This window comes from Litchfieldia salsa (assembly GCF_900104555.1).
Classification (GTDB): Bacteria; Bacillota; Bacilli; order Bacillales; family Bacillaceae_L; genus Litchfieldia; species Litchfieldia salsa.
This window is the reverse complement of record NZ_FNJU01000007.1, coordinates 176318-233988: the sequence shown is the minus strand read 5'-3', so window position 1 is coordinate 233988 and position 57671 is coordinate 176318. Positions and strand designations below refer to the sequence as shown.

At 36.5% G+C, this 57671-nt stretch carries 44 protein-coding genes, 1 tRNA gene and 1 riboswitch (1 of these 46 cut by a window edge); of the genes, 32 read left to right on the top strand and 13 right to left on the bottom strand.

Annotated elements, in window-relative coordinates; translation table 11 throughout:
* From BLQ56_RS15030 to BLQ56_RS14990, 9 genes are all read left to right on the top strand, one after another.
* On the top strand, nt 1-476 hold the 3' portion of the coding sequence (locus BLQ56_RS15030) for an ABC transporter ATP-binding protein (protein ID WP_090856020.1). It extends 430 nt beyond the left edge of the window; the window shows 476 of its 906 coding nt (coding positions 431-906); the start codon falls outside the window, past its left edge; the stop codon is at nt 474-476.
* A gap of 2 nt (nt 477-478) precedes the next feature.
* On the top strand, nt 479-2080 hold the full coding sequence (locus BLQ56_RS15025; RefSeq protein ID WP_090856017.1) for an ABC transporter permease: 1602 nt from the start codon (nt 479-481) through the stop codon (nt 2078-2080).
* A gap of 283 nt (nt 2081-2363) precedes the next feature.
* Entirely contained in the window at nt 2364-3047 is a 684-nt protein-coding gene (locus BLQ56_RS15020) for a response regulator transcription factor (protein ID WP_090856014.1), read from the top strand.
* A gap of 1 nt (nt 3048) precedes the next feature.
* Nucleotides 3049-4050 (top strand): HAMP domain-containing sensor histidine kinase, encoded by a 1002-nt coding sequence (locus BLQ56_RS15015; protein WP_090856012.1) that lies wholly within the window; start codon nt 3049-3051, stop codon nt 4048-4050.
* Between the two features lie 97 nt (nt 4051-4147).
* Entirely contained in the window at nt 4148-4831 is a 684-nt protein-coding gene (locus tag BLQ56_RS15010) for an ABC transporter ATP-binding protein (protein WP_090856009.1), read from the top strand.
* Entirely contained in the window at nt 4828-7407 is a 2580-nt protein-coding gene (locus BLQ56_RS15005; RefSeq protein WP_090856006.1) for an ABC transporter permease, read from the top strand. Before BLQ56_RS15010 ends, BLQ56_RS15005 begins: the two co-directional genes overlap by 4 nt.
* Before the next feature lie 210 nt (nt 7408-7617).
* Nucleotides 7618-8247, top strand: coding sequence for a DUF1232 domain-containing protein (locus BLQ56_RS15000; protein WP_090856003.1), 630 nt, complete (start codon nt 7618-7620; stop codon nt 8245-8247).
* A 41-nt stretch (nt 8248-8288) separates the two neighbouring features.
* Nucleotides 8289-9254 carry an LCP family protein gene (locus BLQ56_RS14995; protein ID WP_090856000.1) on the top strand — a complete coding sequence of 322 codons (966 nt, stop codon included), beginning with the start codon at nt 8289-8291 and terminating at the stop codon, nt 9252-9254.
* Between the two features lie 383 nt (nt 9255-9637).
* Nucleotides 9638-11032, top strand: coding sequence for an L-cystine transporter (locus tag BLQ56_RS14990; RefSeq protein ID WP_090855997.1), 1395 nt, complete (start codon nt 9638-9640; stop codon nt 11030-11032).
* A 167-nt stretch (nt 11033-11199) separates the two neighbouring features.
* On the opposite strand, the gene BLQ56_RS14985 is transcribed toward BLQ56_RS14990, so the two are convergent.
* Nucleotides 11200-12864, bottom strand: coding sequence for a pectate lyase family protein (locus tag BLQ56_RS14985; RefSeq protein WP_090855993.1), 1665 nt, complete (start codon nt 12862-12864; stop codon nt 11200-11202).
* Between the two features lie 691 nt (nt 12865-13555).
* Here BLQ56_RS14985 and BLQ56_RS14980 point away from each other — a divergent pair.
* Nucleotides 13556-14416, top strand: coding sequence for an AraC family transcriptional regulator (locus BLQ56_RS14980; RefSeq protein ID WP_090855990.1), 861 nt, complete (start codon nt 13556-13558; stop codon nt 14414-14416).
* A gap of 108 nt (nt 14417-14524) precedes the next feature.
* On the top strand, nt 14525-14647 hold the full coding sequence (locus BLQ56_RS24100; RefSeq protein WP_274380239.1) for a hypothetical protein: 123 nt from the start codon (nt 14525-14527) through the stop codon (nt 14645-14647).
* Between the two features lie 85 nt (nt 14648-14732).
* Here the strand turns inward: BLQ56_RS24100 and BLQ56_RS14975 are convergent, their stop codons facing one another.
* The 3 genes from BLQ56_RS14975 to BLQ56_RS14965 all read right to left on the bottom strand — a co-directional run bounded on the left by BLQ56_RS14975 (nt 14733) and on the right by BLQ56_RS14965 (nt 17224).
* Nucleotides 14733-16190, bottom strand: coding sequence for a DUF4153 domain-containing protein (locus BLQ56_RS14975; RefSeq protein WP_090855987.1), 1458 nt, complete (start codon nt 16188-16190; stop codon nt 14733-14735).
* A 67-nt stretch (nt 16191-16257) separates the two neighbouring features.
* Complete coding sequence (locus BLQ56_RS14970; protein WP_090855983.1) at nt 16258-16896, bottom strand: HAAS signaling domain-containing protein; 639 nt, start codon at nt 16894-16896, stop codon at nt 16258-16260.
* A complete protein-coding gene (locus tag BLQ56_RS14965; protein WP_090855980.1) occupies nt 16877-17224 on the bottom strand; it encodes a PadR family transcriptional regulator in 348 nt (115 codons plus the stop codon). Before BLQ56_RS14965 ends, BLQ56_RS14970 begins: the two co-directional genes overlap by 20 nt.
* A gap of 178 nt (nt 17225-17402) precedes the next feature.
* Between BLQ56_RS14965 and BLQ56_RS14960 the strand changes: the two genes are divergently transcribed.
* Entirely contained in the window at nt 17403-18023 is a 621-nt protein-coding gene (locus tag BLQ56_RS14960) for a LysE/ArgO family amino acid transporter (RefSeq protein WP_090855977.1), read from the top strand.
* A gap of 245 nt (nt 18024-18268) precedes the next feature.
* Nucleotides 18269-19921 carry a hydroxylamine reductase gene (gene hcp, locus BLQ56_RS14955; protein ID WP_386756505.1) on the top strand — a complete coding sequence of 551 codons (1653 nt, stop codon included), beginning with the start codon at nt 18269-18271 and terminating at the stop codon, nt 19919-19921.
* Nucleotides 19922-20135: 214 nt separating this feature from the next.
* On the opposite strand, the gene BLQ56_RS14950 is transcribed toward hcp, so the two are convergent.
* Both BLQ56_RS14950 and BLQ56_RS14945 read right to left on the bottom strand, forming a co-directional pair.
* Nucleotides 20136-21884, bottom strand: a complete 1749-nt coding sequence (locus BLQ56_RS14950) for a methyl-accepting chemotaxis protein (RefSeq protein ID WP_090855971.1) — start codon at nt 21882-21884, stop codon at nt 20136-20138.
* A gap of 801 nt (nt 21885-22685) precedes the next feature.
* Entirely contained in the window at nt 22686-25244 is a 2559-nt protein-coding gene (locus BLQ56_RS14945) for a rhamnogalacturonan lyase (protein ID WP_090855968.1), read from the bottom strand.
* A gap of 462 nt (nt 25245-25706) precedes the next feature.
* Here BLQ56_RS14945 and BLQ56_RS14940 point away from each other — a divergent pair, with 462 nt between their 5' ends.
* The 7 genes from BLQ56_RS14940 to BLQ56_RS14910 all read left to right on the top strand — a co-directional run bounded on the left by BLQ56_RS14940 (nt 25707) and on the right by BLQ56_RS14910 (nt 32240).
* Nucleotides 25707-26069: a Na-translocating system protein MpsC family protein gene (locus tag BLQ56_RS14940; RefSeq protein ID WP_090855965.1), complete on the top strand. Its 363-nt coding sequence runs from the start codon at nt 25707-25709 to the stop codon at nt 26067-26069.
* Nucleotides 26070-26308: 239 nt separating this feature from the next.
* The gene (locus BLQ56_RS14935) at nt 26309-27514 is read left to right on the top strand and encodes an L-lactate MFS transporter (protein ID WP_090855962.1); all 1206 of its coding nucleotides are present in this window, start codon (nt 26309-26311) and stop codon (nt 27512-27514) included.
* Between the two features lie 251 nt (nt 27515-27765).
* A riboswitch (cyclic di-GMP riboswitch) is annotated at nt 27766-27845 on the top strand.
* Nucleotides 27846-27926: 81 nt separating this feature from the next.
* On the top strand, nt 27927-29447 hold the full coding sequence (locus BLQ56_RS14930; RefSeq protein WP_175490319.1) for a sensor domain-containing diguanylate cyclase: 1521 nt from the start codon (nt 27927-27929) through the stop codon (nt 29445-29447).
* 236 nt (nt 29448-29683) lie between these two features.
* Nucleotides 29684-30130 carry a hypothetical protein gene (locus tag BLQ56_RS14925; RefSeq protein ID WP_090855954.1) on the top strand — a complete coding sequence of 149 codons (447 nt, stop codon included), beginning with the start codon at nt 29684-29686 and terminating at the stop codon, nt 30128-30130.
* Between the two features lies 1 nt (nt 30131).
* Entirely contained in the window at nt 30132-30356 is a 225-nt protein-coding gene (locus BLQ56_RS14920; RefSeq protein ID WP_090855952.1) for a helix-turn-helix transcriptional regulator, read from the top strand.
* 86 nt (nt 30357-30442) lie between these two features.
* A complete protein-coding gene (locus BLQ56_RS14915; protein WP_204381082.1) occupies nt 30443-31147 on the top strand; it encodes a DUF2306 domain-containing protein in 705 nt (234 codons plus the stop codon).
* Nucleotides 31148-31367: 220 nt separating this feature from the next.
* Entirely contained in the window at nt 31368-32240 is an 873-nt protein-coding gene (locus tag BLQ56_RS14910) for a hypothetical protein (protein WP_090855949.1), read from the top strand.
* A 59-nt stretch (nt 32241-32299) separates the two neighbouring features.
* On the opposite strand, the gene BLQ56_RS14905 is transcribed toward BLQ56_RS14910, so the two are convergent.
* The 5 genes from BLQ56_RS14905 to BLQ56_RS14885 form a co-directional block, all read right to left on the bottom strand.
* Nucleotides 32300-32683 (bottom strand): hypothetical protein, encoded by a 384-nt coding sequence (locus BLQ56_RS14905; protein WP_090855947.1) that lies wholly within the window; start codon nt 32681-32683, stop codon nt 32300-32302.
* Between the two features lie 237 nt (nt 32684-32920).
* Nucleotides 32921-35137 carry a catalase/peroxidase HPI gene (gene katG / locus BLQ56_RS14900; protein ID WP_090855944.1) on the bottom strand — a complete coding sequence of 739 codons (2217 nt, stop codon included), beginning with the start codon at nt 35135-35137 and terminating at the stop codon, nt 32921-32923.
* A 741-nt stretch (nt 35138-35878) separates the two neighbouring features.
* A complete protein-coding gene (locus BLQ56_RS14895) occupies nt 35879-38068 on the bottom strand; it encodes a bifunctional diguanylate cyclase/phosphodiesterase (RefSeq protein WP_175490318.1) in 2190 nt (729 codons plus the stop codon).
* Between the two features lie 296 nt (nt 38069-38364).
* On the bottom strand, nt 38365-39684 hold the full coding sequence (locus tag BLQ56_RS14890; protein WP_090855938.1) for a sensor domain-containing protein: 1320 nt from the start codon (nt 39682-39684) through the stop codon (nt 38365-38367).
* 190 nt (nt 39685-39874) lie between these two features.
* Nucleotides 39875-40726, bottom strand: a complete 852-nt coding sequence (locus tag BLQ56_RS14885; RefSeq protein WP_090855935.1) for a DegV family protein — start codon at nt 40724-40726, stop codon at nt 39875-39877.
* 236 nt (nt 40727-40962) lie between these two features.
* On the opposite strand from BLQ56_RS14885, the gene BLQ56_RS14880 reads away from it, so the two are divergent.
* Together BLQ56_RS14880 and BLQ56_RS14875 are read left to right on the top strand one after the other, a co-directional pair.
* A complete protein-coding gene (locus BLQ56_RS14880; protein ID WP_090855931.1) occupies nt 40963-41913 on the top strand; it encodes a ribose-phosphate diphosphokinase in 951 nt (316 codons plus the stop codon).
* 276 nt (nt 41914-42189) lie between these two features.
* The gene (locus BLQ56_RS14875; RefSeq protein WP_090855929.1) at nt 42190-43788 is read left to right on the top strand and encodes a xylulokinase; all 1599 of its coding nucleotides are present in this window, start codon (nt 42190-42192) and stop codon (nt 43786-43788) included.
* Nucleotides 43789-43855: 67 nt separating this feature from the next.
* Here the strand turns inward: BLQ56_RS14875 and BLQ56_RS14870 are convergent, their stop codons facing one another.
* Complete coding sequence (locus tag BLQ56_RS14870) at nt 43856-44701, bottom strand: helix-turn-helix domain-containing protein (protein WP_238457276.1); 846 nt, start codon at nt 44699-44701, stop codon at nt 43856-43858.
* A gap of 196 nt (nt 44702-44897) precedes the next feature.
* Here BLQ56_RS14870 and BLQ56_RS14865 point away from each other — a divergent pair, with 196 nt between their 5' ends.
* The 9 genes from BLQ56_RS14865 to BLQ56_RS14825 all read left to right on the top strand — a co-directional run bounded on the left by BLQ56_RS14865 (nt 44898) and on the right by BLQ56_RS14825 (nt 55320).
* Nucleotides 44898-46862: a primary-amine oxidase gene (locus tag BLQ56_RS14865; protein ID WP_090855924.1), complete on the top strand. Its 1965-nt coding sequence runs from the start codon at nt 44898-44900 to the stop codon at nt 46860-46862.
* Between the two features lie 84 nt (nt 46863-46946).
* Nucleotides 46947-47531: a hypothetical protein gene (locus BLQ56_RS14860; protein ID WP_090855921.1), complete on the top strand. Its 585-nt coding sequence runs from the start codon at nt 46947-46949 to the stop codon at nt 47529-47531.
* A 117-nt stretch (nt 47532-47648) separates the two neighbouring features.
* A complete protein-coding gene (locus BLQ56_RS14855; RefSeq protein WP_204381083.1) occupies nt 47649-48905 on the top strand; it encodes an ammonium transporter in 1257 nt (418 codons plus the stop codon).
* A gap of 207 nt (nt 48906-49112) precedes the next feature.
* Complete coding sequence (locus tag BLQ56_RS14850; protein WP_090855915.1) at nt 49113-50054, top strand: carbohydrate ABC transporter permease; 942 nt, start codon at nt 49113-49115, stop codon at nt 50052-50054.
* Nucleotides 50054-50881, top strand: a complete 828-nt coding sequence (locus BLQ56_RS14845) for a carbohydrate ABC transporter permease (protein WP_090855912.1) — start codon at nt 50054-50056, stop codon at nt 50879-50881. The genes BLQ56_RS14850 and BLQ56_RS14845 overlap by 1 nt, the downstream gene beginning before the upstream one ends.
* Nucleotides 50882-50960: 79 nt before the next feature.
* Nucleotides 50961-52262, top strand: a complete 1302-nt coding sequence (locus BLQ56_RS14840) for an ABC transporter substrate-binding protein (protein WP_090855909.1) — start codon at nt 50961-50963, stop codon at nt 52260-52262.
* 164 nt (nt 52263-52426) lie between these two features.
* Nucleotides 52427-54253, top strand: coding sequence for a cache domain-containing sensor histidine kinase (locus tag BLQ56_RS14835; protein ID WP_090855906.1), 1827 nt, complete (start codon nt 52427-52429; stop codon nt 54251-54253).
* On the top strand, nt 54234-54998 hold the full coding sequence (locus tag BLQ56_RS14830; protein WP_090855904.1) for a response regulator transcription factor: 765 nt from the start codon (nt 54234-54236) through the stop codon (nt 54996-54998). Before BLQ56_RS14835 ends, BLQ56_RS14830 begins: the two co-directional genes overlap by 20 nt.
* Before the next feature lie 248 nt (nt 54999-55246).
* A tRNA-Gly gene (locus BLQ56_RS14825) sits at nt 55247-55320 on the top strand.
* A 97-nt stretch (nt 55321-55417) separates the two neighbouring features.
* Here BLQ56_RS14825 and BLQ56_RS14820 read toward each other — a convergent pair.
* A complete protein-coding gene (locus tag BLQ56_RS14820; protein WP_090855901.1) occupies nt 55418-56086 on the bottom strand; it encodes a B3/B4 domain-containing protein in 669 nt (222 codons plus the stop codon).
* A 104-nt stretch (nt 56087-56190) separates the two neighbouring features.
* Here BLQ56_RS14820 and queG point away from each other — a divergent pair, with 104 nt between their 5' ends.
* Nucleotides 56191-57333, top strand: coding sequence for a tRNA epoxyqueuosine(34) reductase QueG (gene queG / locus BLQ56_RS14815; RefSeq protein ID WP_090855898.1), 1143 nt, complete (start codon nt 56191-56193; stop codon nt 57331-57333).
* Nucleotides 57334-57671 lie beyond the last annotated feature (338 nt).

Sequence of the window (57671 nt, the reverse complement as noted above, 5' to 3'; positions counted from 1 at the left end):
TTGCAACTGAAGCGGATTTATTTATTTTAGATGAGCCTACTTCTGGCCTTGATCCTTTGATGGAAAAGGTGTTCCAGGAATGTGTGTTGGATGTAAAGAAGCAAGGAAAGAGTGTCTTGCTATCAAGTCATATCTTATCAGAAGTAGAAAAGCTGTGTGACCGTGTTACTATTATTCGTCAAGGTAAGATTATTGAGTCAGGAACTCTAAATGAATTACGTCATTTAACACGTACACAAATGACTGTTGAAGCCACACAGCCAATTACAGGTTTAGGTGAGGTGGAGGGTGTTCATGAGTTAGAAGAAAGTAAACACAGTTATAGATTTCAGGTCGATGGTGATAGTATGGATGCTGTAATCAAGCATATTAGTCAATATGGAATCATTAGACTAGAGAGTACTCCACCAACGTTAGAGGATTTATTTATGCGTCATTATGAAGGAGTAGTCGATAAGGGAGTAGGAGGGGAATAGTGATGAATAGCAATCTAGTTGCTCAAATGGGAACCCTTTCTCGCTTTATCTTTCGTCTCAATCGATTACGTATTCTTATATGGATTGTCTCCCTTACATTTTTCACATTAGTAGTGCCAACATCATTTGTGGTTTTATATAGTTCACAACAGGAGAGAGAAGCTATGGCTCAGACGATGGCGAATCCAGCGATGACAGCCATGATTGGTCCAGCTAATTTAAGTAATTATACGATTGGTGTTATGACAGCTCATCAAATGCTTCTGATGACTGCAACGGTGGTGGGATTAATGAGTATCCTACTTGTCACACGTCAAACTCGAACTGATGAAGAGGATGGTCGATTAGAAATGATTCGTTCACTGCCAACTGGACGACTTTCATATTTGAATGGATCGTTACTAATTATAACGGTTACGAGTATTGGTTTGGCATTAATTAATGGTTTTGGTCTTTATGCACTTAGAATAGAGAGTATGGATTTGGAAGGTTCATTATTGTATGGAACAGCCTTAGGTGCAACTGGATTGTTCTTTGCAGGTGTTACTGCTGTATTTGCACAATTAAGTGAAAGTTCACGTGGAACCTTTGGTTATTCCATCGCGGTACTGTTAATTGCTTATTTGTTTCGGGCAATTACAGATGTTAGTAATGAAACGATATCTTGGATTTCCCCCCTGGCATGGGTGACGAAAGCAGAAGTGTATGATACGAATAATTGGTGGCCTATTTTGCTATTACTAGTGACATCTTTAGTTCTTTACATCGTAGCAAATTATTTGAATTCAATACGTGATATGGGTCGAGGATTCTTACCTTCCAAGCCCGGGAAAAAATATGCTTCTTCTTTTTTGAAGAGTCCAACCGGTCTCGCACTAAGGTTACAACGAACTGGGATTATATCATGGGCAATCGGTATGTTTGTATTAGGTGCATCCTATGGATCGGTATTGGGTGACCTAGAAACCTTTTTTTCTGATAATGAAGCAATGAAGCAGTTACTTCCCCCAGTTGAAGGAGTAACCTTGTTAGAACAGTTTATTCCAATGTTAATGATTGTAATTTCCTTACTAGCGACCATTCCTCCAGTTATGGCTATGAATAAACTGAGAAGTGAGGAGAAACAAGATCGTATTGTTCACCTATTGAGTAAATCTATATCACGAACTAAACTATTAGGTAGTTATTTCATCCTATCAATTATTAATGGTCTGATTATGATTTCGCTAGCGGCATTTGGTCTATGGTTAGTGGGAACTACAGTGGTTGCAGGGGGATTGTCTATTGATATGATATTTATTGCAGCACTGTCCTATTATCCAGCCATGGTAGTCATGATAAGTTTAGCAGTTTTTTTAATTGGTATATTTCCAAAGCTAACTAGTTTTATTTGGCTTTATATACTGTATTCCTTTCTGGTTTTGTATTTAGGTGGGTTATTCCAATTCTCAGAATGGGTTGGTAACATTTCTCCATATGGTCATGTTCCACAAACACCGATTGAGGATTTCTCAATTATGCCATTACTGCTGTTAAGTCTAGTAGCTATTGTATTCACAGTAATAGGTTTTATTGGCTTTAATAAACGGAATATCGAAAATTAATAGAGGAATGAACCAACTTTATTCCTTGCAGGAACCAAGCATTTCCAACCAAAACCTCTTCCAGCAAGTAGAGGAAGTACAGGACAAAGATCCTTTACAATAGTTTTACGTACCCGTAACTATATATTAGTTTCGGGTTTTGCTTATTATAAGGTTATATAATATATGTTCTTGTAGATTTGATTAATTTAAGAGGGGTCCGGTCACCTTCTTTAAGCTTTGACGAATAAGTCTGCGTAACTTAAGATTAATAAGATAGAAAATACATATTTTAGGAGTGCCCATGAAAATATTAATAGTAGAGGACGATAAAACGATTGCTTCTGGTATCGATTACTCCTTACAGAGCGAGGAATATGTGACGATTGTGGCACATTCAGTTAAAGAGGCAGAAGCCATTCTTACTAGCCAGCTAAAAGAAATAGATTTATGTTTACTTGATTTATCACTTCCAGATGGAACCGGCTATCAGTTATGTGAGATGGTGAAAAACCGGAGAGATGTTCCTGTTATTTTCTTAACCGCGCTTGATGATGAAGTGAATGTGGTGATGGGACTTGATATGGGAGCAGATGATTATATTACAAAGCCATTTCGTGTGCGTGAGCTCCTATCAAGGATTAACTCTGTATTACGTCGGTACCATAAGCAAGCTCAATCCAAGCCTTACATAGATCTTGATAATATTCGAATCAATACACTTGAAGGAAAGGTATATAAAAATGGTGAAGAGGTACTCTTAACGGCGTTAGAGTATCGGTTATTTCTTATTTTTGCGAATCATATTGGACAAGTTTTAACGAGAAATCAGTTGTTAGAAAGGATTTGGGATGTAGCAGGAGATTTTGTTAACGATAATACATTAACTGTTTATATCAAAAGATTACGAGAAAAGCTTGAGGATCACCCTCAAAATCCAACCATCATTAAGACAGTTCGTGGGATGGGCTACAAGGTGGGGGATTAACGTGCTTAGAAATCGAGAAATTCGAGTCTTCATAATCATCCAAATCCTTATTCTATGTGCAGCCATCCTAGCTTCTTGGTTTTTCCCAGCCTCCGGAATTATCTTGGTATTCGTTACTGGAACTTTGCTCATCATCAGTAACCTGTTGATGACGATTTGGCGTTACAAGGAAATGGAGAAGCTCTCTAACTATTTACGGCAGATTGCGAGTGGTGATTCCACACTCGATGTTCGGGATAATCAGGAGGGTGAGCTTAGTATATTAAAAAATGATATTTATAAAGTAACCTTAATGCTGACGGAGCATCGTGCACAGCTGCAGCGGGACCAAGTAAAACTAACTGATGCGATTTCTGATATTTCTCATCAAATCAAAACGCCGCTAACCTCAATGATGATCATGGCTGATGTGTTACATGATCGAAAGCTGGATGAATCCAAAAGAGCTGAGTTCACTCGTAATATTGGCATTCAGTTAGAACGGATGGATTGGTTGGTCACATCTTTACTTAAATTATCCAAAATGGATGCTGGCACCATTCTATTTAAGAAAAACCAGGTCGATGTAAGCCAATTGATTAAAAAAGCGATTGACCCGGTCTTAATCCCAATGGATATCAAGGAGCAATCTCTAGTAATAGAAGGAGTTCAACAATCTAGTTTTCTAGGTGATCTCAATTGGACAGCAGAAGCACTTATTAATATTTTGAAGAATTGTGTGGAACATACCCCAGATGGTGGAGAAATTTTCATTTCATATACAGAGAATGCGTTGTATACGGAAATTATCATCTCTGATAATGGGAAAGGAATCTCAAAGAAGGACCTACCATACATCTTCAAACGATTTTATAAAGGTGAAAATGCCGGAGAAGATAGTGTAGGGATTGGTCTTGCGATGGCATATAGCATCGTCAAAGCACAAAATGGAGATATTGAGGTCAAAAGTGAAGATGGGCAAGGGACTAGATTTCAAATTAAGTTCTATAAACAAGTCATATAAATAGTTCCTTAAGTGACTAAACTGTCACTTAGGAGTCACCTTATAGTCATTTTAGGCAGATATACTGAACTTAATCACAAATATCGGAGGTCATTCAATGAATATCTTACAAATTGAAAATCTGTCTAAAATCTATGGAAAAGGTGAGACAGCAGTGAAGGCATTAGATAATGTTTCCTTCTCTGTAAAAAAAGGAGAGTTTGTCGCAATTATCGGGCCATCTGGTTCTGGAAAATCAACCTTGCTCCATTTATTGGGTGGGGTTGATCGCCCCACGAGTGGAAAGGTGTTTGTCGATGACACAGATATCTATGAGTTAAATGAGACACAGTTAGCCATTTTTAGAAGAAGACAAATAGGATTAATCTATCAGTTTTATAATTTGATTCCTATCCTAACAGTTGAAGAGAATATCACATTACCGGTGCTTTTGGATGAACATAAGGTGGATCAAAAAAAATTCAAAGAAGTCGTGGAAATCCTAGGACTAGAGAATCGATTGCAGCATTTACCAAATCAGCTCTCCGGTGGTCAACAGCAGCGTGTGTCAATAGGGCGTGCTCTGATCAGTCATCCAGCACTAATGCTGGCAGATGAACCAACTGGTAACCTAGATAGCAAGAATAGTGGTGAAATTATGGAGCTACTAAAGCTATTTAATAAAACGTTTAATCAAACCTTAATTGTCATCACTCATGATGAACGAATAGCGTTGCAGGCTGATCGAATTATTGCCATTGAAGACGGTAGGGTTGCCAAGGACGAGGTGCTACGTCCATGAACATAGTAAATAAAATCACGATTAGGCATCTAAAGGAGAATAAGCGAAGAACGTTAGTCACGATTATTGGTGTCATTATCTCAGTTGCCATGATTACAGCTGTTGCTACACTAGGAGTCTCCTTCCTCGACTTAATGAAGAGACAGCATATTGCAATGAATGGTGAGTGGCATGTCGAGTATGAGGATGTGAATCATAATCAGTTAGAAATCATTGAAGAGGATGAATCGACTAAGCAATTACTTCTATCAAATAGTGTCGGGTACGCAGCTCTAGAAGGCTCTAAAAATGAAAGTAAGCCCTATTTGTTTATTAAAGAATATAACGAACAAGGTTTAGAGAACTTTCCAATAGAAATAAGTGAAGGACGTTTTCCAAAGTCTCGTGATGAACTAGTTCTTTCGGAAGAAATCGTAAAGAATGCAAAGGTAGATTTCGAGATTGGTGACCAACTTACAGTAGAAATTGGCGACCGCTTTCTAAAAACAGAGAGTAAACCCTTAACACAGGTTGATCCTCTTCAGACAATGGAGGATCAAGTCAATGAAACCCTTCAAATAAACCAGACGAAAACTTATACCATTGTCGGGTTTATGAAACGTCCTAACTGGGAACCAAGCTGGTCTCCTGGTTACACGGTCATCAGTTATGTTAATAAACAACTGCTAACTAAAGAAGACATAGTGGATGCTGTCGTAATTTTAGACAAAGTCAATATGTCTCTTTATAAGCATGCTGAGGAGTTAGTGACAGAATTAAATATTAATAAGGTGAACTTTAATGAAGAACTGCTTCGTTTATATGGGGTAACGGATAATTCTGGACTTAGTAAAACCCTTTATTCGTTAGCAGGTATTATTATGACTGTAATCATTGTCGGTTCAGTTTCACTAATATATAATGCATTTTCTATCAGTGTTTCAGAGCGATCTAGACATTTAGGAATGCTAGCAAGTGTCGGGGCTACGAAAAGACAAAAACGAAACTCTGTCTTTTTTGAAGGAGCAGTTATCGGTGGAATCAGCATTCCAATTGGTATTGCTTCTGGCTTAGTAGGGATTGGGGTTACTTTTTGGTTTATTAATTCCTATATTCATGGTGCTCTAGGTGTATCGGAAAAACTGGAGGTTGTGGTTACCCCAGGTTCGATATTGGTTGCCTGTCTGATTTCCATTTTGACAATCTTCATCTCTACTTATTTACCGGCAAGAAGGGCTTCAAAGGTGTCGGCTATTGATGCGATTCGGCAAACACATGATGTTAAGCTTTCAGGTAAAACCGTAAAGACATCAAAACTGGTTCGCAAAATTTTTGGAATGGAAGCAGAAATTGGCTTGAAAAACTTGAAAAGAAATAAACGTAGGTATCAAGCCACTGTATTCTCACTAGTTATTAGTATTATTTTGTTTCTTTCAGTTTCCTATTTTACTTCCAATCTAGAAAAATCGCTCATCTTATCACAAGACAATATTAAGTATGATATTCTAATTACCGGTGGAAATGCAGAAGAGTTAAGAGAGTTCAAGAATGTTAACTACGTTACAAAAAGTAGCCTTGTTCAAGAGGTATACACAAACAGCTGGATTGATGAGACCATGATTCCTCAAAGGTTACAGAAACAAGTGAAACAGGATCCTAGTATGCTGAAAGAGGGAAAGTATTCTTACTATGTAACATTACATGCTTTAGATGAAGAGAGCTTCAAGGCTTATGCTTTGGAAGTAGGTGCTAATGTGGAAAAGCTACTGGATCCTACCAATAAAGCAGGCATTATCATTGAGGATATCTCCTATCAAGATGGTCAGACAGGTAAGATCATCGAAACTAAATCTATTCTGGCAGAACCAGGGCAGCAAATTGAGTTAACGTCGATGGATTACGAAACAGAAAAAGAATCCAATTTTGCTACTGTTGAAATTGACGCCTTAACAGATAAGGTTCCTATGGGCATTAATACTGCAGCAATAGGTGGTTTGGATATGATAGTTTCTATGGAAACACTCAAGCACCTCATAAATGGCCAAGATGTAGATAATGAAGTACAAACCCAGTTATTCTTAAATAGCTCAGATCCAATGGCGACTCAAGAGGCCATCGAAGAAATAAAGTCTGGTAATGTGTATGTTTACAATGTCCAACAAAATAGACAAGAAGATGAACAGCTAATTATGCTCATGTCTGTTTTTACCTACGGGTTTATTGTGCTAATCTCATTAATTTCAGTTGCCAATATATTTAACACCATTTCAACAAGCATCACGTTGCGAAAACGTGAATTTGCGATGCTACGTTCTGTCGGGATGACACCTTCAGGTTTCAATAAAATGATAAATTATGAAAGTATTTTTTATGGATTAAAAGCTTTGCTCTATGGAGTACCAATCAGTTTAGGGATCATGTATTTAATCTATTGGTCCATGCGTCAAACGTTTGAATTTGGGTTCGAATTACCGTATATAGATTTTGTATATGTGGTGATTTCATTATTTATCATCGTTGGTTCTGCCATGATCTATTCCATTAGCAAAGTTAAAAAAGAAAATATCATTGATGCGCTAAAGCAGGAAAATATATAAGTCTAGGATGGGAGATCACATTTTATTAGTGTGGTCTCTTTTGTATTCTTTAATAAAAAAAAGGATCATGAAACAAATCAATTTATTCATAGGAAAATTAGATGGAATCAAAAATGTAGATAGTAAGAGTTAGAATGAGTCGTTCGTTGACAAAAAGTCAACATTAATGTATTTTTATAGTAGAAAAGCTAGTTAGAAAGGAAAGCAAAGATGGATGAGAAAAATAATGAATTAGGTCTGCTACTGAAGGGCTTGCTGAAGGAACGGAATTTATCCATGAGAAAATTAAGCGAGATGACAGGGGTTGATACTGCGATTATCTCGAAAGTTATCAATGGTAAACGAAAAGCTACTCCTGATCATCTACAGCGTTTTTCGGAACAGCTTGATATATCAATCTCCAAATTATATGAAGCTGCAGGTTATCCAGTTGACCGAAAGAAGTCAGATTTTTATGATTCGATTGGCGACATACAATCAATTATGGAAACAACTAACTTAATAGATAAAGAGTTTCGCCTAAACGACGTCAAACAAGAATTCGAAAAGTATCAACAACTCTCGTTAGAGGAAGAAGGGACTGAAACAGTCCTTGGACAGTTTGATGAGAAGGTGGATAAGGTTGGAGGTATGGGCCACTTTATTCATCACTTAAAGGATATGTACGAGCAATTTTCCCGGAAAAAGGGGACAAAGACGGAGCTTGCTCTGATGGGGGGAGCCCTCCTATATTTTATAGTAGCCGTAGATTGTATTCCGGATTATCTTTTTCCAGTCGGTTTTATAGACGATGCGGTTGTCATTAATTGGGTTATAAATGGAATGGCTATGAAAAAATGATCAATATGGGATAAAAAAAATTAATAAAAAGGATCGAGAATATGAGCAGAATAAGACGTAGTAAATTGAAAAACAGGATTGTTAGGATTGCTGTTGCACTGCTTATAATAAGTATGTTAGCCATCGGATATATTGTCTATCAGTATCGAGATGGTATGAACATGGCAAAAACAGTGGAAACACAGCATCAGGAATATGAATTTCATGGAGAGAGAAATCTCGATAAGATTAATGTCCTATTGCTTGGAGTCGATGCCCGCCCGGAGGAGAACAAGTCCCGAACCGACTCCATTATGGTTGCACAGTATGATCCAAAGGAAGGAACGGCAAAGCTCATCTCAATTATGCGGGATATTTACACAGAAATTCCTGGATATAAAAATTACAAAATTAATACTGCGTTCTATTTGGGTGGACCGGAGTTGCTGCGGGAAACATTAGAAAACAACTTTGACCTAGATATTGAATATTACGCCCTAATCGATTTTAAAGGATTTGAAAAAATGGTCGATGTTCTTGCCCCAAACGGTATTGAGATTGATGTAGAGAAAAAGATGTCTGCCTATCTAGACGTCTCCCTAGAGCCTGGCCTTCAGTTATTGAGCGGTAAGGAGCTATTGGAATATGCCCGTTTCCGCATGGATGCAGAAGGCGATTTCGGTCGTGTTAGGCGTCAGCAGCAGATTATCAATGCAATGAAGGACGAACTTTTAAGTGCCAATGGTGCATTAAAGCTTCCAAAGATGCTTGGTACTGTTCAACCATATGTCCAAACAAATCTCCATGGACAAGATTTACTTAATCTTATAAAGGACATTGCCCTACAACGTCCTGAGACAGTAGAAACACTAACCATCCCCGTGCAAAACTCTTATACGGATGTAAGATATGAAGGAGTTGGGCTGGCTTTGGATATTGATTTTGAGCAAAATAAAGAGGCGATTCAATCCTTTTTAGCGGGTGATTCTACAATCCTACTATCCGGTGAAGATGTTGTCAGTGAGTAAAAAAGAAGTAAGGAGTACAACTATTCTCAAATCGAAATTGGCAAGTATGACTACGGTATTAAACCGGAATCATGCATGCTATTTTTTTTGGGTCGGCTTGTTATTGTAAAATTCGAATTACTTTCTCAAATAAGGTACACTTCCTCATCCGACTATCCTCTACAACGTCACAAGAGACGAATAATTCATGGCCAAATTTATATAAATAGTCATAAGCAACTTTATCTGAAGTGATAGAGATGAAGAAAAGTGTAAGATGTTTGACAGAAGCCGATAAACGTTGTAATCTATTCCAAGCGGATTAATCGGATTATTATGGTGAAGAGAATACAACGATTTTCGATTAGTGACGTAGTATTATATTAAAAGGGGGAGTACAGAAGATGAATACTGTTTTTATTTTATTAAATATTGTTATCATGCTTGCACTTATCGGTATTTTATTTTATATGCAAAAGAAGCACGTTTCTTTTAGTAAGCGCGTATTTACTGGATTAGGTCTTGGTATATTACTAGGAGCTTTCTTGCAGATTGCTTATCAACCAGGTTCAGAGATTGTTAGCACAACGACCGATTGGTTTAATATTGTCGGTAGAGGCTATGTAAGCTTACTAATGATGATTGTAATCCCACTTATTATGGTGTCGATCATTCAGTCCATTATTAATTTGGAGAAGTCTTCTGATTTAGGTAAAATGTCCGCTTGGATCATCGGTATTTTGGTAGCAACCGCAATGGTAGCAGCTGTCGTTGGTATTGGTGCTGCTTCGATCTTTAATTTAGATGCTAGTCAAATTGAAGCTGGTCAAGCGGAAAATGAACGAGGTATGGCCTTAGAAGAAAGATTAGGTACTGTTTCAGATTTGACTATTCCACAACAAATACTAAGCTTTATCCCGTCTAATCCATTTTTAGACATGACAGGTGCTCGTGCGACATCCACAATTGCAGTCGTTATTTTTTCAATCATTGTTGGTATTGCCGTTCTAGGAGTACGAAGAAAGCAACCAGAGCAGGCAGAGGTTTTTGTTAACTGGATGAATGCTATTTATGCGATTGTCATGCGAATCGTAACACTGATTCTTCGTTTAACACCATTTGGTATCTTGGGATTAATGGCAAATACAGTAGCAAATACGAATGTTGCCGGAATTCTAGAGTTAGGTAAATTTGTTGGAGCTTCCTATGTTGCGTTACTAGCAATGTTTATCATTCACTTAATTGTCGTTGGTTTGTTTGGGCTTAACCCATTAACATTCCTACGTAAGGTATTACCGGTATTAGGCTTTGCTTTTACATCTCGTTCTAGCGCAGGTACGATTCCGTTAAATATTCAAGCACAAAAAAATAGCTTAGGAGTCGATCAAGGTATTGCTAATATGTCTGCATCGTTTGGTGCAACCATTGGACAGAATGGGTGTGCGGGAATTTATCCAGCGATGTTAGCAGTGATGATCGCTCCATCACAGGGAATCGACCCACTTTCACCTGGATTTATCATTCAATTGATTCTGATCATTGGTATCGCATCATTTGGTATTGCTGGTGTCGGTGGTGGTGCAACATTTGCAGCATTAATCGTACTTTCATCTATGAATCTACCAGTAGCTTTAGCAGGACTACTTATCTCTGTTGAGCCACTAATTGACATGGGACGTACAGCATTAAATGTAAATGGAGCAATGCTATCAGGTACATTAACATCTAAGATTATGAATAAGCTCAATATAAAAACATTCAACAATCCTGAAGCGATTGAAAGAGAAACAAGTTTATAAAAAGCACAATTCTCGCCCTGTATATTGTAAATAAGTAAAGTATAGGACCTCTATCAAATGATGGAAGGTCCTATTTTATCATAGCGGAAAAATGGTAAAAACTATAAAGGGGCTAAATGAATTTGCATAATAATTTATATATTTGGGGCTTAACCCATTTATATCGGTTATCTCTTAGAACTGTAATCGGTTTTTAACCAGTTATTTGGACTTAAATTAACTTTGTTTGCACCTGCATTTTTTGAAAGTGTTTCTACAACACTATCTAAGGGAAGGACATTATACGTATAAGGTAACGTTTCATCATACTTATACTCGAACTCAAATGGATCAGTCGGTGGATTCATTTTACTCATAAATTCACTTCCCACGATATGAGAAGACCATGCCCAATTACCGATGGTTGATTTGTCATACCACGTAAAGCCTGTTGTGAATAGATTATCACCATTGTTGTCCCAGCTACTTCCCGTGTACGTTCCATACTTATTAGTAACCTTGGAATTTACGATTAAATTTCTATTATACGCACTATGGAATAATTCAGCCCATTGCGCATCCATGTTTTTTGTATCTAGCCCTTGAATCTCAGCACCAATAATTGGTTCGTTAATGTCTTTAAATACAGAGGTATCTGTAGCGATAGAAGCCCCATTTCGCGCATTAAGTGCTCGTGACAGTGTATCTGTTCCATATTCAGCAATTGCGCTTACATTATCCAAAACATCCTGATGCGTGGAGTTATCCAAATACAAGTTGTATGTATGACCCGTACCTTGACGTATCATAGGAACTCTCTGTCCAATATTCGTATAACTGTTATAGGCAAGTGTTAATCTGATTCGTTGATTACCATCTTTTATCTCATTTCCACTACTAGACACATAATTCACATAGTCTTTATCACCTGAGCCGGTTAAATGTACCTTGCTATGGTAAGCTGCATATGCCATAATTTGTTCTTTAGTTGCACCGGCATTACGCATGTTATAATACACACTCTCAGAATTTAGTTCACCAGAAGCATATCTTTCTTCCATATATTGAATGGATTGATAAATATCACTATCTTCTGACGGATTTTCATTTGCAGGTAATCCGAAATCAGACCAGGAAATCGTAATATTGGAACCACCATTCTCTGTATCAATTAATCCATCTGATGCAATTGGAAAGCTACTATGGTCGATCCATACATTATTTGCCCCGTTTACTTTCAGAAAGGACCAGCCTACTTCCTTATGTTTTCCTGTATCATCCCATTGCCACATTCCATCAAATTTCAAATTTCTGATGACAATATCATTTACAGATCTTTGTAATTTAAATTCTGCACTTCTAATCGTTTTCCCTTTTTTAGAATAAATAGTTAAGCCATCGATATTATTAATATTTATTTGTGAAACACCGGAGGCTTCTATCTTTGGATTTGTATATCCGTTCATAGGATCTCGGTATTTCGATACAAAACGATACTTTTTTGCTTCATCTGAACTTAAATTTAGTGCTTTCCAACCTAGGTTTAGATCTTTCGCCACTTCAATTACTTTGACACTTCCAGTTCCCGCATCCAAAATTGCCTGCAAAAACTCTCTTTCCGTTTTAACCTTACGATAAAAAGAGGTCTCAATGTAATGGCTTCGGTCATTAACCCCTAATGATGCATAACCCGTTACAGATAGAAAAATATTGTCATAGTTCTTAATAGATCTTGTTGTGTTTGGAATTGAATCGATTTCTGATGCATTTACTACACCATTTCTACCCAATACTAACGATGAGGTAAAGAATGAGAGAATTACTACCCATATCATTGCCTTGCGAAATTTCATTGTATTACCACCTTTGCAAATTTTTTAAAGATATATGTGAGTCTGGATGCAAACAAACGGCTTATAAAATAAAGCCAATCACATTTTTTACCTTTAATCACCTCCTAAAATAACGCTATACTTTCGTGTAGCAAATAGTTGTAAGTGCTACACTTCTTTGTGTAAACCCTTTCATTTTAATCTGAAACAAAATAGCAGTATGTTTCTTTTGAATTTTTCTTCTAAGTTTGATAAAAAACATCATATTATCAATATAAGTATATCAACCTCTCGATTACATATTTTGTAGATATATTCCATTACTGTTTACAATTTTGTATGTCTATGTAATGTAAAACACAATGAGTTAGTGAATGGGTTTTCGAAAAATCACCGCTTTTCGATTTATTCAAGATTAACAACCTCATGCATTAGGGCCAATGAGTAAACCAAAGGAGTGCTCCTTTTATACTGAAAAATGAAACGTTGATTGTGATTATCAGTTGTTAAGTAGGATTAAAGTAGTGATTGTTTGAAAAAAGAAGGTAATACATGGAATCTTGATAAATAGTAATAAATATACTCTCTACCAATAAGCAAACTAGTAGGCTGTTGATTGTACGAACCAAACTTTGACTAAATACAACCTAAGTACAAGAAGAAATATTCTCACATGTTAGATAATTAGCAGTTACGAAAAGAGGTGGGATAGTTGGTACAAAAGGTAAGCGTTTCACTAAGGGAGCAACGTTTTTACATAGATCGTTTTACTGGTCTTCATCCATCTATGGCAACACACCACCTGCACCAAGACTATGAAATTTATTATTTGTATGAGGGAGAACGGATCTATTTAATCAATGGGGAAGAATACGTGTTAAAGAATCAGCATCTAGTGTTTATTGATAAAAATGTCATCCATAAAACATTAGTAAAGGGTAATCTAGTGTATGGTCGAATAGTCATTAACTTTAGAGAATGTTTTTTGAGTTCAAGAGAGCGTCACATTATTAAGCAACTTTTTGAAGAAGGACCTTATGTTTTACCAATTCCTCATGATAAAAGATTAATAATCAACACCATAATTATGAAACTATACGAGGAGTATCAGATGAATCTAAAGGAGAGGGACACGTATCTTAGTTCTCTATTGTCTCAATTATTAATTGAATCTAGTAGATTGTTAGAGCTCGTAAGCCCCCAAAAAAAGAGCAAGGTTATCGGTACCCAACAAAGGATAGGTAATAATGAAATTGAAAAAATCATTACATATATAAACAATGAATTTTCAAATGATATATCTCTTTGTTTACTATCTCGTCGATTTCATTTAAATGAACAATATATCAGTAGATTATTTAAAAAATATACTGGATGTAGTTTTATTGACTACTTACATGCAATTCGTATAAATGAGGCAAAAAGATATTTAAATGAAACGACCATGAAAGTGAACCAAATTGCAGTAAAGGTAGGATACGCTAATAATGTTCAATTCTGGCGTGTTTTTAAAAAGATAACAGGTGTATCTCCCAAACAGTATAGACTTCATAAACAGCAAGAGAATCAATGATTCTTTTTCGGTGTATTTTAACACAAGAATTAACACGATATTGTTGTATTTACAGAATTTATAGAAAAGTGTGGTTGCTTTGGTTATATCTTTGGCTCAAACCTTGAAATGGGTAATGAAGCGGCTTTTGTTGCTGGGGAACAAGCGATTATGCTTATTGTGATCTTTTTGATTACTTGGGTACTATCAATTATTGCTTCATTCTTTAGTGTAGGGAAAAAGGTAAGCTAAGCGAATTGTTTTGAATACCCTTTTTGAAGATACGATCAAAAGTGGAATCCATGTTATGGGTTCCACTTTTTTTGACATATTAACCTTATAAATCCAATAACCCAAGCTTTTCGTATGCTTTGTCTCTTGTAAGATTATGTGATTGCCATGTATCGCTTTTAATGTATTCTCTTTCAGCCTTACGTTGTTTTAATAACTCTTCCAACCCTGGGATTTCAGGATTTTTCTCATAAAGCTCGATTAAACCAAGGACCCCTGTCGAGGATAATCTATTTAAATAATCGATATCAATTTTGCCAGTTGATTCATACCGGGCAATATTGCGATCAACAACGATTTGGTCAAAGTTTACAAGATTGATGCCGGTATAAAATACGATTGAAGAGATGAAATAAAAGTGAAACAAAGAAAGCCTCTTTAACCAGATTTTCACAAGGGTATAAGCAAAGATGACCATAAGAAATATCATAAAGGAAGTCACCAGTATTCTTGTAAAAGTAGCTCCATATGCATCCTCATACAAAGCCATTCGCATGAAGGCAGAGACTAGCAGAACTCCACTCGTTAAGACCAGGACGGTTAGTGCCAATTGGATGGTTTTTCTTAACCCTTCTATTGAGGTTTTCGTAAATTGAATCACCACAGTAATAACAGTCAGGTTTATCAAGGTTACAAACAGCAATTCAAAAAAGCCGCGACGTGCATATTGAGCATACGTATAACCATCCTCAAGTGTGCCACTAAAGAAATACTTGAATTGGACGGCAACAAACAATACATACACCAAGTTAAGGAGCAATAGAACAGTCAGAGTAATGATACCGTCCAATACCATCGGATTAAAGTGAGATTCTTTTTGGATAGCTTGAATCTTTTTCTGCGAAAGCACCTGTAAGAATCCAAAGAAACCAAAGGTATAAATTAGGATGACGACTATGCGGAAGAAGGTTTCTGGATTAAAGCTTAATAACGTAGGAATGTTGCTTAAAAGCCTTTCAAATTGGACATCAGCTGAAGCTAATAGATTTAGGATGACAAATAAAATGGGAATTGAAATGGCTATTCCAATCATTATTTTTTTCCAAACATCATATTTCTTTGGATTACTGTTTTGCTTAAGGCTACCGGTTAAATGAGCTATAAAACGAAAATTATAGAGAATTCCATTTCCAAGACGTAATAAAACATAAGAGAGGAAATTCAACTTATTCCACTCCATTTTTTTCGGTGACGTAATTAATACAAGATGAAAAATAACTAAGGCAGGAATTACAAGGATATTTAATGCATAAAACACGGTTATATCATAGAGATAATAACTTGATGCTAGAAGCCAAATGGAGATGAGAACTAGATAGCCCAGTCTCTGATGTGAAAATGAGAAGCTACGAAATCGTAGGTAGAATACCGCGTAAAATGCACTGATAAAGACAAAATAAGAAATGCCAATCAGATCCCGGTAGAATGCTTCTTCAGCAACGATACCAACAATCAGGCACACAAGCAAAAACTTCATATCTCTTTTTTCTATTTTCATTTCCATGTTTCGAACCTCCAATAATCGTTTTTCTTTGTATATAGAAATTCTAGGTATTATTTCAAAAAAAAGCTTATAAAGAAGCTTTCTTCCCCCACCTGTAGCTAACCACACAAACTGGATATAATAATATCGTGAGCAGGATACAGAGTCCAATAAAGGTTTCTTGCAATAATGGAAAGAACCATTCATGAGGTATGAGATGGAAAACGGTTAAAACCATAAGTGTTAAATTTGGAATTAAGGCCAGAAGGAACGTTCGAGTCAACAAACTCTTGCCTTTATGTCCAAAGCTTTTTCCAATTTCATAGCCAAGTAAGGCCCAAAAAACCATGTAAACGAAAGCAATGATAATCGGAAAGGAAGTCAGTTTCATCCAAAATGTGGTAAGCCAATTCCAATCAAAAAGATGATGCGCGAGAGTAAGAATAGCTCCACCTGCGAAAAAAAGAACATTTACAGCGATGAACAACCACTTCATATTGCTAGGTGTAACCGAAAGCTCTTCTTTCCAAATGTCAGCAATTTCTTTTGGAGTTCCGAACTTAGAATAAACCTGAGACCGCATCTCGGATTCATCTTCAATGTTATAGTATTCAAATAGAAGTTCATCAAGATGAACTTCATATTCTGTTAAAATAGATTTCTTATCCGGGTGATCTCCGAGACTATTTGACAAGTCTGTTAAGAATTCATTCTTTAACCGTTCCATTACTATTTCTCCCCATTAACTTGTTCATGACAGAAACAAAGTTATTCCACTCTTCTGTTTTCTCCAGGAGCATTTCTTTTCCAGCTTCCGTTACTCGGTAGTACTTCCTTGCAGGACCTTTCTCTTGCTCTTGCCAATAGCATTCAATGTATTCTTGTTTTTCAAGCTTATGTAGTGCTGGATATAATGTGCCTTCTTTAACCGAAAACTCATTTTCGCTCCGTTTTTCCAGTTCTTTTACGAGTTCGTAGCCGTACATGTCTCGCTCCTCCAACAACTGAAGCAACAAAAGGGACGTACTTCCTTTAACCAATTCACGATTAAACATCTATTCACCTACCTAGAAATTTTATGTATATCGAAATTCTATAATGTATTTTACGATTTGTAAAGAGGGTGTTTTTATAATATAAGTTTCAACTCACTAGATTTTGGGGATTCCTCTATTGGATGGAGACAAATTAATAATCTTTCGCTATTCTAGGGTAAGGATAGGGGGAATCGTAGTGGAGCCATTACTTCATGGGATTTTATTGGCGTTTGGATTAATATTACCTTTAGGTGTTCAAAATGTATTTATATTTAATCAAGGAGCGACCCATAACAGATTCACAAATGCTTTTCCTGCAATTATTACAGCAGGAGTTTGTGATACGATACTGATTTATTTGGCTGTGACAGGTGTATCTATGATTGTGTTTAGCTTTGAATGGCTAAAGCTTACGTTATTTTTAGTAGGATTCTTCTTCTTAGCCTATATGGGGTGGATTATGTGGAAAAGTAAACCTGAAATAAGCGTTAATCAAGAACAACCTCGTTTTTCTGCACGAAGACAAGTTACGTTTGCTGCTTCTGTATCATTACTCAATCCTCATGCTATTATGGATACGATTGGAGTTATCGGAACTAGTTCCTTGGCATATACAGGCTATGAAAAATGGGTGTTTACTTTGGCTTGTATAGTGGTCTCTTGGATCTGGTTCTTTTCCTTGGCAATTGCAGGCAGGAAGATGGGTCAAATTGATAAAACTGGTAAACTGCTAAAAACATTGAATCAAGTTTCTGCAATTATTATATGGCTGATGGCGGTTTTTATGGGTTATCAATTGTATTTAATTTTAAATTAATTAAAGTCAAGTTAATGTAAAACTGAGTTTGAACTAGGATAACAATAGAGTGTAAATGAGCGTTAACCCAAGGAAGGGTTGCGCTTTTTTGATCTAGAGATAATTATGGCAATCTAATGAACATCCCTTTTCTGTGAATCAGCTCACACCTTTATCAAGTGATCGTTGTTACTATTAATTGAGTGATTGAATCGAAGAGTGTATGTTCAACGAAATATCAGTAGGTAGGGGGAAGTTAAATGAGTATGTTTTGTTTTCAATGTCAAGAAACAGCAAATGGAACAGGGTGCACGATCGCCGGAATTTGTGGAAAAAAAGATGACTTAGCGAATATGCAAGATTTATTGATTTATCTAGTAAAGGGAATCGCAATTGTTCATACAGAAGCTAGAAAATTAGGAATTAAGAATAGCAACGCTGATGAGTTTATTGTAAATAGTCTTTTTATGACGATCACAAATGCCAACTGGGATAAAAATGACTTTTTTAATAAAGTTAGAAATGGTCTGGAAATCCGTGAAGAGATAAAGATGATGATTAAAAAGACTGGTGCAAAATTATCTAATAGTAGTGATTATGTAAATTGGTATGGTGAGTCCAATCTTGAGTTTGAATCGAAAGCTGCTTCACAAGAGGTTAGCATTCTAGCAACAAGAGATGAAGATATTCGCTCATTAAGGGAATTAATTATGTATGGTCTAAAAGGATTGGCTGCATATCTTCAACATGCAGCACATTTAGGCTATAAAGATGACAGTATTTATGCATTTATGCAAAATACATTAGCACAAATTACAGATGATAAGGCTACACTAGAAGAATTAATTGGTTTATCGATGGAAGTTGGAAAATATGGAGTTCATGGGATGGAATTATTAGACACAGCAAATACTTCCACATATGGACATCCTGAGGTAACGAAGGTAAACATCGGTGTTCGCCAAAACCCTGGAATTTTAATAAGCGGACATGATCTTAAAGATATCGAACAATTATTAGAGCAGACCGAGGGCACTGGTGTTGATGTTTACACACATAGTGAAATGCTCGTAGCCAATTATTATCCGGCATTTAAAAAATATGATCATTTTGTAGGAAACTATGGAAATGCATGGTGGGAACAAAAACGTGAATTTGAAAGCTTTAATGGACCTATCTTAATGACAACAAACTGTATTGTACCACCGAAGGCTTCTTACAAGGATCGAATGTATACAACTGGGGCAACAGGTGTAGAAGGTGTCACTTATATTGAGGAGCAAGAGGATGGAACAAAGGATTTCACAGTGATTATAGAGCATGCAAAACAATGTGAACCACCTATTGAAATTGAGAAGGGTGAGATTGTTGGAGGGTTTGCACATAATCAAGTAGGGCAGGTTGCGGGCCAGGTAGTTGATGCAGTGAAAAATGGGGATATTAAACGATTCTTTGTGATGGCAGGCTGTGATGGACGTCATAAAAGTAGAACATATTATAAAGAGTTTGCAGAAGAGCTTCCTAAGGATACCATCATCCTAACAGCTGGCTGTGCTAAATATCGCTATAATAAGCTTGATTTGGGCGATATCAATGGTATTCCAAGGGTACTTGATGCAGGTCAATGTAATGATTCATATTCACTTGTCATGACAGCATTGAAACTAAAGGATGCCTTAGGCTTGGAAAGTATTAATGATCTTCCACTGTCTTATAATATTGCATGGTATGAGCAAAAGGCTGTCATCGTATTCTTATCATTACTATATCTAGGTGTGAAAAACATTCATGTTGGCCCTACATTACCAGCATTCCTATCACCAAATGTCACAAACTTCTTAGTCGAAAACTTTGGTGTAGGAAGCATTACCAATACAAAAGATGATCTTGATTTGTTTATGAATGTAGGGGTGAGCTAAGGATTTTTTATTGACTTGCTTGATAGATTCACTTCGTTTTTCTTGTACATAAGAAGAGCGGGGTGTTTTTTCTATTAATCAGCAAGGACAACGGTCACCAAACTCAGAAACTCAGTATAAGTGACCGGTCTCTGGTCTGCATCGAAAACGATAGAAAACAAAAAACTCCTTCCTGTACAAACACAAACGTACTAGAAGGAGTTTTCTATAGTTTCTACAGTGTATATCGCTTTAATAAATCGTTTAAATCACGATTCAATTCGGTTAGTTTTTCTGCAGAATTCGCTACATTCGCGATTGCATTAACCTGTTCATCAATAGATGAAGAGATTTCCTGTACTGATGCAGCTGTCTCTTCAGAAACGCTAGATGCACTTTCAATTCCAATGCTCATCTGTTTGTTATATTCAGTAATAGCGTCCATTTCCTTATTAACCGCTACCAGGGCTTCAGCTATTTGATTAAATGAAGAGGACATCTCATTGAATTTGCTTTCAGTTCGTAGAACGTCATTATTTAATTCTTCAGCAGTTTTTAGTGTTCCTTGTACCGTTTCTACCGTTTTAGAGGTTTCTGAAACAATAGCCGAAACGACACCATGTACTTGGTGTGTTGCTTGTTTTGATTGTTCAGCTAGTTTCCTAATCTCATTGGCAACTACGGCAAATCCTTTACCGTATTCACCTGCTCTTGCTGCTTCAATACTAGCATTAAGAGCTAATAAATTTGTCTCTTCAGCAATCGTTTCGATTGTTTCCATTACATTTGTAATTTGCTTAGTTTTGTTATTTAAGCTTTTAATTACAGTGTTTATTTCTTGTGAGGCCGCTAATGAATCAGCGTTTGATTTTCGTAATTGCTGAACAATTTCAATTCCCTCAGATGAAATTTCTGCTGTGCTTTTGGTGATTTTGTGCATCGTTTGGCTTTGGATGTCCATCGCTTCAATAGAAGTAGTTAATAGCTCCACTCTACGAATGATTTCTTCTAAATCATTTGCTTGTTCTTGTGTACCAGTCGCAATTTCAGTTATAGCTCCACCGACCTGTTCACTACTCGCAGATGTTTCCTCTGAAATAGCAGATAAGTCGTTTGCAGAGTCTAGTAAATGTTCACTCGTGGTCTTTACATTTTCAATCAGTGATCGTAATTCACGTGACATTTTATTAAAGGCAAATGCTAATTTCCCAATTTCATCACTTGACTCAGGTAGATTAGTCACTCTTACGTGCCCCTCAGAAATCTGAGTGGCCGCTTCCGCTACTTCTTGTAACATTGTTACTTTTTTCCGAATAGCAAAATAAAAGACTAGAGAGCTAATGATAATAATTCCAGCTGTTGAACCAAAAATAATATATTTTAAGATCATTAAATCTTCATAAAACTCGTCTTGAAATACAGCAATTCCAATTGTCCAACCCCAAGGCTCAAAGTATTCTCCGTAGGCAGTTTTATCACTAAAAGAACCATCTGGTTGCTTATCAGAGTAAATGACATAGCGATCTTCTTCATTAGTGGACTTGCTTCCGCTTACGATTCGCTCACGATTACTTCGGTTTTGCTCGTCAGCCGGAGCACCTCCTACTTTTGAAGGGTGAATCTGTAAAAGTAAATCAGAGTCAAAAGCTAATATATAACCATTATCTTTATACATAAATTGTGACTGCTTATAATCATAAAGTCCATTCTCATCTACTGGACCGTTTAAAATGGTTCGCGCCTTATCTTTTCCTTCTTCTAACGTTAGTTCGCCACTCTCTACTCTTTCATTGATTAATTCTAATGTAGAATGTGCCCCTTTAACGATACTTTGTAAATCACTTTTCCCTGCGTCTAGGAGTTGATTTTTAGCAACAAAGTAACTTGTTGAACCAATTATTCCACCTGTTACGATAATGATTATTATAATTAAAAGCATGAGTTTACCGGAAATTCCCGATAAAGATAACTTCTTCTTATTCATGTAATCCCTCCTCGAACGAATTTTAAATTTGAACATATCTTTCTTATCGACAAGTAATTAGCTAATTTTAATGGTTTACTAATATGTAAGATTAACCAAAATCAAATTTGCGGGTTCTTTAGCGAACAATGAACTACTTCATCTCCTGCAAAGCTCGAGAATAGAAGCCGTGAACAAAATTCTATCAATCATTCTTTGGTACCCTGAAAGACTGTCAATACAAGAAGAGACAAGTGGGGGAGAAAAGGCGGTTGTGATGAAGGTTTACGATAAGTCCCCATTAGTAAATGGAACTTCACTTTCGGAAATCTGCACAGAATCACTAAGGATATTAGAGAAAATTCGTTCTATGAAAAAAACATATTATTATAGTTATTAAAACTTTGATAAATAGAAGCGAGAGGGCAATGTTTGGGATATAAGCGGAGAAAGTTCTCTTAATTATGAATTAGCACTGAAATAAGAGTAAATAGACGGATAGATTCCGCCTATTGAATTTAAAAAACTAAAAATGGTTCATTTTACTTTACTTAATAGGAAAACTTCCGCTTATATTCATCAAATGAATCTCGGATCTAAAGTTTAACCGGAAAATCTCCGCTTATTTTTGTAAGAAAAGTCGTCAGCCATCATTCGGGGTGCATTCCTGTCACATTTTTTATACTCCGCCTATCTAAATAGCTTTACACCAATAAAAAATGAGTGTCAATTTTAAAATAAATTGACACTCATTTTAACTTACATTTTTAATGTAGGGAACAGATATTAAAAATCATCAGGCATCCGTGATTTCGGTTATCCTTACTTATCTAATCTATCAATAAACAACTGGCCATGATGTTCTAAGTTCATTTTAGCTAACGAAGAAATATGAGTTTGCTTCGTTTTATGGTTAAGTTGTTTTAGATATTTATCCATGAATTTAATGGCTTGTTTTTCTGATCCCTTTTGGAGGTGATGCTCTACTTGTTTTAACGTGCTTTCTAGTTGGGCTACTAATGGACCAGACAAATCTCCACTAGCTTTATACTGTTCCATAAGTTTCGCTAAGGCACTTACTTCTCCAGGACTCCAATAGTTAGGAACTGGCACCTTCTCAAAATCTGTATCAGATGCAAAATAGAAGCTTGGATATGCAGGTTGATTATAGGTTGTGTTTTGCCAAGCAATCCCTGTTCGATATTGGGCATCGTGCATGAGTGTATAGAGTTTACGGTCAGTTACCTCATTGCTAAGATAAATACGAATGGCTGAACTATCTTCGGTACGAACGAGTAACTCTTCTCTCCAATCACCGAATATATCAGCAACTAGACCTGGGTTACCTTTTGTCCCATTGTTTGTTCTTGTTCCTTCAGCTGTAAGAACTCTACCATTTTTCCAATCATCAACAGAAGGAGTTACATTACCAGAACCATTCACAATTTGAGTCGTCATATCTTTTGACCACTTTATATTCATATTGGTTCCAGGACCTCTATCATTAATTTTCTCACCATCTGCCGTCCACAATCCAACAGCCCAAGTCTCTAAGCCTCTTTGTTCAGGATCAACGTCGCCTATCATCCCGCGTCCAGTATCTTTACCAGTGTATGCCCCATAAATAACCTCACCATTCGCTGCATCACGAAGAGCATATCCGTATGGAGCCCAACGACCACCTTCATGTACCATGAAAATCTCTAAGCCTTCTCGGTCTGGGTCAATATCTGCCACATGAAGTGCATCTCCGTGCCCAAGTCCTGCTTCTACTCCTGGTGTTCCACTACCCTCTGGCATAATATCTCGTGAATTATATAGAAGAGAACCATCATCATCGATCGTTGATGAACCATAAATGATTTCTTGCTTTCCATCACCATCCACATCTGCCGTACTTAAAGAATGGGCACCTTGAGTTGTAAGTAAAGCAAATTCTTCATTTGTCCCAGGTGTACCATGTGGTCCTGCGTTAAATGGATTTGCCATCGGTGTCCAGCCACTATCGACATTCCATTTTTCCTTTAAATTCTTGCCATCCCAATCATACGAAACAAGAGTTGACCTCGTATAATAACCTCGAGCAAAAACAGCTGAAGGCTTTTCTCCATCAAGATAAGCTACACCAGCTAAGAAGCGATCAACACGATTCCCTGGTTCAATTCTGCTCATCGCATAATCTCCCCACATCAAACCATCATCATGTCGCTCAGCTTTATAGTGAATCGTCTCCATTTCTTTTCCAGATTCTCCGTTAAAAACAGTTAAATACTCAGGCCCTTTTACAATAAATCCTTCGAAATCTCTTAAATTATTACGAGAACTTCTTCCCGGAGCATACTCATCGATAAAATAGTCTGCTAGACTTTCTGCATCCTCTCTAGATAGAGGGTAATTATATTGTGGTTCGATCCCAAAGCTTTCTTCTAATGTTGAAGGCCAGTTTCCAGCAACTACCTCTTCATGTTCATGCCATCCCAGAAACATGTCAACTACATGATTATAGTAATCCTCACTACTCATACGATAGTCATCATTATGGCTATAGCCAGCTTTTATATCTTCCTTTGGCATTGTAATAAATTCTTCAGATGCTACATTTCCATCTTGATCAAACTTCATTATTTTGGTACCAGGAGCCGTTTTAAACATCATCTCTGCTTTTCCATCACCATCAAAATCATAGACTAAGAATTGAGTATAATGAGCGCCAGAGCGAATATTTACACCTAAGTCGATACGGTAAAGAAGAGTCCCGTCCTGTTTATATGCATCAATATATGTGTTACCAGTATAACCTTTTTGCGAAACGTCCTTTGAATTAGAAGGATCCCATTTAACAAAAAATTCATATTGGCCGTCACCATCGACATCTCCAACACTCATATCATTCGCATGATAAGTGTAGGGTTCCCCTGCAGGTGTGACGCCATCGGCTGGCTTATGTAGTGGTAAATCATAATAGGAATTTGCCCATGGTGTAACGCTTTCACTTTTATCGACTTCTTTCCCATCAATAACAGCGCTTACATAATAAGTGGAATTAGATGTGCCTTCTTTATCTAAAAAGTTTGTACTGTCTTCAACTGTTGCAATTTTTTTACCATCACGATATACATTAAAGTTGGCACCAGTTAACCCATTTTCAGTATAGCCTGTTACTTCATTAGCTAGTAATCTCCAAGATAGGAAGGTTCCCTCTGAGGTGGCTGCTGATACTAAACCACGATCTAAGAATTCAAGCTGTATACCTTTATCTTTAGGTGCTGGAGTCTTATCGTTTCCTCCAGGGGCTGCTGATGCACCAACAACTCCAGTAAATATCATACTAGTTGCTAATACATTCGTAATAATCTTTTTTGAAAATGGAGCCTTTTTCATTTTTTTCACCTTCCACTATTTTTATAGTAGTACTCTTCTTGCGTCTTTCGCATTCCCCTTAGAAGCTAAAAGTGATAAAACCAAATAAAATAATGGTTACGCTTACATTTTTTTTGGGATTTAACATCTCCTTTATAAGATTTTTGTTCCCAATCAAATAAACCCTAGAATAGTAAAGGGTTTATTTGATTGGGAATACCCTGTATTATAAGCATGATGTACAAACTTTCGTATTAAATAATCAGAGGTGTTTGTATGAAAAACAGTGATTTGCAAAATTTGAGAAAAAAGAACTACATGAAGTCTCGGTCTTTAGTATGGGAAAAATAACTGAGAATCCATTTTAAACGATTAATTACCCAATTGTGTTCTTTTACTTTGTCTCATTTTTTTTGTAAACTATAATTTATGTAATTAATTTATAGATGAGTAATTTTACAGTTTAGGGGGAGGCGATGGATTATGAAGAAATCAAAAGGTAGCATTGAGGCAGAAATTAGCAAGTCTATCACTCAATGGGAGAAAGATTTCCTAGGACGTGGTTCTATATCTGTTAAAACTGATATTTTCCGTGATATGATTTTTGTGACATTACAAGGTATTCTAACACCTGCTGAATATGAAGTGTGTCGAACAAAAGAGGGGATCTTATCTATAAAAAAGATTCGATCAGAAATGGTTGAATTAGGTATAGTGGAATTAAATAACTTTATTCTGAATATAACGGGCCAAGAAGTGAAAAGCTTTTACACTGATTTAAGCACTCGTACAGGAGAAAGAGTAATGGTATTTAAATTATTTAATGACTATGAGAAAAGTTTTTAATAATTTGACAGATAAAGCAATGAGGCTTATAATCAATTAGATTGTTGATAGCTTTTTCCAATGTCCTTGGCAAGGGGAAAAGAAATCATCTTTTGGATCATTAAATAGCTATGGTTGCTTATGTAAACACTAAATGTGAGTGCAAAGAGACCAACGGAGATGTTATTACTCATCACCGTTGGTCTCTTTTTTTATAATATTTATTCTGATAATTAAGTGGTTAAAAGGGGGACGTTACAATGAATAGATGGTTAGTTGTATTAGGGGCAATAATCATTCAACTTAATTTAGGGGCTGTATATGCATGGAGCTTATTTAATCAGCCGCTTATTGATAAATTCGGTTGGGCTCGAGAAGAAGTGGTTGTAACGTTTTCGATTACGATTGCGGTCATGGCGTTTACAACAATATTTGCAGGTAGGCTTCAGGATCAAATTGGACCAAGATGGGTTGCGTCGATAGGAGGATTATTACTCGGAATTGGGGTAATGTTAGCAAGTCAAGCAACGACACTATTTCAACTCTATTTCTTTTATGGAGTCATCGGTGGAATTGGTATTGGTATGACCTATGTTTGTCCACTTTCAGCATGTGTAAAGTGGTTTCCTGACAAAAGAGGATTTATTAGTGGGATAGCTGTAGCAGGTTTTGGGTTAGGGGGTCTCGTCTACAAGCCAGTAATCGGGTATTTGATCGAACTTACGGGAGTATCTTCGTCATTTTTGTATGTGGGTGCTATTTATTTGGTATTAGTCATTGCAGGTGCTCAATTGTTAAAAAATCCACCAATAGAGAATCAATTATCATTGAGTCAAGAAGTAGCTTTAGATGGTGAAAGTCAATTTACTGTGAAAGAAATGCTTAGTACGTATCAATTTTATTTATTGTGGTTTATGTTTTTATTTGGTAGTGTTTCTGGATTAATGGTCATAAGTTATGCAGTGGATATCGGAGTTGATTTGGCTAATTTAAGTCTTGAGCAGGCTGGTAATGCCGTGATGGTTATTGCTTTATTTAATGCATCGGGGCGGATTCTTTTAGGTAAACTATCTGATCGTATTGGGCGAAGTAACACGTTAATAATAAGTTATGGTTTAACAGCACTTATTATGTTTTATATTAGTACGGGAATGATGAATTATTCGTCATTTTTAATTGCTGTTTCATTAATCGGATTCTGTTTTGGTGGCTTTTTAGCATTATTCCCATCAGTTACAGCTGATTATTATGGAACGAAGAATATGGGAAGTAATTATGGTTTTATGTATCAGGCATATGGTTTATCAGCTTTTGTTGGACCACTTGTCGTTAAAGCTTTCCCATTCACTCAAGCCTTTTTATTAGCGAGTCTTTTCTGTATAGTGGCTATTGTAATGGCGAAATTTGTTAAAGTGCCAAAGAAAGCTCCAGTTAAAGGATTACAGGAGGAAAGAAGTGTCGTTTAAGAGAGAAGGACTTTTCCTTAAATGTATCAAACCATTAAGTCCCCTAATTGGAGTCAAGTAGGGGCTCTTTTTTTTCTTAAAAGGTTAGGGGAATAATCCTTACTGAAAAATAAAAATCAATTAAAGTAGATTAGAGATTTTCGGAAGAATTTTCCTGTGTAATTGTTGAGGGTGCGTTCATAATTGGTTAAAATTAGTTCAAAGAATAGTAGGTCAGATAGAGTCAAAATGAGGTATAATTATAATAGTTAAATAGTCATGGGCAAACTATGTGAAAGCATAGGACGCAAAGCCACGGGTCTAAACACAGTATGACAGCCGGGTTGCATAGAGTTAATAAACCTACTGTGAGAGCCGGTTTTTTTTGCGTCTTAAAAACTCTAGATTAACCAAAAGTATGGTAGGTGATTTCTTGAAACTATTATTTTATTTTTTATTATATATGGTTCCAGCGTGCCTTTTTATTTACATGGCAGGAATGGTATATAGTAATAACCGTCATAGTGCTAAACATATTACCTGTAGTCTACTATATGTGTTTACGTCCATGTGGTTTTTAGGAGTTTTTACTACTCTAGTTATATATCCGACAGCCTTTAACGCAATCACTATTTATTGGGTAAACGGAAGTATATCCATTGCATCTTTGCTATCTCTTCATCTTTGGCTAATGAATGCAAGCATGTACAATAAGAAAAATGGTAAATATCTAAAGCTTTTGTTTCTTCCAGGAATCTTGATGATCATGACCTTTCCGATTGATTCTTGGATGCTAAAGGGAAATGGTGGTAATTCGTTAGATTCGATGTTTACCCCAGGTCCAGGTATTTATTTGTTGTGGATGGTTGATTTTTTAAATCTTATAATTATTCTTATCTTAACTGTCATTGAAATGAAGAAGGGAAATAATGCTGCTAGAATATGGTTCAAAGGGATTATATTGTACTTTGTATGGACAGTATTTATGTTATCAGCAGCAATACTCTTTCAGAATACCAGCTTCTACTTCTTTTTCTACTTTATCCCGCATGGATCTTTATTTTGGTTGTTTGCTATTTTTATTAGTATGTCGAGATTCGATTATCTATCATCTTATGAGAAAAGGTATCAAATCCTATTTGAACGGTCACCGTTGGGAATTCTGATCATGGATGAAGAAACGAATGTTTTGGAGGCAAGCCCCAAAATTCTCAAATACTTGGGAGTAACAAGGAAAGAACTTCTCCAATCACCATTAGTATCGTTTTTAAGTGGAATAGACAAGGTTGAGTATATTGAAGAACATCATAAATTATTTGAAAATCGAATTAAACTCGAGAACTATGAAATGACATTTATGAATAAATTAGAAGAACAAGTTACGTTATTAGTTGATTCAGATTTTATTATGGTAGAAGGAAAAACTCTTCAGTTTGTGATGGTTAAAGACATAACAGAAGCTAAAGCAATAGAAGAGAGAATGAAGTTTTTAGCTTACCATGATATATTAACCGGTTTGGCGAACCGAGCTGCCTTTGAAAAACAAATAACTAGTTTGATAAACGAAAAAGAGATGTTCAACCTACTGTTACTTGATTTGAACAAACTGAAGAGGATAAATGATACGTTTGGACATCAAGCAGGAGATCAAGCGATACAGCATATCGCAGATATTTTACGAAAAGTAACTAAAGGGAAACATCACACTGCCAGATTAGGTGGGGATGAGTTTGTTATGTTACTCAATGTTGAAAACACAGAAAATACGATTGAAGCCATTCGCCAGCAATTAGACATACCATTGAAGGTATCCCAAAATAACCAAATACGTGTATCGGCAAGTATTGGTGTGAGTAGCTATCCTTTGGATGGTGAAACAATAGACCAGTTGTATAGCATTGCGGACAAACGTATGTACGTAGAGAAACACGATGTCAGAACTGTTGAGTACTAAACTAGTAGATATAGTAGAAGTGAAGGATCTGATCTGACAAACAGAGTAATCAAACTAGCAGTAATGCTATACTATATTCCAGATGTTATATAAGCTTTAATCAAAAGAAACCACTCCGTTTTTTCAGGAGTGGTTTCTTTTGTAATATATAATTGACTTTGTGTATGGTTTGTTTTACATTGTGTATATAGTGTTTTACTTTTTGTTAAATTAAGTATACAGGGGGAGAGTGAAATATGAATTATCAAGAAAAGAAGAGCATCGTATCACTAATTAGCACAATCATTATTTTCGGAGTTTATTGTGCATACATGTATCCGCAGTATCCCAATGGTGTGCAAGAGTCAACGGAAACTTTTCGTTTTTGGGGTTCCTTCGTTCTCATCTTGACATTGGTTTCTATTGTTGCACATATCGTGAACAGCATTGCGTTCAACATCTTCTTCCGAATAACGACAGGAGAAAAGGAACCGTCCTTTGCAGATGAAATGGATAAGATTATTGAACTGAGATCTTTTCGTAATTCTTTCTTTATGTTTGTTCTTGGTTTTCTACTTGCCATGGGGTCGCTTGTAATCGAACAGCCGTTACAGGTGATGTTCGTGATCCTGATCATCTTCGGATTTATCTCAGATGTGACTGGTTCAGTTACAAAACTTTATCATTATCGGAAAGGAGTCTAATATGGGAAAAAATCTTGTCGGCAATCATATCAGAAAATTACGCTTTAACCATGATGAAATGACCCAGCAGAACTTGGCTGACAAGGTAGGCGTAACAAGACAAACCATCGTAGCTCTAGAAAAGGGAAACTACTCCCCATCACTAGAACTGGCTTTTCGTATAGCTAATGCCTTTAACTTACCTTTAGAAGAGGTATTCTTTTATGGGGATAACACAAAGCAGTAAGAACGATGATTGTTTTTGTTTCCTTTGGAATGTAGTACTATGAACCGAATGCAGCACTGCGTAAAATCCATTTAAGGAGCTGGATTATGAAAACGAATGTCTACGATGAAAATCAATCTCCTGATATGCCTCAGCATAATGGGAAACCTAAGCCTCAGAAAAACAAAGGGACGGCAAAAACAGTTTCGTCAAAGTGGTTTATCGTCGCACTGCTTGTATTAAGTGTCGTTCCACTCATCGCTGGGGCCATTCGCCTAACCGAACTAGCGGGAGGTGCGGAAATCACGCCAGACAACGCAAGGTTCTTTGCTTCGCCCCTGCCGGTGGTGTTGCATATCCTTAGTGCTAGCGTATATTCCATTCTGGGTGCTTTCCAATTCTCAAGTGGTTTTCGACGGAGCAGGCCCGGTTGGCATCGTGCAGCCGGTAGACTTCTGGTTATATGCGGACTATTGGTTGGGTTTTCAGGGCTGTGGATGACCCTGTTCTATCCTCGCCCGGATGGCACTGGTGAGTTGCTTTATGCATTACGGCTCTTGTTTGGAACTGCCATGGTTGTGTCCATCATCCTCGGCTTTGCTGCGATCCTACGAGGAAATGTAATCCGGCACAGTGCATGGATGATTAGAGGATATGCGATTGGGCTTGGTGCTGGTACCCAGGTTTTGACCTATTTGGCCGGGTTATTAATCATTGGCCCACCGAATGAACTTAGCGGAGCACTATTAATGGGTGCGGGATGGGTGATCAACCTCATTGTGGCAGAATGGGCTATTCGCAAGCGATCATAAAGTTGTCTGAGGCTGACACATAATGTGTCAGTCGTTTTTTTTGTTTAAAAATCCATTAGGTCCACACGTGTTGCAACATCTCCTATTTGAAAAGTAATATTTCTCTTAAGTAAAGAATTTCCTAAATTTTCATAAATTTTTACTATTTATACCAATTCCGTTATATAGTAATCGGAGTAATTGTACTTCAGTTTCTATAACGTCGGAGGGTAGGGATTATATGACTAATGTTTTGAAAGTTGAGCCACAATATGTTGAACAACAGTCACCAAAACTGTTTGAGGGCGAAAGAATACTTGTAATTAATGGTCTTATTGGTTTGGTTCTAGCGGCAGTTATTGGAATTGTTATGGTGACACAGGGTGCTGTAAGAGCTCCAGAGGGCAATTTAAGTAATGCTTTTTCTTTTAATGCAGCCCTTGGGATTTTTAGCATTTCAATAGCTGCGATTTTACCTTTTGGAAAACTGAGTAGAAAAAGTAGAGTATGGATGAGATGGCTTCTAGTTTCATCATCGTTGTATGCGTATGCAGTCGAAACGATTCAAAACTTCCGGGGTTATAACCCACGTTATTCTGTTGAAGGAACTTCATTCGATGCGATTGTGGGTATGGTTTTCGGTGTTGTCTCTCTTGTTATAGTCTTTATAGCGACTTGGTTGGCGATACAGTTTTTTCGGATATCATCTCAAGAAAGGCCTTTACTCATTTTTGGTGTGCGGTATGCCTTACTCTCTGTTTTCCTTGCTAATCTCGCTGGGTTATGGATGATCTTTCTTCAAAGTCGCTTTACAGGGGATGCCGGAAATATTATTGTCTTACATGGTATGGGGTTTCATGCTCTACAAACATTAATAATACCGGCCTTAATCTTAGAAAAAACACAAGTTGATCAAACGTTAAAGAAGAAGCTAGTTCATTTAAGTGGGATTGCTTGGTTATTGTCTTTATTATTAATTGGAGTTCAAACAGGATTAGGTTTTTCTGTGTTTGAACTAACGATGATACCTATTCTAGCTGCGTTTTTACTCATCGTCTGGGCTGGAATCATTTCGGTTGCATTAGTGTTCAAAATCACTAAATATAATGAATAAAGCCTAGTGGGGGGCTGGTCGCATATATATTAGACTCAACTCGAAAAAGTCCCTATGAATTAGCTAAAATAATAAATCCAATAGGCTAATGCAATGACCAAGACACATACATATCCCCAAGAAACCTTCCTCTTCCAGGTATTTGGATGAAAGGTTGTAAAAAGATATAATAATGGAACAAAAGTCCAAGGGAATAATAGAAGTATTCCTACTAAGAATAGTCCAATTCCAAGGCCAACAGTGTCCATACTAAAGGAAGCGGAGAATAAGTAAGCTGATATTCCTAATCCAATAGGAGAGAATAGCATTAATAGATAGCATTTAAGACGGAAGTTAGAAAAATAGAATTGTAACTGATCGTCCTCATATAATTTAAATTTAACCTTAGGCTTTATTTTGAATTTTGATAAAGGCTGAAGTATTTTAGCTGGTTCTAATTGCATGGTGATTCCTCCTTTTTATGGTTAGGGGATTGGTTAGGGGATTACAAGATGTATATAAGGTTTAACGCAATTCTATGACTTTAAGGAAATGTTTGGTATTTTTTTCTATATTTAATAGACGAATAAGAAGGTTAATAAGTTTCATTTTTCTTTATTTTTTACTATTTTTACTACTTTCCCCTCATTTTTCCACATAAAAACCGCCATCAAACCGATGGCGGTTAATTCTATATTAAATTATTTACTTGATACTTGATCTTTTTTGTTAGTAGCCTTAAGGTCAAAGCGATCTGCATTCATTACTTTTACCCAAGCAGCAATGAAGTCACGTACAAACTTTTCTTTGTTGTCTTCCTGAGCATAAACCTCTGCAATCGCACGTAGAACAGAGTTTGAACCGAATACTAAGTCAACTCTAGTTGCTGTGCGAAGTATTTGCCCTGATAGACGGTCACGTCCTTCATAAAGGTTTGCTCCAGCAGGGATCCACTTCACTCCCATGTCAAGCAAGTTAACAAAGAAGTCATTAGTTAGTTTACCTACATTGTCTGTGAATACTCCATGAGCAGTACCACCATGGTTTGTACCTAGAACACGTAGACCACCAATAAGAGCAGTCATTTCTGGTGCAGTAAGGGTTAATAGCTGAGCCTTATCGATTAAAAGTTCTTCTGGACTTACGCTATATTGCTTCTTTTGATAGTTGCGGAAGCCATCAGCTACAGGCTCAAGTACTTCAAAGTTTTCTACATCAGTTTGTTCTTGTGTTGCATCACCACGTCCTGGTGCGAAAGGAACTGTAACATCAAAGCCTGCATCTTGTGCAGCTTTTTCGATTGCCGCACTACCACCAAGAACAATCAAATCAGCAATGCTTACTGGCTTTTCAAAATCCTTTTGAATGCCTTCTAGTACATGAAGTACTTGAGTAAGTTGTTCTGGTTGATTCACTTCCCAATCCTTTTGTGGAGCAAGACGGATACGAGAACCATTTGCACCACCACGGTGGTCTGAACCACGGTACGTACTAGCAGAAGCCCAAGCAGTTTCAACTAGCTTGTTAACTGTAAGACCTGAATCTAAGATTTTTGCTTTAAGCTCAGCCACATCAGCATCTGTTAAATCATAATTTCCAGCTGGTACTGGATCTTGCCAGATGAAATCTTCTTGTGGAACTTCTGGTCCTAAATATCTTACTTTTGGCCCCATGTCACGGTGTAATAACTTAAACCATGCACGAGCAAATGCATCTGCAAAGTCTTCTGGATTCTGATGGAAACGACGAGAAATCTTTTCATAGATTGGGTCGTGGCGTAACGCTAAATCCGTAGTGAACATTACAGTCGGGACTTTTTTCGTTGGATCTTCTGCATCTGGTGCAAGATCTTTTTCATCAGGATCTACAGCCATCCACTGATATGCTCCTGCGGGACTCTTAGTTAACCACCACTCATATCCAAATAATAGATCAAAGAATCCGTTATCCCACTGTGTTGGGTTAGCTGTCCATGAACCTTCAAGACCACTAGTGATCGTGTCACGACCTTTTCCACTACCATATGAGTTATGCCATCCGAAGCCTTGTGATTCAATTGGCGCTGCTTCTGGATCTGGGCCAACAAGTGCAGCATCTCCAGCACCATGTGCCTTACCAAAAGTATGACCTCCAGCGATTAGTGCAACTGTTTCTTCATCGTTCATTCCCATACGCCCGAATGTATCACGAATGTCCTTTGCTGCTGCAATTGGATCTGGTTTACCGTTTGGACCTTCTGGGTTTACATAGATAAGTCCCATCTGAACCGCTGCAAGAGGATTCTCAAGCTCACGTTCACCACTATAACGAGTATCACCTAACCATTCTTTTTCATTACCCCAATAGATGTCTTCTTCAGGATGCCAAATGTCTGCACGTCCAGCTCCGAAACCTACTGTCTTACCACCCATATCTTCAATTGCAACATTACCAGCTAAAACAAGTAAGTCGGCCCAAGAAATTTTGTTTCCGTACTTTTGTTTAATTGGCCATAGAAGGCGTCGTGCTTTATCAAGGTTACCATTGTCAGGCCAGCTGTTTAGTGGTGCAAAACGTTGGTTACCAGTTCCGCCACCGCCTCGTCCATCTCCAGTACGGTATGTACCAGCCGCATGCCAAGACATACGGATAAAGAATGGGCCATAATGACCATAATCAGCAGGCCACCAATCTTGACTGTCTGTCATTAGGTTTTTAAGATCTTGTTTAAGTGCAGCAAAGTCTAACTTTTGGAATTCCTCTGTATAATTAAAGTCTTCTCCCATAGGGTTTGTTTTTCGGTCATGCTGGTGAAGAATATTTAGGTTTAACGCGTTTGGCCACCAGTCTTTGTTTGAAGTCCCACCTGATTTACTACTAGTAGTAGAGCCTCCGTGAAACGGGCAACCTGAAACATTAGCATTGTCTTTAGTATCCATATAATCTCTCCTTTTATATGAGTTTAATAGAATTATAATTATATACCTTGTTTTATAAAATATTAAAACTAAGTTTATAATAATTATTATGTAGGTATTATGTTAAAATGTCAATAAAAAAAGAAAGAAATATAAACTAAGAGAATAATATAATTAAGAAACCGCAAAAGACGTTCGGGCTTGATGATAGAAGTAATTAGAAGCGGAATGCATAAAATAGGTAAAGTGATGAATAGGTAAAGTAATGAAATCTTAGTCGCAAAATGAAAAAACTTTGATATTAAAGAGGACTATAGAAACAAATGTCATATGAAATATACTGAAATTATTATCCATGGACAGGTATTATTATATTAAAGAGATAAGCTGATTATGATAAACTCTTTTAACTAACTTAAAAAAGTATAATCTTAAATGGGGAGTATATTAATCATTGTAAATGAGAATATAAGAGAACGTTTAGAGGAATTTTACTGCTGAGACAATTGCAATTATAAAAGGCTTATTGAGAAAATTATAATATATTCTCATACTACAATTATAATGAATAGAATTGATATGATACAAGCCATAAGGGTGTTCCTGTAGAAAGCCTTTTATAATTTAGTTCAAATAATGTTCATAATTGGTTAATTTTATTCATGTTTTTTGTTTAACTTATTCCCACATAAACCAAACAAAAAAACCGATTAGGGTACTTTTATATAGTACCTCAACCGGTTATTTTTATAATCAAATGTGTTAATCACCGATTAAACTCGCATTTTCACCTAAGTACGAGAGTAACTCTTTCATATTAAGAGGGTAGCTAAAATAATACCCTTGTGCCATGTCACATCCATTTTCAACTAGGAATTTTGCTTGTTCACTTGTTTCGGCACCTTCTGCAATGACTTTTAAACCTAACTTATGTGCCATAAAGATAATCATGGTGGCGATATCTTGATCTTCTTTATTTTGAGGGATGTTTTTTATAAAAGACCGATCAATTTTCAGTATATTGATGGGAAATGACCTTAAATAACTAAGTGAACTATAGCCTATTCCAAAATCATCGATTGAAATAGAGACACCAAGAGTTTTCAATTCATTAAGAATACTGGTAGTAAGTTGAACGTCCGCTGTCATACTTTCTGTTATTTCGAAATGCAATCTAGTAGGATTAATACCGGTTTCTCTTATGATATTAGCTACTATAGATACAAAATTTGTTTGGTAAAACTGACGGATGGATAAATTAACAGCTATATCTATAAAGGTAAATCCTTTTAAGTCTAGCGTTCTTAAATGTCTACAGGCACTTTCAATCACCCATTGACCTATTGGTAAAATGAGTCCATTTTCTTCTGCAATTGGAATAAACTTTGCTGGTGAGATCATCCCCATTGATGGATGTTTCCAACGAAGCAGTGCTTCAACCGAAATCACTTTACTAGATTGTAAATCAATAATTGGCTGATAATAAAGAGATAACTCATTTTTATCAAGTGCTTTACGTAATTCGTTTTCGAGCATCAGTTGTTCTTCTTGTTGTTTATCCATATTTAAATCATAGAATCTGAATGTATTCCTTCCATCCTTTTTCGCTTGATACATGGCAACATCAGATTTTCTAAGTAAATCACTTTCATGATGCCCGTCTTCTGGATACATGCTAATTCCAATGCTTGGTGTAACAAATACTTCTTTCCCTTGAATATAGAAGGGTGTTGATAATGTATTAAGAATACGCATTGCAATGCTCTCAACTTTATTCTTTGTAATATTGTCTAGTAGAATAATAAACTCATCTCCGCCTTGTCTTGCTGCTGTATCATTATGACGAATACATGCTGTTATTCGATTGGCAACTTCCTTTAAAAGAAGGTCCCCTATGTTATGGCCTAAAGTGTCATTTATTAGTTTGAATCGATCTAAATCAATAAAAAGAAGTGCTAAGGTTTCTGTTTTATTAGTAAGGGCCTGAGAAGCTTTTACACCAAAAAGTCTTCGGTTTGGAAGACCTGTCAGCTCATCATGATAGGCCATATAATTAATTTTTTCTTCTGACTCGTAATGTTGAATAGCTAAGCTTGTTAAATAAGTTGCTTTCTCAATAACGATCATATCAACATCATTTGGTTTATTTTGTTCAGGGAAATATGCTGCAAATGTACCTAATGTCCTTGATTGATTGTCTAGTACTGGATATGACCAACAGGCCCTGAGATTATGTTTTAAAGCAATATCTCTATGCTTGTTCCATAGTTTATGACTCTCTATATCTTCAACTATAACTGGCTTCTGTGTATATGCAGCTGTCCCACAAGAACCACTTCCCGGTCCAACCGGTACTCCATGGCTTATGAAGTCAATATATTCAAGAGGCAAATTAACGGCTGCTCCTTTTTTTAGAATTCCTTGATTATGATCCATTAATAAAACAGAGCACAGCCCTCCATCTAAAACATCTTCCATTAATAGCGTAATAGAAGTTAGAACTTCCTCTAATTTGAACCCTTTTGCGATCATTTCTAAAATTTTATTTTGGCCGTCTAATAGTTTTCTCGTTCTTTTTTCTTCGGTAATATCTTTTGCAATGCCGACTATGCCTTTTATATCGCCACCAGCATTTACCATTGGAATAACGGTTACTAATAGGTTAACTACTTGGCCTTGTTTATGGATAATGGAAGTTTCAAAGGTTGATTGTTCTCCATTTAAGACCTTAAAAAACTGAATTTCTGTATTAGCTAAGTCTTTCTCTCTGATAATTCCATGAAAAGACTGGCCAATTATTTCTTCTCTTGTATATCCTGATATAGCGATAAATGAATCATTAAGAAGGATAAAATTTCCTTTAAGATCCATTCCGTAACTTGCATCTTGATTGTGTATAAATAAAGAATTGTAAAATTCATTAGCAGAGCTGTGATCTAGTAATCTCTCCATTTTTTTAATACCCTCATTCTTTTTCATTCTATCCTTATTTTACTACAGTATTTCTTCTACTAGATGAGGTATTATTTAACAATCGCACTTAGGTTTTCCAAAAATGAAAGCACCCTAAAGCTAGACTATAAGAGTCTAAACTTTAGGGTGCTTTGTTATCCACAATCATCGATTTACTTCCTTATTTTCCAGCTCTGGTCCTTCTTTTTCACTTCGGGGATCCAATTCTGTTTACTAAAAAAATAAGCCTCCAATATAAACCTAGCGTTTGTATTGGTGCTTAGAGATTTCTTTATTTAATTATAGAAATGAATAAGCGCTTTTCCTCTTTCTTTTGCAGTATATAAGGCTTGGTCAGCGTTTCGAATAAAGTCTTGTGGGGTTGTCCCGTCATTCTGATAAATTGCAATCCCAATTGAAGAGGTTGTCTGGAAAATATGGTCTTCTATACGCCAAGACTTTTTTAATCTATTTACGATTCTTTCTCCGATTAACTTTGCTTGCTCTATACTTTCCAATCTAGGGAGAATAATGGCAAATTCATCTCCTCCAAGTCGTGCTAATACATCTGTATCGCGAATAGAGTTTTGAATTCTTCTAACCAATTGTATAAGCATTTGGTCACCGATATGATGCCCCATTCTATCATTTATATCTTTAAAGTGATCAATATCTAAGTACATCAGTGCTAATAAATGATTAGATTGTTCTGCTTTCGTCATTTCCTGAGAGAGTTTATCCATGAAATAGCGACGATTCGGTATATTAGTTAAATGATCATGATAGGCCATCGTTTCTAATTGACTTTGATATTCTTTCCGTTGAATAATATCTCTTGCGACTAAAACCAATTGTTCAAATTCCCCATTATCGTTATATATGGTGTTAATATTTGCTTCAAGCCAAATATATTGCCCGTCTTTTTTTTGAAATTGATAGTCATAATTCTCTTGTGATTTTTTCCCTTGGAATATTAATTCTCGGTAGGTGTTTTTTACGAATTCTTGATGATCGGGATGGATAAATCCTGAAAACAGGTTGACTTCATTATTAATAAAAATATCACTAGAGTAACCTGTGATTTTCTCAAATGATGGAGATAAATAAGTAATAGTTCCCTTCCCATCAACTGTTAGAATGATATCTTTCATATTTTCAGCAATTAAGCGATAGTTTGATTCACTTATCTTTAGTGATTCTTCTGCTCTTTTTCGGTGAGTAATCTCTCTACTAACGACTATTAAATGGCTTCTATTGCCGTCTTTATCAAAAATGGGAGTTTTTATTACTTCCCACGTTCGTAGGGTCCCGTCAGGAGTTTTGAATGATTTTTCAATTAAAGTTGCTTCTCGTTTATCCCAGGCCATTTCATCTGTCTTCATATTATAAATAAAGTTTTCTCGATGTTGTGGAAAAATCTCAAGTAATTCTCGTTCTGTTTTCCCTTGATAAGGATAATTCTCTCCCATCCCGTAGGAAATGAGAACTAGTTTATTGGTAACGAGCCATCGGCCTTCTCCATCTTTTAAGACAATAAATTCTGGTACCATATCTATAAGTAGACGAAGCTGTGGTTCGTTAGCTGTAAGGGTAGATAATTCTTGGATAAATTCCATAGTTTCTCCTTTGTAAACACATGTTCTTATATATAATCTATTTTACAATAGTCTGGTAAATAAATATATAGGATGGAATAGGTAAAATGTAACAAGTCTGTATAGGTTTAGAATGATTCACAAAGACAAAGAAAAACCTCTATCTACTTGTAGAGGTTTTGTGTCAAGAGGACTATATAGGGAAAACTACTTATGCTTCGATTCCCGCAATTCCAAAGCCGCCAGGTCCAGCATGAGTGGAAATCATGGCACCAGCTTCAATCCATGTAATGCGTTTAAATCCATGTTCTCTGGCTATTCCATCCATTCGTTGTTTAACATTTTCATCAAGTCCTAGTGAATATTGAAAATAAAGCATTTCCCGATCAATGTTGTAGTCATTTAAATAGTCTTGGATAAGCTTTTCAGCCACTACCATCATTTTTCCACGATATTTTTTGGTTGAAACAAGCTTACCGTCAACTAATTCAATTCTAGGCTTGATTTTTAAAAGTGCACCGCCTAGATATGCCATATTACTTACCCGCCCACCAGCTCTTAAGAACTCTAAGCTACCGGGAACGAAGGCGAGCCGTGATTTAGGAACAGTGCTTTTAATCTTCTCTACGAAATGAACAGGATCTATGGTAGGTTCTTTCTCTAGTAAATTGGCAGCAAACATCACGATGGCACCTAATCCACCAGTAACGTTCAGAGCATCAATTAAATAGAGATCTTCAAAATCTTCTGCTGCAATTATTGCATTCTGGAAGGAAGAAGACGCTCTAGATGTGTAACCGATATGTACAATCACGCAATCAGGAAAATCCTCTCTTATTTTCGTGAACAACTCTTGATATTCATGGGAATTAGTTGAAGTAGTAGAAGGTATCTTTTTGGTTCGCTCATAATAGTCATATATCTCCTGTACAGGTAGCTCACCATCTAAATAATCTTTTCCTTCCATAATAACGTGCATAGGGACAACTCTAATACCGTGTTTTTCAGCTAATTCTCTTGGCAGATCAGCTCCACTTTCTGTCGATAAAATGATTCTTCTCATATTATATCCCTCCCCAAATTTTGTGTTCAGTATGTGCTAGATTCTAGGTTTCTACTATTACTATATATAAAGGGTCCTAATTAATATACTGTTACATTTCATTATATTCAATATGGTGTAAATGAAATCAATTTAAACTAACAAATTCACCTTGCATATATAAAAAATGGTTTCGCATACTAATTTCATGTAAAATAGAGGAATAGAAGATAAAAAGAGTGCATGGGGGATAAAAGGTGGCTTATCAACTAAAGAAGAATTTCAAACTATTTGCATTAAATTCGAACCAAGAGTTAGCCAGAGAAATGGCAAGCCTTTTGGGTTGTCAGATTGGTAAATGCTCTGTGAACCATTTTAGTGATGGTGAGATCCAAATCCATATAGAAGAAAGTATCCGAGGAAGTGAGGTATATCTAGTCCAATCTACTTCACATCCAAGTAACGAACATATTATGGAACTTCTCATTATGATTGATGCTTTAAAACGAGCATCAGCTAAAGCAATCAACGTGGTTATGCCTTACTATAGTTATGCACGTCAAGACCGTAAAGCTAGATCCAGAGAACCGATTACTGCAAAACTAATTGCAAACCTGTTAGAGAGAGCAGGTGCAACTAGAGTATTAACGATGGATTTCCATGCTCCTCAAGTTCAAGGATTCTTTGACATACCTGTAGACCATTTAATTGGTATGCCTATCTTTACTGAATACTATGAGAAAAAAGCGTTAGAGGATGTAGTGGTTGTGGCCCCACATAATGGAAGTGTGGTCAGAGCAAGAAAAATGGCCAGCAGATTAAATGCGCCAATTGCCTTGATCGACAGATATCATCCTGAAAGAGACATGTCTGAGATTATGAATATCGTTGGAACAATTGAAGGACAAAATGTCATTCTGATTGATGATTTAGTAGATACAGCTGCTACAATCACGATTGCTGCAGATGCTTTAGCTGAAAAAGGGGCAAAAGCGATTTACGCTTGTTGCACTCATGCGGTTCTATCTGGTTCGGCAATAGATAGAATTGAATCATCTGCAATTAAAGAATTAGTGGTAACGAACACAATTAAGATTCCTGAGGGTATCCAGCTTAACAAAATGGTAACCTTATCTGTGGCCCCATTATTTGTTGATGCGATTGACAGAATCCATAATGAGAAAGCAGTAAGTCCTTTATTTGAATAAGTAGATTGTGAACAATTGAGAGGAGATGGACTAAAATGGTTCATCTCCTTTTTGCTTCACTTTAAATTAAAAGTAGAAATGATTGATAGTTAATAAATTCACGAAAGTTTTATATTTTGATTAATGATTTAAATTTCTGATTATGTTATAATATCAAGGGAATGAAAACGTTTAATCAAACGTTTTATTCGAACTATTAAAAATGCTATCATAAACCTAAGTTGTCTCAATATTTTTATACTATGAATTTATTTTCTATTATTGGAGGAAAATTTGATGAGTATTGATGTAAAAAATTCCATACAAAGTGGTAAAACAGTCCTTGGTATTGAACTTGGTTCAACCAGAATTAAAGCAGTTCTTATAGGCGAAGATAATACGCCAATCGCATCTGGAAGTCATGATTGGGAAAATAGTTATGTGAACAATGTCTGGACTTATAGTCTTGAAGATGTTTGGAAGGGTGTACAAAATAGTTATCAAATGATGGCTAACGATGTGAAGCAGCAATATGGCGTAACCTTACAAACAGTTGGAGCAATTGGTTTCAGTGCAATGATGCATGGTTATATGGCTTTCGATAAAGAAGGAGAGCTGTTAGTACCTTTCCGTACCTGGCGTAATAATATCACTGAACAGGCTTCGAAAGCTTTGACTGAAGTATTTAACTATCACATTCCACAAAGATGGAGTATTGCTCATTTATATCAAGCGGTTTTGAATCAAGAAGAACATATTTCTGAAATTAGCTTCCAGACAACTCTTGCTGGGTACATCCATTGGAAATTAACTGGTGAGAAAGTTCTAGGAGTTGGTGAAGCATCAGGCGTTTTTCCAATTGACCTGAACACGAAAGACTATAATCAAACAATGATTAACCAATTCAATGAATTAACAGCATCTAAGAATTTACCATGGAAACTTGAAGAGATTCTACCTAAGGTTCTAGTAGCTGGAGAAAATGCTGGGGTTCTTTCTGAAGAGGGAGCAAAGCTTCTTGATGTAACTGGAGAACTTCAGGCTGGTATTCCACTTTGTCCACCTGAGGGTGATGCAGGAACTGGTATGGTTGCAACAAACAGTGTAGCGCAACGTACTGGAAATGTTTCAGCTGGTACATCTGTATTTGCAATGGTAGTTCTGGAAAAGGAATTGTCTAAAGTATATTCTGAGATTGACCTTGTTACGACACCAACTGGTAACCTAGTGGCTATGGCTCATTCTAACAACTGTTCTTCAGACCTGAACGCTTGGGTTGGATTGTTTGATGAATTCTCAAAAGCGATGGGTATGGATGTTGATATGAATAAATTATATGGAACTCTATACAATCTTGCTCTTCAAGGAGATCCAGATGGTGGCGGCTTATTAGCATACGGCTATCTTTCAGGTGAGCATATTACTCACTTTGAAGAAGGTCGTCCATTGTTTGTTCGTTCATCTGACAGCAATTTCACCCTTCCGAATTTCATGCGAGTGCATTTATTTACGGCACTAGGTGCATTGAAGATAGGAATGGACATTCTTCTTAAGGAAGAAAACGTGAAGTTAGATGAAATTCTCGGTCATGGAGGATTGTTCAAGACTAAAGGTGTTGGTCAAAGCATCATGGCTGGTGCTCTTAATGTTCCCGTTTCTGTTATGGAAACTGCAGGAGAAGGTGGAGCATGGGGAATTGCTCTTCTAGCATCATATATGATTAATAAAGCTGATAACGAAACATTAGATGAATATCTAAATCAAAAAGTATTTGCAGGACAAGTGGGAGATACTATCTCTCCAAATCCTAAGGATGTAGAAGGTTTTGAGCAATTTATGACTCGTTACACAAGCGGACTTGCTATTGAAAGAGCTGCTGTAGACCATCTTAAATAAATCGTTTAGAACAAAACGCGACAGGAGAAATGCTCCTGTCGCGTTTTTTTAGGTTCAGTTTCAAAGATTAAATGAGAAGCGGTTTACCCTTCATATAATCCACTGACTTAAAACTCTGTTTAAACTGTTTAGGTGTGACACCCATAAATTTTTTGAAGTGTCGATAGAAATGTGATTGATCAAAATATCCATTTTCTTGAATAATGTCAATCATGTCTTTTGAATCTGTATCTAAAAAACTCGTTAGTGTCCTCTGGAATTTAACAATTTGGCTAAACTCATTAGGAGAAAAGCCGATATAAGCCTCGAATTTCCTTCGTATATAACGATCAGAATATCCTGTCATGTCTTCTAATTTAGAGATGCTTATGCTCCCTCTTGAGGAGTATATTTTCTGAATACAATAGTCTACAATCCTTTGATCATAATTGTCATCTACCCTTTGGTCATAAAGATACTTACAAAAAACTTGAATTCTCTCCGTAAAAGAGATACATAATCCGATTTCCTCGATAATTGAAGAGTCTAATGAGAGTACATCAAAAAGGGGAATTCTTTGATCTAGAAGTTCTTTCATCGAAAAATTCAATTTTAAGATGGATTGTTCTGGGAAAAATCTAACACCAAAATAGTCACAATCATAGTGGAAGTTAGGTTGAAATCGACGCTGGAAAGGGCTAGTCCATAAAATAGCAGAAGGATTTGTGGGGCTACAACAAAACAAGATATCAAAACATCCGTCTGGAATTAAGGTCAATGAATGGACAGATAGATGATTTGTCTTAAATTGATAGAAGAGCGAAACATTTTTTTCATTTGGATCTAATGGAGAAAATTCAATATAGTTATCGGTTATATAACCTATTTCAGGTTGGGAAGGGAAAAAGAGCTGCCCATTGATTCTATCTTGCATACCAAAAACCCCCATATCAGTATTGATTGTTAATTATAGAAGGGGTTAACGGACTTATCAACTGTTTTGTCAGAAGATGTGACATCCTTTTTTTTAGTTCCGAAACGTACAATAAACTCTATTTGCTTGGATATAAACTAGCTTACATGAAAGGTTCAAATTTTTCTAAATTTTTTTAAAAAGGGAGAATAATACTATGCAAATTAAAGAGACCATTTTAGTAAAGCATCCATTGGAGCCTCTGACAGGTAAGGAAATTACAAAAGCAGTGCAACTCGTTAAACAGAAAATGAATATAAGTGAAAGTGCTAGATTTGCAGAAGTAATTTTACATGAACCAGAAAAGGAAACCGTCCTTAATTTTAAAGAGGGTGATTCTATAGAAAGACAGGCACACATCATCCTGTTAGAACCAGAAACAAATGAAACATTCGAGGGTGTCGTCTCAATTACTAAAGAGGACATACATTCATGGGAGTTTGTTCCTGATGTAAGGCCTGGTTTCATACTAGATGAGTTTGATCAAATTGAAAGTTTGGTAGTAAATGATCCAGATTATCAAGCTGCACTATTAAAAAGAGGGGTAAGCGATCCTAGTCTGGTGATGGTTGATCCTTGGTCATCTGGATATTTCGATATTAAGGAAGATGAAGGGAAAAGGTTAGTAAGAGCATTAGCATGGGTAAGACCTGCTAAAGATGAGAACGGCTATGCTTATCCACTTACTGGACTGATTGCGGTAGTAGATGTGAATAAAATGGAAATCTTGCGAATTGAAGATTATGGGGTTAAGCCACTTCCACCAACAGATGGCGCTTATATTCCAGAAGAGGCTAACAGCTATGATCTTACTTTCAGAACAGATGTTAAGCCACTTGATATTATTCAGTCAGAAGGACCAAGTTTTACAATCGACGGACATTCTATCGATTGGCAGAAATGGAAAATTAGATTTGGCTTTACACCGAGGGAAGGGTTGGTCATTCATACGGTATCTTATGAAGATAAAGAGAAAGTCCGCCCGATTTTATATCGTGCAGCTTTATCAGAAATGGTTGTACCTTATGGTGATACAAATCCAGCACATAACTGGCAAAATGCGTTTGATGCTGGTGAGTATGGAATTGGTCAACTTGCAAATTCTTTAGAACTTGGTTGTGATTGTGTCGGTCATATTCAATATTTTGATGCAACAATGTCTAACAGTAAAGGTGAACCATTTACTATAAAAAATGCCGTATGTCTTCATGAAGAAGATTATGGGGTGGCATGGAAGCATACAGACTGGAGAACAAACCGTGTAGAGGTTCGTCGTTCTCGTCGTCTCGTAATCTCCTTCTTTGCAACTGTAGCAAACTATGATTATGGTTTCTTTTGGTCTTTCTATCCTGATGGGACCATTGAATGTGAGGTTAAATTAACTGGTATATTGAATGTTGGTGCACTCGACGAAGGTGAGAAACCGAAATATGGAACTGAGGTAGCACCGCAGGTTAATGCACCATTTCATCAACACTTCTTCAATTTTAGAATTGATACGATGATTGACGGTGTGAACAATTCTGTGACTGAATCTCATACTGTTGCAGAACAAGCTGGTCCAAATAACCCTAATAATAATGCATTTTATCCGGTTTCTAAAACATTCAAAACAGAGACTGAATCTGTTCGAAACATTGATATAGCTTCACAAAGAACGTGGAAAGTCATTAATCCTAATTCAACAAATCTAATGGGTCAGCCTGTCGGATATAAACTAGTGACTGGTGAAAATTGCTTTCCGTTTGCTACAGATGAATCAACTGTTATTAAACGTGCAGGGTTTATTAAAAATCACTTACATGTGACAAAGTTTGACAGAGACCAAATGTATGCTTCTGGAAAATTTCCGAACCAACATAAGGGTGGGGACAGTCTAGAGCATTACGTAAAAGCAGATCGAAAGATTGAAAACGAAGATGTTGTACTTTGGTACACAATGGGACACCATCACATTACACGCCCAGAGGATTGGCCTGTAATGCCAACGGCTTATCAAAGCTTTTCATTAAAGCCATTTGGTTTCTTTGACCGAAATCCAGCTCTAGACCTTCCACGCCCTGCAGCAAAAGCAGGTGCAAGCTGTAGTTCAAATTCTAGTGGATCAAGCTGCCACAATTAGCAATAAAAATTAGTAAGTAATAAGACAAAGAGAGGCAGATTTAGGTTTACTCTCTTTGTTCATAAAAATGAGGTGATTGAGAAGATGATAATCATTAGTGCTATGCTGTTACTGGTCTATCTATTGGTCTTTTCTAGTTTGATTTATTCTAATAAACAGTACCTTTACTTAATGAGTGGGAAAATGTGCTCTATGATTCTAGTAATGACCACTACATTACTAATTGGCTTAATACTTGGGTTTATATTACAAGGAAATTTTGCATTATCTACAATAGGCTCTATACTAGTCGGTTTCATTGCTGCAAGTATTATAAGTGGTCCTTTTCAATCTTCTGTAAAACTTGAGGCACTTTGCTCTAGTGTGATGGGATCGATGATGGGGGCGATGGTAGGTGAAATGACTGTAGCAAGTGATATAAATATTCTTCTCCTCTTTATGGACAGTTTGTTCATCGTCAGCATGGCATATATGATGATGATGTTTAAAAAGGATATCGTTGAAAAAGTAGGTGTTGGGAAGAGAAGGAATCCGGTTATTTCTATCCTATTTTCATCTGTGCTACCGATTGTCATTCTAGGTATTTTTAACTTTTGGGGTACAAATATCAGTCCGACTAATAGCGAGCAAGTGGATCATCATCACCATCTTGAAGTAAACACAGATTAATAGAATAAAGGGGGATCATCTTATATGAAAGATAAAATAGTTTGGATCGTATTGGCAGCTTTTGTTTTATTCTGTATTCCTTTTAATGTGTTAGCTGCTGAAGGTGAGGCAGCAGCAATTGATACTGGTGATACAACCTGGATGTTAGTAGCAACAGCAATCGTAATATTTATGCATGTTCCAGGTTTGGCCTTATTTTACGGTGGATTAGTCAGTGAACGAAATGTAGTGTCTACGATGATGCACAGTTTTGTTAGCTTATTGACTGTAACCATTGTTTGGGTACTATGGGGTTACACCTTATCTTTTGGTTCGGATGTAGGTGGATTTATTGGGGGACTTGAGTTCCTTGGATTTAATAATGTTGGAGAAGAAGCAGTTGGAACCATTCCACATTATATCTTTGCTATGTTCCAATGTGCCTTTGCTGCAATAACTGTAGCGATTATCTCAGGTGGGATTGCCGGAAGAATTTCGTTCCCGGCATGGATTTTATTCTCTGTTTTATGGGTGACCTTTATTTATGCTCCTATGGCCCATTGGGTTTGGGGTGGAGGCTGGCTATATAAAATGGGAGAACTAGATTTTGCGGGCGGAACGGTTGTTCATATTCTGTCTGGGGTGAGTGCTTTAACTGCAGCAATTATTATCGGTCCGAGATTTGAACATCTGAAGAAAGACCATGGTCCACATAATATCGTTTTATTTTTAATCGGAGCAGCAACACTTTGGTTTGGTTGGTTTGGCTTTAATGCTGGTAGTGCACTTGGATCGAATGGTTTAACTGCTCTATCGTTTGCAAATACGCAAGTGGCTGCAGCGGCTGGTGGACTTGGGTGGCTATTGATTGAATGGAAAGTGAAAAAGAGACCAACATTGGTTGGTGCTGCAACTGGAGCAATTGCTGGACTTGTAGGGATTACACCTGCAGCTGGATTTGTTACCGTAGGGTCAGCCTTAATCATTGGGTTGATTGCCGCACCTATTTGTTTCTTTGGGATTTATTTCGTCAAAGCAAAATTCAAGTATGATGATACACTAGATGCATTTGGTGTTCATGGAATTGGTGGCATTTGGGGAGCAATTGCAACTGGATTATTTGCGACAACATCTGTGAATTCTGCAGGAAACAACGGTTTATTTTATGGAAATCCTGAGCAATTACTTCACCAGCTAATCGGTGTTGCTACTGCAATTGTCCTGGCTTCTGTAGGAACATTTGTCATCTTGAAAGTGATAGCAATTTTCACCCCACTACGGGTAAGTAAAGAAGATGAATTGATGGGTCTTGACTTAAGCTTCCACGAGGAACCTGCATATTACTCAGAAGAAAGTGTTAAGATAAACAATTCTTCATCTGTAAAAGTTGATTAGAATTAGGTACTTAAAACGCGATGGAGGATGAATTTCTTCTGTCGCGTTTTTTTGTTATGAGTGTAAGATTACAAACTTCATCCACATAACCACGGGAAAAACAATGGTCAAAATAGTATACTCTTTTAGTCAATTAAGTCACCCTAAATTGTACAGTTATCGTTTATAATAATTTTAGAAAGCGTTTACAAAGTGGAGGTGGGTCATATGGATATTAAAATAGATACTGATCATGTTCGTGCTAAGGCTGAAGCACATCGAGTGATAAAGAGAAAAGCAACCTTGAAAAAGGTTTTAAGTTACACTGCCTTTGTTGGTCCGGCATTATTATTCTTCCTAGTTATTCAGATCTTGCCATTCTTTATGGGAATCTATTATTCTTTTACATCATGGAATGGTGTGAGTTCGAGTGTTGAGTGGGTAGGGCTTGAGAATTATATTAAGATTTTTACGAGTGATCAGAAGTTTATGGATTCTTTCTTATTTACAACAAAATTTATGTTTGCCGCTGTGATTATAAGTAATGTGATTGGTTTTAGTCTTGCTCTCTTATTAAACGCAGCACTAAAAACAAAAAACATTTTACGTACTGTTTATTTTATACCGAATGTGATCGGGGGTTTACTACTTGGATTCATCTGGCAGTTCATCTTCGTAAAAGGATTTGCTTCCATTGGATCTTTAACAAACATCCCATTCTTTAAACTTGCTTGGCTTGGGGATGAAACGACAGCTTTCTGGGGAATTGTTATTGTTTTTGCTTGGCAAATCAGTGGGTATATGATGGTCATTTATATAGCTGCATTACAAGGTGTAGATACATCGCTTTTAGAAGCTGCTAAAATAGATGGAGCAAACAGTTGGACGATGTTAAAAAGTATTATCATTCCATTAATACTACCTGCATTTACGATTTGTTTCTTCTTGACGATTTCGATGGCGTTTAAGATCTTTGACCTGAATTTATCGTTAACTGGTGGAGGACCTTTCAACTCTACGCAATCGGTTGCAATCAATATTTATCAGGAAGCATTCCAGAATAACCGCTATGGACTTGGAACCGCAAAATCAATTCTCTTTTTCCTAGTTGTGGCGATCTTTACTACCATTCAAGTTCTTGCGACAAAGAAGAGGGAGGTTGAGGCATAATGAACCGAAGATATACAGGTAAAACATTTACATTTGAAATCATTGGAATCATTATCGGAATCATTTTCCTTATCCCGTTTTACTTTGTGGCAGTCAATTCGGTTAAAAGCTTTGCTGAGATTTTGCTAGATGCGGCTGCATGGCCGAAAGATATCTTATTCTCGAATTATGTGAAGGTTTGGGAAATCATTAACTTTCCAAGAGCGTTTTGGAATTCGCTTATTATAACGGTTGCTAGTAATGCTGGACTTGTGGTGATTAGTTCGATGGCTGCTTGGAAAATGGTGAGGACACCTGGGAAGCTAAGTAAATTCTTATTTGTCCTCTTTGTGTCAGCCATGGTCATTCCATTCCAGACTGTCATGATTCCTTTAATGAAGCTAGGTGGAACACTTGGAATTGTAAATAGTATTCCTGGACTAATTATCATGTATTTTGGATTTGGTGTGCCATTGTCTTTATTCCTATATCATGGTTTTGTGAAAACGGTTCCGGTCGAAATTGAAGAATCTGCTAGAGTAGATGGATGTAGTCAGTTCGGTGTATTTTGGAGAATTGTTTTTCCATTGTTAAAACCAATTACAGTTACTGTCGTCATTTTGAATACTCTCTGGATTTGGAACGATTTTCTATTACCGATGCTCGTTTTACAGGATGCTGAATTAAGAACCATACCACTCGCAACAAGCTCATTCTTTGCTCAATATACAAAACAATGGGATATGGGTCTAGCAGCTCTTGTGCTAGGTATCACACCGGTTATTATTTTCTTCTTGTTCTTGCAGAAGCATATCATTAAAGGAATTGCTGCAGGTTCAATTAAATAGAGTACTAGTTTGGTATATTCTTTTGTCACTGTACAAAAGTTTATATAGATAACAAGATATATATAAGGAGGTCAATGGAATGAAGAAAAGCCGTTTTTTACTTATTTGCTTATCAATGTTATTAGTAGTAGGTATTTTTGCTGGATGTTCTAAGGATACATCAACAGAAGGTGAAAAGCCAAAGGATGATAAAGGTACAGACACAGGTGGGGATGAAGTAGTTACACTTAACTTCTTCCAGTTTAAAGTAGAGATCGCAGATCAATTACAAGAAATGATTAATGAATTTGAAACTGAACATCCGAATATTAAGATTAAGCTTGAAACAGTAGGTGGCGGTGCTGATTATGGTGCTGCTTTGAAGGCGAAATTCGCGTCTGGTGAAAAACCTGATATCTTTAATAATGGTGGATTTAAAGAACTAGAGCTTTGGAAAGAACATTTAGCTGACCTCTCAAATGAGCCATGGGCAGAGCACGTATTGCCAATTGGTAAAGTTCCGATGACAGATACAGATGGCAAACTATATGGAATGCCTGTTAACCTTGAAGGATATGGATTTATTTATAATAAAGATTTATTTGAAAAAGCGGGAATCACTGAGACTCCAACAACAGTTTCTGAGCTAAAAGCTGCTGCAGAAAAGCTTGAAGAAAACGGTATTACGGCATTTGCTGCAGGTTATGGCGAGTGGTGGGTAATTGGACAACATTTATTAAATATCCCATTTGCACAACAAGAGGATCCAGTTGCATTTATTGAAGGATTATATGATGGTTCAGAAACACTGGTAGATAATGAACACTTTAAAGCGTTTAAAGAAGTGATTGATACAGAAGTAAAGTATGGTAATGATAATCCATTGACAACAGACTACAATACACAAGTTACATTATTTGCATCAGGTCAGGCAGCAATGCTTCAGCAAGGAAACTGGACTGAGAATATGATCACTGAAATCAATCCAGACATGAACATGGCATTCTTGCCGATTCCAATCAATGATGATGAAGCTGCTTCAGATCGTTTACCTGTAGGAGTGCCAAATAACTGGGTATTAAATAAGAATTCTGAACACCTTGAAGAGGCTAAATTATTCTTAGAATGGATGGTTACTTCTGAAACTGGGAAGCGTTATATCACGGAAGAATTTGCGTTTATTCCGGCATTTGATAATATTGAACCAACTGGTTTAGGAGATTTAGGACAATCGATTCTAGAATACTCTAAAGCAGACAAAACAATCCCTTGGACTTGGTTCAGATGGCCAGATGGAGCTAATAAGGAATTTGCTGCAACCATTCAAGAATATTCAACAGGCAAAATTGATTATGACACAGTATTAGAACGATTCCAAGGTACTTGGGACAACTTAAAATAAAACCGAATACAGAATTAAACTATAGAAAGCTAACCTATCTTTGAGAGAGGCACTTTCTATAGTTTTTTTATCAGTTTGTTAGGGAAGCTGTTAAAAATAAATCTATACCAAACACGTACTTATTCCTCTATACTAAACTTAGTTATAGAAAGGAGGAACCATTGGTGTTTAGAAAAAGCATAAGGAATAAGTTAATCATATTGCTACTAGTAGCTACTATTATCCCATTCGGCTCCTCGATCATCATAACCTACTATCATACAAAGGAATCAATCAAAAACCAAGTGGTACAGGAAAATATGAATCTATTATATCAAGGGAAGGTTAATTTACAGAGTTACCTAACTGAACTAAATGGACTACCACTATCTTTATATAATAACCCTGAATTTATGACATTTATGAAATCATCACAGAAGGAAACGAACTACTTTAATGTTGGTACGGTTAATAACCTGTTACAAACAATTTTATATGCAGAAGACAACATTGATCGCGTGTATATTTCATTTTTAGAAAATAACAGATTTATATCTATATCAAAAAGGTCAACGGTTGTCTTTTCTTCAGACATTAAGGAAAGTTATTTGGAATATTATAAAAAGACCTATGAAAGTCCTTATAATATGTATATAGAGCCCATGCATTATCAATCTGGAGATGAAACGATGGTAAAGTCAAAGCCAAAGCAAGTATTTTCACTCCATCGAGCATTCATAAATGTTCCGTCAAACGAAATTCTTGCGTATATTTCCCTCGAGGTTTCACCAGATGAGATTATCAAGCTAAGTGAAAACTTATATAATAAGGATCGTGAAGAATTCTATATTCTTTCACCACAGGGAGAATTAATCTACAGTTCGAATGTGAAGGTTTCGGGAAATGAAGAAAACCAAGAGTGGATCTCTAGTTTACTAACAGGTCAGTCTGAAAGTGGATCAAAGGAATGGAAAGAAGATCATTTTCATGGTGTTATGCTTTATAATAAGATGGAAGATTCGGCTGGTGGATGGATTCTAGTGAAGAGAATCCCTTATTCAACTTTATATGAAAGCGCTTTTTCTGTTGCGAAAATTAATATTTTATTCGGGATATTGGGCATGGTTTTAGTTATTCTAGCGACATTATTTGTTACCGTTAAGATTACTTCCCCCATTAGAATCTTATTACAAAATATTCAACAAGTGGAAGATGGAAACATGAAGGTCCAATTTTCTTCGCTCGGTAGTAAGGAAGATGAGATTGGAATTCTTGGAGATCGATTTAAAGGCATGATTGAAAAAATTAATCTCTTAATTAATCGAGAATATAAGTTAGAGCTTGAAAATAAAACAAATCAATTAAAGGTATTACAATCGCAAATTAATCCACATTTTCTATATAACGCACTTCAATCAATTGGAACATTGGCCTTGAAAAATAACGTTCCACAAATCTATTCTCTTATCACCCATTTATCTAAAATTATGAGATATGGGATGAATACAGATGAATCACTAGTACCCTTAATAAAAGAAATTAATTACACGAAAGCATACCTTCTACTACAAAAGGAACGTTTCGGTGAACATTTAGATTACGTAATTGAGGTAGATGAGAGCGTCCATCATGTTCAAGTGCCAAAGATGGTCATACAACCAATCATAGAGAATTATTTTAAGCATGGATTTGACATTCGTGATGGTATTGGAAAGATCCGATTAAAATGCAAAGAGGTGGATGGATTTCTTGAAATTCGAGTAAGAGATAATGGGATCGGGATTTCTGAGGAAAGATTATTTGAAATATATAAGCACTTTGAAGACGAAAGAAGAAGTACAGATGGTGGAGAGTCGAACATTGGGTTAAAAAACGTTTATGTACGCTTAAAGCTTTATTATGACGGTGGGGCTGATTTACACCTGGAAAATAGAGAAGAAGGCGGACTATTAGTTGCAATGAAGCTACCGATCAATTCAGGAGGTGGACTAAATGAAGGCGATCATCATTGATGATGAAAAACATGTTCGAGAGGGTCTTTCACTACTAGCCAACTGGAATAAGTATGGAATAAAAACAGTTTTTGAAGCACAAGATGGTGAGGAGGCGATGAAAATAATTGCAGAGCATCATCCAGAAATCATCTTTACTGATATGAGAATGCCAAAACAGGATGGAATCTGCTTATTAAAATGGTTACATTCATCATCATTTGTTTGTAAAACAATTGTTATTAGTGGATATGATGATTTTGATTATATGAGAAATGCCATCTATTATAAGAGCTTTGATTACATCTTAAAACCGATTGATCCCGAAATTCTTGATCAAACATTGGATAGGGCGGTAAATGAACTAAGTCAAGAGCACCAAAGTAAAACACAAGAAATGACAGAAGGTTTTCAGGCTAAGGATACAATTACGCAGAAAGAGAAAAGTAGCATGCAGGAGATTGAGCAATATCTTAGAAAGAATTATAAGCAGGATATTACTTTACAGGAAATTGCCGATCAGTTCTTTCTCAGTCGTGAGTATATATCAAGGCGATTCAAGCAGGAATTTAAAGAAACAATCACTGATTATTTAACAAGAATACGAATTGAATATGCTAAAAAGCTTCTTCATAATCCACAAATGAAAATATATGAGATTGCTTTTCAGATTGGCTATCATAATGAAAAGTATTTTAGTAAAGTCTTCAAAAAATCAGTGGGGGTTTCTCCCAATGAATATAGAAGTTCAGTATTAATGAGTTAATAAAAGAGAACTTTAAGAGTAGAGAAGTTGTATAAATGTTCTCTACTCTTAATTTATTTGAAATCTTGTACAATACTAATTGACAGGTGAAATATACCGTGTTATTCTTATTTATGTTCTAGACAGGTCATCAAGCCTGTTTTTATTTTGAAATTTCATTCGACAAATTTCTACTATTTTTTTAATGAATAGGTATTGCATCATTAAATGATAGTTGTTATAATCGTAAGCATGAAAGAAAACAATATGCGGGTGTAGTTTAATGGTAAAACCTCAGCCTTCCAAGCTGATGTCGTGAGTTCGATTCTCATCACCCGCTCCATACATATTTTTCACAACGCAGTGGTTCGTTTCTTGAAAACGAAGTGTTGCGTTTTTTAGTATGTAAAAAAGAGGAAGCAAAGAAATGCTTCCTACGGTTATCCAATAACAGTGGCTTCAGCAGTGCCCCCATGAATTTGGATAAACATATTTTTTAACGATTGAATTAATTCAAGGCCTTCACTACTAGTCATCGAAGGTTTTAAGTAAATTAATTGCAATGCATTTTTTGTCGAGGTAGTAACACCAGAACGTGCAGAATCAACAATTGGGCTACCAAAAGCTCCTTGAGAGTCACAGGATAATATCTTTTGATTCATTGATACATTTCTGCCATTAATAGCTTCATACTCATCAGACGATGTTCCCACTTTTATTTCAACCTTATCACCAGTGAGTTTATCAATATCGTAAATTCCGATTGGAACCTCATATTGTAAAGAAAAGAAATTGTTAATGTCTGCAGCTGAATTAATAGTACCAATATAATTTTGCTTTTTAATTCTTCTATATAGAGATTCAACAGATGGACGATAACGATTTGGGTCTGTACCTACCTTTTTGAAGATTGTTTTCCATTCTCTTAACCCTTCGTAATCATAAAATCCCTTTTCTTCCAAATCGAAGTAAATATTCTCTTGAAATAATTGAAGTCTTCCTTTTACCATTTGTGGAGAGTCAGTCACAACAATGTTAAAATATTCAATGACTCCGATTTTGAAATCGGGAATCGTCTTTTTCAATGATGGTAAAATGTTAATTTCCAATATTTTTCCCTCCAAACTCTATTAAAATTAGTTTACCATAACGAGTGATATAAAAATAAATGTAAAGCTTACTATTAATATTTCTTAAAGAAAGGAGGATTAAGATGAACTATCAACAATTAAAAGAAGAGATAATAGCATACAGTAAAACGATTGGGATTGATAAGATAGGATTTACAAGCGCAACTGTGTTCGGTGGTTTGAAGGCTAGATTAATTACACAACAACAATTAGGCTATCAGTCAGGGTTTGAGGAATCTGATGTAGAAAAGAGAACCAATCCAGATCTCTTACTTTCAGGCGCTCAATCTATTATCGCAATTGCGTTAGCATATCCTTCAAAGTTGAAAAATGCTCCGAGATCAACAAAAGAGGAGCGTCGTGGAATTTTTTGTCGTGCATCTTGGGGACAAGATTATCATCATATCTTAAGAGATCGATTAACGAAATTAGAAGCGTTTATTCAGGAGAAGGTTCCTGAGGCTAAAATGAAGTCAATGGTTGACACAGGTGAATTATCTGACCGTGCTGTTGCTGAACGTGCTGGAATCGGGTGGAGTGGAAAGAATTGTGCGATCATTACTCCAGAATTTGGTTCTTATGTTTATCTTGGAGAAATGGTTATCAATATTCCCTTTGAACCAGATACACCAATGGAAGATCGTTGTGGTTCATGTAATAAATGTGTGGAAGTTTGCCCAACCAATGCTCTTGTTCAAGGAGGCCAGTTAGATTCAACAAAGTGCATTGCTTTTTTAACACAAACCAAGGGCTTTTTGGCTGATGAATATCGAACGAAAATTGGGAACCGTCTATATGGATGTGATACCTGTCAGACAGTATGTCCGGAGAATAAAGGGAAGGACTTTCATTTACATGAAGAAATGGAACCTGATCCTGAAATCGTAAAACCAGTACTGAAGGGCTTATTGCAAATAAGTAATAAAGAGTTTAAGGAAAAGTATGGTGTAATTTCTGGATCTTGGAGAGGAAAGAAACCAATACAACGAAATGCAATCATCGCACTTGCTCATTTTAAAGACGAAACCGCAATTCCAGATTTACAAACTGTGCTGGAGAATGACCCTCGTCCCGTGATTAGAGGGACAGCGGCTTGGGCTTTGGGGAAAATCGGTAATAAGGAAGCAATCCCAATTCTTGAAAAAGCGGCAAGTAGAGAAAAGGACGAGGAAGTCCAGGAAGAAATAAATAAAGGAATGGCCATGCTCCTTGGAATTAAAAAATAGTGAAGAACCAGTTCACAATTGTGAATGGTTCTTTTTTTTACGACTGCTTTTGTAGCAATTATTTGTTATACATTCTATGGTTTCGCGGGAATATAGGAGAAGTTCGCGGGAATAGAGTTAGTTTTCGCGGGATTCCAAGCAAAGTTCGCGGAAAAACGGAATAAGGAAGCCACCACTATTGGAGCCTCGCGGGAATACAGGAGAAGTTCGCGGGATTAGAGCTAGTTTTCGCGGGATTCCAAGCAAAGTTCGCGGGAAAACGGAATAAGGAAGCCTCCACTATTGGAGCCTCGCGGGAATATAGGAGAAGTTCGCGGGATTAGAGCTAGTTTTCGCGG

Coding starts and splice junctions, on each gene's coding strand:
- hcp (WP_386756505.1), top strand. CDS start 18,269: ATGTTTTGTTTTCAATGTCAAGAAACAGCAAATGGAACAGGGTGCACG.
- BLQ56_RS15025 (WP_090856017.1), top strand. CDS start 479: ATGAATAGCAATCTAGTTGCTCAAATGGGAACCCTTTCTCGCTTTATC.
- BLQ56_RS24100 (WP_274380239.1), top strand. CDS start 14,525: ATGGGTAATGAAGCGGCTTTTGTTGCTGGGGAACAAGCGATTATGCTT.
- BLQ56_RS14830 (WP_090855904.1), top strand. CDS start 54,234: ATGAAGGCGATCATCATTGATGATGAAAAACATGTTCGAGAGGGTCTT.
- BLQ56_RS14850 (WP_090855915.1), top strand. CDS start 49,113: ATGGATATTAAAATAGATACTGATCATGTTCGTGCTAAGGCTGAAGCA.
- BLQ56_RS14925 (WP_090855954.1), top strand. CDS start 29,684: ATGAATTATCAAGAAAAGAAGAGCATCGTATCACTAATTAGCACAATC.
- BLQ56_RS14920 (WP_090855952.1), top strand. CDS start 30,132: ATGGGAAAAAATCTTGTCGGCAATCATATCAGAAAATTACGCTTTAAC.
- BLQ56_RS14910 (WP_090855949.1), top strand. CDS start 31,368: ATGACTAATGTTTTGAAAGTTGAGCCACAATATGTTGAACAACAGTCA.
- BLQ56_RS14990 (WP_090855997.1), top strand. CDS start 9,638: ATGAATACTGTTTTTATTTTATTAAATATTGTTATCATGCTTGCACTT.
- BLQ56_RS15010 (WP_090856009.1), top strand. CDS start 4,148: ATGAATATCTTACAAATTGAAAATCTGTCTAAAATCTATGGAAAAGGT.
- BLQ56_RS14975 (WP_090855987.1), bottom strand. CDS start 16,190: ATGGAAATGAAAATAGAAAAAAGAGATATGAAGTTTTTGCTTGTGTGC.
- BLQ56_RS14870 (WP_238457276.1), bottom strand. CDS start 44,701: ATGCAAGATAGAATCAATGGGCAGCTCTTTTTCCCTTCCCAACCTGAA.
- BLQ56_RS14950 (WP_090855971.1), bottom strand. CDS start 21,884: ATGAATAAGAAGAAGTTATCTTTATCGGGAATTTCCGGTAAACTCATG.
- BLQ56_RS15005 (WP_090856006.1), top strand. CDS start 4,828: ATGAACATAGTAAATAAAATCACGATTAGGCATCTAAAGGAGAATAAG.
- BLQ56_RS14895 (WP_175490318.1), bottom strand. CDS start 38,068: ATGGAGAGATTACTAGATCACAGCTCTGCTAATGAATTTTACAATTCT.
- BLQ56_RS15020 (WP_090856014.1), top strand. CDS start 2,364: ATGAAAATATTAATAGTAGAGGACGATAAAACGATTGCTTCTGGTATC.
- BLQ56_RS14915 (WP_204381082.1), top strand. CDS start 30,443: ATGAAAACGAATGTCTACGATGAAAATCAATCTCCTGATATGCCTCAG.
- BLQ56_RS14965 (WP_090855980.1), bottom strand. CDS start 17,224: ATGTTTAATCGTGAATTGGTTAAAGGAAGTACGTCCCTTTTGTTGCTT.
- BLQ56_RS14935 (WP_090855962.1), top strand. CDS start 26,309: ATGAATAGATGGTTAGTTGTATTAGGGGCAATAATCATTCAACTTAAT.
- BLQ56_RS14940 (WP_090855965.1), top strand. CDS start 25,707: ATGAAGAAATCAAAAGGTAGCATTGAGGCAGAAATTAGCAAGTCTATC.
- BLQ56_RS14865 (WP_090855924.1), top strand. CDS start 44,898: ATGCAAATTAAAGAGACCATTTTAGTAAAGCATCCATTGGAGCCTCTG.
- BLQ56_RS14995 (WP_090856000.1), top strand. CDS start 8,289: ATGAGCAGAATAAGACGTAGTAAATTGAAAAACAGGATTGTTAGGATT.
- queG (WP_090855898.1), top strand. CDS start 56,191: ATGAACTATCAACAATTAAAAGAAGAGATAATAGCATACAGTAAAACG.
- BLQ56_RS14890 (WP_090855938.1), bottom strand. CDS start 39,684: ATGGAATTTATCCAAGAATTATCTACCCTTACAGCTAACGAACCACAG.
- BLQ56_RS14860 (WP_090855921.1), top strand. CDS start 46,947: ATGATAATCATTAGTGCTATGCTGTTACTGGTCTATCTATTGGTCTTT.
- BLQ56_RS14840 (WP_090855909.1), top strand. CDS start 50,961: ATGAAGAAAAGCCGTTTTTTACTTATTTGCTTATCAATGTTATTAGTA.
- BLQ56_RS14905 (WP_090855947.1), bottom strand. CDS start 32,683: ATGCAATTAGAACCAGCTAAAATACTTCAGCCTTTATCAAAATTCAAA.
- BLQ56_RS15000 (WP_090856003.1), top strand. CDS start 7,618: ATGGATGAGAAAAATAATGAATTAGGTCTGCTACTGAAGGGCTTGCTG.
- BLQ56_RS14885 (WP_090855935.1), bottom strand. CDS start 40,726: ATGAGAAGAATCATTTTATCGACAGAAAGTGGAGCTGATCTGCCAAGA.
- katG (WP_090855944.1), bottom strand. CDS start 35,137: ATGGATACTAAAGACAATGCTAATGTTTCAGGTTGCCCGTTTCACGGA.
- BLQ56_RS14985 (WP_090855993.1), bottom strand. CDS start 12,864: ATGAAATTTCGCAAGGCAATGATATGGGTAGTAATTCTCTCATTCTTT.
- BLQ56_RS14845 (WP_090855912.1), top strand. CDS start 50,054: ATGAACCGAAGATATACAGGTAAAACATTTACATTTGAAATCATTGGA.
- BLQ56_RS14945 (WP_090855968.1), bottom strand. CDS start 25,244: ATGAAAAAGGCTCCATTTTCAAAAAAGATTATTACGAATGTATTAGCA.
- BLQ56_RS14970 (WP_090855983.1), bottom strand. CDS start 16,896: ATGGAACGGTTAAAGAATGAATTCTTAACAGACTTGTCAAATAGTCTC.
- BLQ56_RS14875 (WP_090855929.1), top strand. CDS start 42,190: ATGAGTATTGATGTAAAAAATTCCATACAAAGTGGTAAAACAGTCCTT.